The sequence below is a fragment of the Melioribacter sp. Ez-97 genome (assembly GCF_051488665.1).
Classification (GTDB): Bacteria; Bacteroidota; Ignavibacteria; order Ignavibacteriales; family Melioribacteraceae; genus Melioribacter.
Genome location: NZ_JBPSEG010000018.1, coordinates 1 through 42,878 on the forward strand (window position 1 = coordinate 1; position 42,878 = coordinate 42,878).

Here is a 42,878-nt window from a genome sequence, read left to right on the forward strand (position 1 = left end):
AATTCCTCCCCAGGTGCCTGAAGTGCTGGTAAAAGTGATTTTATTTGCGGAAGTCCCTTGTGCATTTAGTGTACCGTTGATTATAAGTGATTTGCCGTTTGCAATGTATATTGTCGATCCAGGTTCAATTGTTAGTGTTGCACCACTGTCAACCGTTAAATCTCCCATTACTTTTAGTATGCCATAAAAAGAAATATTGCCATTTATCATACCGCCTGAAATACCTAAGAAAGGTATATAATTATGTTTTGTTATTGTAATGTATAATGGTCGAATAGATGTATTAAATGTGTAACTACTTATATTATCTTGATACTGCCAAAAAGAAGAACCGTTATCCAAGCTCGACACACAGATCGTAGCGGTGGAACTTCCTATATTTACTGTAATAGAATTTCCATTATCAGTAATGCTTATCGAACTAAACGTTGAAGGATTTTTTGTCCATATATGGGTAGCAGCATCACCGAATATATGCCAAGTATTGAACACCCCAGGCCCTGTTCCGGGGTAATCTTCAATCATTTTACAAGATCCGTTAAAACAGAGGCCACCTATAGTTAACTTTGCATCGTTTACTAACAAATCAATCGCTTCTGCTTGTGCAACCGTTGGCTCTACCCAAGGTTGACCAATAGATGAACCATAAAACCCAATTGCTCCTATCGGACTATTTTCTGTTCCACTCCTTAGCCAAGCTTCTGAAAAACAGGTTGCTATCTCAGAAAAAGAACCAACTTCGCATGCTACAGAAAAAATAAATGGTAACATTCCTGTGCTCGAAAGATTTTGTACGTCCGTAACAGAGAATAGCGGCCACACATATGGATAATTAAATCCCCACTCTGTTTCTGTGCCATGTCCAATATAATTGACAATTCCTCTACCATTATAAATGGCATTTGTAATTGGTGATGACGTAGTAATGTCGTATAACTTATCAACAGAGGTATAGCCATAGGTTAATAAATCATTTCGTAATAAATTACATCGCGTGGTATCTGCAGGATTGCCTTCATGGGATGCTATACCGCAAGCTTTCTGAAACCATGTACCGATGACAGGACTAGCCTCATAATTAATAATTCTTGCTATTTGGTTCTTAACATCATCTATATTGCTTGCTGAAATTCTAGATATATAAGCGTCAGGATAGGGATCATCACCTTCAAGCAGTACGTAGGTTGGGTCTGTCGGTGCTGTTTGCGTCCCAGGATAAGGAATACTCTTGGAAGGAATATCTGCATTATTTCCCTCACCTACTAAAAGTATGTATGTTACACTTTCCTGTGTGTTATACATATTCTGTATATAATTTTTTATTGCATTAACGGTTGTACCAATATCGGAACATTTTACAAGAATTGTTTTATTTCCTTTTCTTGTTCTCCAATCTCGTAGTGGAATCAAATTATTGTAAAAATCATCTGCAACTATAATTAACATTCTTCCTGCTTCAGCAATATCATCATAAGTAGACTTATTAAGGATTTTATTTTGGTTGTCTTCGTAATTTAAAAAGAATCTTTTATATAGGTTCATGAAGTCCTTATCGATTCTTTTCCCTTTTTCATTATTTTTCACATTAACATTATCAATACCTTCAGCAAACACTTTTACCACAATGCGCTTATAAGTAATTAATTTACCCATAACAGCATTATAACGAAAAGGATTGAATCTTAATGTAATTCCTCTTAAATCTCTAATTATAAACGGCTTTGAAAGTTCTATAATATTTTCAGGCCAAAATATATTTGTTATATAGATATCACTGAATGTATAAGGTACCTTTTCAGGATCAACCGAGCGGGGGAGACTACCTTTTGAAGGAGCTATAGGTTCAATAGATATAGTGTCGCTTTCAACTTCCAATATTTCGAATTGCATTTTAGCTGCATTTGGAATTACAATATTACTATTAATACGTGGTAGCTCTGGGTATCCTTTATCAAGAAATGTTGGAGCGTTAGGTATTGACAATTTCGTAAATGTTTTACCATTAATATCGATTTTGTTTTGAAAATATCCTGGTAATATTACCTCTATTACTATACTATTAGAAACATTTTCTATCAGGTTAGTAATCACAGGCCTTGCCTCGGCAGATTTGCAGTTTATCCACTGACCGGCAGAAGTACCCACTATCCAGAATAGGGTAGCGAATAAATAACATAAATTTTTCATTATAATTTCTCCTCTTAAATTTCTTATATGACTAGTCATATTGTAATTTTATTATTGAAAATTGAGCAACAGAAGTACTAATATTGGCTTCAGCATTGTCATGATATATACTTAAGGAATCAACATCTTTTCCATTATTTAAATATAACTACCCTTAGATTTTCAAAATTTTCTGGAGGGAAACGTTCATTGAAAATAGTCTGTCGTCCCCCCTCACATGCTATAAAAACATAACGACAAGCATGGGCCCACCTATAATCAGGTTGATCATCTATAAAAAAGAACCATGCGTTATATGGTACAGAATATTTAGTTGAATCCGGACCCCTTTGTTTTACTTTCGTGTTTGATTTTAATTTTGTTAATAGCTCATAAATAACCTTTCCCGAATCATTATTATTGAGAATGTCATAAAATACTATTTGTTCAGCTTCTTTCAGCGATATTTCATTTGGTTCAATGGTTTTTTCGGAACAAGACCCAAAAAATATCGGCACAAATAATGAAATCACATAAAAATGAAAAATATTTTGTTTCATTTGATCCTCCCAAGTCAACTATGAATATTAATATCATATTCATTTAGTTATTCTTCACTATTCTCTGTTGATAATTTTTATTTTATCTACATATTCTATCAAATAAACTTCTTTTTCATTCTGCACCTCCTGTCTTTTTTGAAATATAAAATCACTCCTCGCTACAATTAGTATAAAGTGGTAGAGAAAATAATTTTACCGCATAAACTAAAATTTACTTCATCCGTTAATTTCACCCTCAGTAAAATGAAATGAACTTACTCTAATCGGAAATTATCTGCCCTGCAATTATTCTCAGATAATTTTACTAAATTTCAAAAAAAAGTCAAGACTTTTTAACATAGGATTAGGGATTGGTGGTTAGGGGAGCTGGGGTTCTTGGTTTTGGGGTTCGTCGTACTGGGATTCTTGGCTTTGGAGTTCAATATTTGTAGTTCTATTAGGAACTAGGGATCAGGGTGTAGGGATTAGTGGGTAGAAATTCTTTTTTCTTTGCTATATGTTGATATACAATAGCTGATAGTTTTGATGTATAATATACGCCTCTTTTTAACGAAGAACATTGTACCTCAGCGCTCCCGAACGCCCCCGTCTTTGCGAGGAGTGAGCTTTGTGCGAATGACGTAGCAAACTCAAATTAAACCTCAAAGCGCGCCACGGACGCAAAGGTCACGGTCACTCCGACTCCGCCGCAGGCGGAGGAAGAATCTCCAAGTCAGTTAAGTAGATCAAATTGCCATACAAGATCCTTCGTCGTTCCGTCTACGTCGGATCTCCTCAGAAAGACAAATTGCTGTATTTGTGATGCTCAAAGCAATGGTGAAAGTAATATTAATACTTTATGTCTTTCTGAACCCGCCATCGGCGGGTGAAGAATCTCTATCTTTCCCCCCTAACTTCCGCACGAAGAACCTGCCCACCGGTAGGCAGGCGCCCGGACCTAAACACGAATTTGGCAATGCTTGTAATTTTGTAATCTTGTTAACAGCAAAGCGTTTCCGGACAAAAACGGAATTTATTAATTTGAAAATATGTGAATAAATCAATTGAGAATATTCGATAAATCTTTTTCAAGCGTTTCTTCGGGCGTTTCTATAATTCTGCCCTTTTCCTCGTTGTTTTTGTAGATGATGAATGTGGGTACGAGCGCAATCTCTTTATCGCTTATGTCGATATCGTCCGCCTTTTTATTTCTGTCGACGGCGATCAGTCTTAAATTTTTATCGGAGAATCCGCATAGATCGAGAATTTTTAAGAATCGCGGAACTTCTCTTCGGCTGTCGCTGCACCATGTGCCGAATACAACTTCAATCGCGTATTCTTTTAAATTTTTCTTAAGACGCTCGATTACTAGCGTGTCCGGAGCGTAATTGTCATATTCTTCGCTGAACCACACGGAATAAGAGCTGTCGGTTAAATTTTCTCTCGTTATTTCGCCGATCAAAATATTCTTACCGGATTTTTCGTCGAATGTGAAATTGCATTTTTCCTGCGCCAAAAGAGCGCCGGCAAGAAGTAATGAAAATACAAGAATTTTCATTTCGATTCCATGTTTATGTTTCGGATGTCGAGTCCCCAGAAAAGTTTGTTTCTGAGTATTTCAAAATAATTCGATTTGTTCGAGTGAACGAGATTAAAACTGTTCCCGCCTTTTGTAATTTCGATTGCCACCGGCGTATTGCGTGAAATAGTACGTTGACCGTCGCAGTTGATATTTACCTTTCCATAGAGCGAACGCGCAACGATTCTAATTTTCTGCTCGCCCGATATTACAAGCGGTCGCATTGTAAGTATATGAGGCGCAATGGGGCTCAATGTAATTGCTTTTGCTTTCGGATTTACAATCGGTCCGCCCGCGGCAAGAGAATAACCCGTACTTCCCGTCGGCGTGGCAACTATAAGACCGTCGGCGGAGAATGTGGAAACGTAGTCGTCGTCAATTTTAATTGTAAGCTCAATTAACTTTGCCCACGAGCCTTTGTCGATAACAATGTCGTTAATAGCGTATAGTTCGTCGTCTACGCCTTCAATCTTGCCTCTCAACGTCATTCTCTTTTCGACTATATAGCTACCATTTTTCAAATCGCTCAAAAATTCTTTAAACGAATCGACGTCGAATTCCGCGAGGAAACCCATTTTACCGAGATTTACTCCGATAACGGGCGTTTCGGTATTTCGGATTGAATAGGCAGTAGACAATATTGTGCCGTCGCCACCGATCGAAACCACCATATCGGAATATTTGATCAATTCATCGAGCGGAAGAAAATCAGAATTTTTCACCGGGTCGGGAAACTCTTCCTGCATCCCGAGCATTATATTCGACAAAGCGTATTCGATACCAGCTTCTCTGATTTGCCTTACAAGCAGATCTACTGTATTGACAATATCCTCTTTGGAAATATTCGGTATTAAACCCAATTTCATTTTCTATCCATTTCCCATAATTTAACGTATTTGGTAAATACATAGAGCGACGAAAAAACAGACAGTATTAAACCGTGCAGCCCGTCCAGAAAGCCGAGACGTAATATATACATTTTTAGAAACAGAAAAGGCGGACGCAACAATAAATCCCTCATGCCCGCTCTTTTACCTTTGGAATGTAATTCTCCGGCAGCCAGAGTAGTATAGTTGTTGAACTTTTCAAAATAATGTTTAACGTCCGGATCGGTATAGTGATTCAAATCATTTTTAAGATAACCTTTTTTCCCTTCGACCTGTAAACCTTCGTGAACATTCTTCGAGTCGAAACGAGCTTTGTTTTTATTAAAAAGCCGCAAAACGTAACCGGGGTACCATCCGCAATGTTTAATCCACTTTCCCAGGAAGAAAGCTCTGCGCTTTACGTAATAGGCGTCGTGCCGCGGTTTACTCTTCTTGAAGTTTATTAATTCCTCTTTCAGTTCGGGAGTCAATTCTTCGTCGGCGTCGATCCACAAAACCCAATCGTGTTTTGTTTTTGTCAAAGCGTAATTTTTAGTCGGTCCGTATCCCCGCCATTCGACCGTTTCATAATTCACATTCGGAAAAGATTTAACTATGTCTTCCGTGCCGTCCGTAGTTTTCGAATCGATCAGAACCACAATGTCGTCGATTACATCGTTCAGACTTTGCAGACACCTGCCGATATTATTTTTTTCGTTGCACGCTATTAAAATAGCCGAAAGATTAATCATGATCAGGCAATATCCCTGAATTGAAGTTCGTATAATTTTTTGTAAATCCCTTCTTCGTCTTTAATCAAATCCTCATGCTTGCCGTCCTGAACGATTTTGCCCTGTTCGAGCACGAGAATCCTGTCTGCGTTTCGGATTGTGCTCAGGCGGTGCGCAATAACGAATACTGTGCGGTTATGTAATAATCTTTCGATGGCTTCCTGAACCAGGACTTCCGATTCGTTGTCGAGCGCGGAAGTGGCTTCGTCTAAAATCATAATCGGAGGATTTTTCAGAATTGCCCGGGCAATCGATATTCTTTGACGTTGTCCTCCGGACAGCTTTGTTCCTTTTTCTCCGATGATAGTGTCGTACTTATGGTGCAATTCCATTATAAACTTATGAGCGTTGGCGGCTTTTGCCGCTTCGATTATTTTTTGATCGTCGCATTCGGTAAGTCCGTAAGCTATATTATTCCTTACGGTATCATTGAACAATACCGTTTCCTGAGTCACTATTCCCATTAATTTTCTAAGGTCTTCAATTTTAAAAGACCGTATATCGAGTCCGTCGAGTAAAATGGCGCCTTCCACCGGGTCGTAAAATCTGGGTATTAAATCGACAAGAGTGGTTTTACCCGCTCCGCTGCTGCCCACTATCGCGATTATTTTACCTTTGTTTGCGGTAAAATTAATATTATCGAGCACAAGCGATTCCGAATCTTCATACTTGAACGATACGTTTCTGAATTCAAGTTTATCATTGAAATCATGGAGCGGCGCGGGATTCTCAGGGTCTTTAATAGAAGGTTCGGTGTCGAGTATTTCGAAAATTCTGTCGGCTGCCGCGCTCGATTCCTGAATTCTGTTGTTGACGCTGCTGAGTTCTTTTACGGGCGGCATTAATTGAAATATGGCAAAGAGAAATCCGATAAACTGACTTGCCGTTATCGATTTATCGACAAGCACAAGCTGAGCGCCGAAATAGATAATAACCACCCCGACGATAACGCTCAGGAATTCCGTCGTCGGACTCGATATGTTTCTTATACGAGTTATTTTTAGCGAAAGTCTGAAAAATCCTTCCGTTTCTTCTTCGAACTTACGATTCTCATATTCTTCCATGCCGAAAGCTTTGACGATTTTAATGCCGGTAATAGTTTCGTGAAGACGGTTTGTGAGGTCAGCTATTTTTTGCTGCAGCAGACCGCTTTGCTTTCTGATAATCAGTCCGATATAACTGATTACAATTAGAGAAAAGGGAAGCACAATCAGCGAAAACAGAGTCAGTTTCCAGCTTATTGCAATAGCTATTCCAAGAAAAACTATTATCTTAAGCGGTTCTCTGATAAGATTAAGAAAAACGGCGGAAATGCTCGAATTGACGGCATTGACGTCGTTCATTATTCTCGAAATCAAATTGCCCGTCTTTTCGTTTTTAAAATAGCTCATCGGCAATTTATGAAGATGCCGATAAGCCTGATTCCGCAAATCTTTTATTACGCCCTGTTCGACGAACGCAAGATAATAAGTCTGCAGATAGCCGAACAAATTTTTGCCCAGGAAAGCGATAATTATAAGCAGACAGATTTTAATCAATACTTCGGAAACGGAGCCCGCAAAAATAAACGTTTGTATTTCGTTCAAAAGCCGGTTCACTTCCCGAACAATCCAGAAATCGCCGCCTGAATTCAAACCGCTCTTTTGTAAAACCGCGGACGAGCCTTCGCTCACTCCCTTTTGTTGAAACAAAGTATCGAGAAGAGGAATAGACAAATAAATAGAAGCGCCGTCGAGCAACGCCGAAAATATCGTAAAGACTATCGAAGCTGTCAGATGTTTCCAGTACGGTTTAAGATAACCAACTATTCTGAAGTAAGTTTTCATAACATAAATTTAAGACCGCACCCGCCGGGAATCATAATGCGGTCGTATATTTTATCGTTTGCATAATCGTATATTCCGATGCCGGATATACCGTTATTTTCTTCGTCAAAAAATAATAAGTTTCCGTGAACTAATAAATTCATGTAGGGAGGCCCGTAGAAAGTCCGTCGTATTTTCATGGAATAATTGTCTACAACAATCAACTCCGATTTTCTATTGCTTCCTTCGGACTTAAATGTAAGAAAAAGATATTTTTCATCCGGGGTCCATTCGTTTCGAGACAATTCTCCTTCGTACTCCTTAATAAGAATTTCTTTGTTCTCTTCTAGATTCTTCAGGTAGATAAAGCTTTTGCCGTTCTCATAAATATATCTGAAGTGGAACTTACCCTTCGGCGAAACCGAAACAGGCTTCAAAACAGAAGGTTTTGGAAATCCGTCTTTTGTCAAATCGAATTTACGTTCGGATAACTTAGAGTAGTTGCCTTCTTTGTCGAACGAATAGATCGATTGAACAAGTATTTGCGGACTCAGAGTGTCCGGTTTGGTAAAATTTACCTTGAATGTGTCTTCGTTTTCCCAATAGGAATAAATCTGCAAACCTCTTCCGAAATAAAACAGTTCATTTAAATCGTCGTCCTGCGTTCGATAATGGTATAGCCGCGCGTCTCTTACGAACGGGAACTCTCCTCTTATTCCCCAGCTCAACGCCGTAATTATAAAGGCATAATTCCTGTCTTCGGAATAACTGAGAGAGAGAACTTTTCTTCCCCAGCGGCTCCAGTAAGGAATCGATTTCTTTTTTACCAGATCGTATTTGTAGAGCGACTGCCTGCCGTAATAATCGCCGATAAACAACAATGTCCTATAATTATCTTTTACGAATTTATCTTTGTAATAAATCCGGTAGTCTTCGATTCCTGATTTCATGAACAATTCAAATCCCGCCATTCCCGCTTCGAATACGGACGGGTAATTCCCGGATGTCAACAGATATTCGCCCCCGGAACTTTTTACAATTTGATAACCGGTTAACAGCGACTTGTCAAGATTTGAAGCATATTGAACGAGTTTTAACGAGTCTTTCGACTTTTTCAACACAAGGGTATAACCGTCGCTGACTTCAATTTCTTTTTCAGGAGTACAAAGTATAATCAAAGTAAAAATTGCGACAAGCAGAAACAATATTTTGATTTTTTTCCCTTTCAACGTTTATCCGCGCGGATGATGGTCTCTGTGCATTTGTTTGACAAATTCTCTGTCGATATGAGTATAAATCTGAGTCGTTGAAATATCGGCGTGCCCGAGCATTTCCTGAACGGCTCTCAAATCGGCGCCTCCCTCAATCAGATGCGTCGCAAACGAATGTCTGAAAGTATGCGGATGAATTTCTTTTTCGATACCCGCTTCTTTCGAATAACGTTCGAATATTTTCCAAATCCACATTCTCGACAATTTTCCGCCGCGCCTGTTCAGGAAAACTATATTTTCCGACTTAACTTTATTCTTCAAAAAAGGTCTTCCTCTTTTAAGATATTCATTAACCCAGTAAACCGCGCTAATTCCCACCGGCACATATCTTTCCTTCGAGCCTTTGCCCAATACTCTTACCACTTCGTCTTCAAAAAGCAAGTCGGGAATTCTTAAATTTATCAGTTCCGAAACGCGCAATCCTGAAGAATAAAAAAGTTCCAATATGGCCCGGTCACGCAATCCGATTGGAGAAGACGAATCGACGCAGTTCAAAATTAAATCGATTTCTTCGACCGAAAGAACCGAAGGGAGTTTTCTCGATTTCGGAACTCCGGATAGTTTTTCGGTTGGATTCGACGTGACATAATTCATATTTTCAAGAAAATTCCAGAAACCTTTAATTGCCGACATATATCTTGCCGAAGTGGAGGAGTCGATGCCCGTCCGTCTGATTTCCTCAAAATACTCTGATATAATTTCAGAAGTAACTTCGTTCAGGTCGGCAACGAGTTTTCTATCCAGAAAATCGAAAAACTTCTTCAAATCGGATTGGTAACTGTTTACCGTATTTTCGGAAAGATTTTTTTCGTACAAAAGAAGCGTCAAATATTCTTTAAGAAAAGCTTCCATCGGCTATGCGTCTTTTTTGTTGTTTTCCATTTCGTCCTGCTTCGGGTAACGTATTCTTTTATGATGCTGACCGATGAGAATATTCTTAAACGACTCTCTTATTTTTTTAATATCCCTGAAAGTTAATGTAGAATTATCCAGTTGACCGTCGGTTATTCGGTCGTCAATAATATTGTCGATTACATTTTCAATTTTCCGGGGAGTCGGTTCCGGCATTGCGCGCACAGTCGATTCGCATGCGTCGGCAATCATAACGAGCGCAGTTTCTTTCGTATTCGGTTTAGGACCTTTATAACGATACTCGTCGATTTTCACATTCGCTTCGCCGTATAATTCTTTGGCTTTTTCGTAAAAGTATTTTATTACCATCGTTCCGTGATGCATCGGTATGAAATCGATTATTTCCTGCGGCAGATTGTATTTCTTTGCCAGTTCCACTCCTTTAATAACGTGGTCGATAATTATTTTTACGCTTTCTTCCGGTTTCAATTTATCGTGAATATTTTCGGCGCCCGATTGATTTTCTACAAACCCGGTCGGCTCCGCCAATTTACCGATGTCGTGATAATACGCTCCGACGCGCGCAAGTATCGGATTGGCTGAAATTTCTTCGGCAGCCGATTCTACCATTGTTCCGATTACCATAGAATGGTTGAATGTGCCGGGAGCTTTTCTTGCAAGTTCCTTTAATAACGGATGATTAAAATCCGTCAGTTCCAACAGCGTCAGGTCGGTCGTAATGGCGAAGAACTTTTCGATGAAAATAATCAAACCATAAGTAAGCACAGGACTTATCAATGCGTTCGATGCGGCGTAGATCAAACTGAATCCCATTTGATTCAGAGTGTCGAACCTTTCGAGTCCGAATGCTACAATGCTTAAAAAATAACCCACAAGAATAAAAACCAGGGAGCGGAAAATTTGGTTTCTGTTTTTGATATCCCGAACAGTATATGCGGCGAGAGCCCCCGCGACAATATTCATAACCGCAAATATATAATCGTTGCCTCTCAAACCCGCTACAATCAATGCGGTAACAACCGTACCGTAAAAACCTACTCGCGAATCGAAAATAATCGTCAACAACATCGAAGATACAGCCACCGGAACAAGCAATTCGGCTTCGACCGGAAGGTCGAGCTGATAAATTAAATAAGCAAAGAAACTCACAAAAAGGAATATTATCGAGATGAGAAGTATTCTAACGTTGTCGTTATAAATTTTCTTTCGGAACAGATAGATATACAAAATAAACGGAAGCAATATAACAGCGACGTGGAGGAATTTGCCGACGTTCTGAGTAATCTTCCCCAGATAAGTAATCTCTTCGCCTTTGGCAACTCGATAGGAATCGATTTTTTGTTTTATTTCGGGAGTAATCCGGTCGTGTTTGGCTACTATCCTCTCGTTTTCATTAACGATTCCGACAACTCTGGGAACTTTATCCATCGCGTTTTGAATAGCCATTTGCGTGTCGTCGTAACTGAAAGTAATATTCGGCTTCAGAAAGTAGAGTATATATTCTGTTAAAGCCGAAACCAGTTCGTCGTTATTGCCCGCATTTGCTCTCAGATAACTTTCGATAAATTCACTTACCGAAGAAATATCGAAGAAAAATGTTTTTGGGTACAGTCTTTCGTATTTCCCCTGACGAACAGTAATGCTGTCTCTTTTAATATCCTGGTAGGACTGATCGATTAATCCGCGTTGATAAATTCTCTTTACCAGTTCCTCGGATAAATTAAGCGCACTTCTAAACGAACGAATTTGCAGATTGCCGAACGAGCCCGGATTTCTTTTGAGCCTAGAGAATATTTCCGCAGAGGAATTGCTTAACGGAATGTATTTGAAAAATTCTTCTCTGGACAATCTCTGTTGAAGAAGTTTATTGTATCTTCTAAGGGAATCGAGACCGGCTTCGGTAATATTATCGTCTCTGATAAAAACCGGCAGCACTCTTGCGGCGGCGGCTTGTCTTTCTTTCCTGTATGTTTCGGCGTCTTTGAGGATTTCAAATGTTTTCGATGCTATCAGATCGTCTTGAATCCAGATCGAACCGACGTTTACTTCCGATTCGATTGCTTCGCCCGTGGGAAACATAAAGACAATAAGCAGCACAGTAACAAAAGCCGTTAATAGCTTTATCTTGAAATCGGTTCTGTAATTCTTGTTTTTAAAAAAACTCATTTACGACCTGGCTTTTAAGAGCAAATGAAGAAACTCATTGATACCGCCGTTATTGTTGTCGCCTTTGGTAATCATATCAGCCAATCTTTTTAACTCGGGCACAGCATTCGCCATGGCAATCTTTACGGCATTTGTTTCAAAAAGCGATATATCGTTGTACCAATCTCCGATTACGGCTGTTTCCTTAATGCTGATTTTTAATTTACGACAAAGTTTAATCAATCCTTTGCCTTTACTCGACCCGATATTTCTGATTTCAAGATAGTAGATGCCGCCGTGGTCGTGCGATTTATAATAATTGCTTCTGACGCCGTAGACATACGGAAAACTCATTTTACGGGCAGCCTTCGAAATATTATCCCTGAAATCGCTCATCATGACAATTTCCAATACCTCCGACGTATATTCATTATAGTCGTCGACCTTTTTGAATATAGCGCCGTATTTCTCAAGCAGTTCCAAAGCCTGGGCGTTCCTTGTCGTATAATATACGGCATCGGCGCCGCAAAGAACGTGAATCAAAGAATACCTGGCAGCCAGCGAAAGAGCTCGTTTTACGTGCTTTTCCTTTATGTGCGATTCGTAAAGAACTTCATCGTTAACAGGATTAACAATATGAGTTCCGTCGAGCGCAATAACCGGAATTTTAATGCCGAGATTCAGTATATGCATCGCAACGGTTTTAGCCAAACGTCCCGTGGCAATTGTAAACATAACGCCTTTTTCTTCCAGTAATTTCACAAGCTTAATCGTATCTTCGTTCAGTCTGTCATTACTGTCGACCGCCGTGCCGTCGAGATCGAATACAACCAATTTGATTTTTCTTAAAATTTCCGGATTAATCATAATTATTGGAACATTTGATGTTTATATATAGGAATTTGGAAGACATATATCAACAAATTTATTGAAATCAATGAGATTGAGATTTGGGAAACGGATTAATCTTTCTGAAGCTCTTGCAAAGCTTCGTCCACCGTATCATGGATATAAAGCACTCTGTCGAGCTGAGAGATCTGTATTAATGTTTTTACGTTCTTTGTGGGAGCGGCTAATCTAAGAATTCCGTCATTAGCCTGAAGTATTCGATATGCCAGAAGTATTGCGCTCAACCCCGAACTGTCGCAGTAATCGACTTCCGAAAGGTCAATAATAAGTTTATTGATGTCGCCCGTATGAAGTAAAATAGTAAACTCGCCTTTTACAAAACCGGCTATCGACGTGTCGAATTTTTTTTCGTTGAGCTTGAATATCGCTATGTCTTCAATTTTCTTTAATTCGTAATTTATATTTTCATTCATTCTAATTCTTCTCTTTTCTCATTTACAAATCTAATAATTCATTTAATTATTAAAAAGCAATATCTTAAAACATGCTAAAAAAACTTATCAGACTTCTGTAGAATACAGCGGGTTCTTTTGCGCTCGAATGATAGTGAAAATTGTAGAATTCCAGCAGTTCGCCGTTGTCCGACGCAAAACGGATTTTGCTTTTTACTGAGTTCGACGCTGCGGCAAAGAAAAGTTTTCCCGGACGGTTTAAATCGATTGCCAGGTCGCACTCTATATTATTCAATTTTTTGTTCAACGACTTGGAAGGCAAATTCAATCGCGTTATATCCTCATCATCGTACTCAATCTTAGTTACATTTCCCGGTATAGCTTCCGACAACTGTTTTTTAATAAATACAATTACTTTTTTCCCGTGCAAAGTAAAATACCTCACAACATCGAGAGCATCATCGATCCCCGACCTATTCTCCGGCATTATAATAAAAACTCTCCGCGATTTAGTTACCAATCCGTTATAAGTCGTCTGATCATTTAATTTCTTCTTCAATCGCAATTTAAGGAGGTACCTGCCGATGTTATATTTAATTTTGTCCAGCATAATATTATTTAATCATATTCAGAAATTCTTCTTCGCTGATAATTTTAACTCCTAGTTTGCGGGCTTTTTCGAGTTTGGAGCCCGCTTTTTCGCCGGCGACGAGATAATCTGTATTTTTGCTGATTGAGGACAGAACCTTGCCTCCGTTGGCGACGATCAATTCTTTTGCTTTATCCCGCGACATCGACGCAAGCGCGCCGGTAAGCACAAACGACTTGCCGCCGAGTTTATCGGATAGTTTTTTTTGTCCGTCCATTTTAAATTTAAGACCGGCTTTGCGCAACCTTTCGAGGATGTCCAGATTTTTCGGGTCGGAGAAAAATCGTATGATACTTTTGCTTATGCTGGGTCCTATATCCTGAATCGATTCGATTTCTTCTTCATTGGCTTTCATCAATTGATCGACAGAACCGAAATGTTCGGCTAGTTTCAAAGCGGCGCCCGCTCCGACGTAACGAATACCGAGCGCAAAAAGAACTTTATCGAAGCTTCGATTTTTACTTTCTTCGATGGCGTTAAGCAAATTATCCACGCTCTTTTCGCCGAGCCGTTCGACTTTTATCAGTTCATCGCGTTTGTCTTTCAACGAATAGATATCCGCATAATCTTTCAGGTAACCGAGATCGACGAACAAATTTATGAGCGACTCGCCGAGCCCGTTAATATCCATTGCGCCTCGCGACGCAAAATGAGCAATTCTTCCTTTTATTTGAGCGGGACACGACGGATTTTCGCAATAGACAGCCACTTCGCCTTCGGGCTTGAAAAGTTTTGAACCGCATACCGGGCATTTATCGGGCAATTTAACTTCTACAGAATTTTCGGGACGTTGACTCAAATCCACGCTTACCACTTTGGGAATTACATCGCCGCCTTTCTCAATTACTACCGTATCGCCTTCTCTAATATCTTTCCTTCTGATTTCATCGATATTATGAAGAGTTGCCCGGCTGATAGTAGAACCCGCGAGAAAGACCGGCTCCAATTCTGCCACGGGCGTAAGCGTTCCGGTTCTGCCGACCTGCCAAACAATTTTTTTCAATTTTGTTTTTTCCTGTCGGGCTTTAAATTTGAAAGCCACCGCCCATCTGGGCGATTTGGCAATACTGCCGAGTATTTGCTGCTGACGTATCGAATTAACTTTTATAACCGCTCCGTCGATTTCATAAGGCAGAGTAAAACGTTTCTCTTCCCATTCCCTGCAAAACCTGATTACATCGTCAATCGAACCGCACAATCTGTAATTGGCATTTACGGGCAGTCCCATGGCTTCGAGCAATTTCAAGTTTTGATATTGCGACTCAAGGTTATCGTTCTGAGAATAGAGATAATAAACAAATATTTTGAGCGGTCTTTTTGCCACAGCCTTAGGGTCGAGCAATTTAATAGTGCCGGCAACGAGATTCCGCGGATTGGCAAATGCTTTTTCGCCGTTCAATTCTCGTTCTGCGTTAATCTTTTCAAAGTCGTTTAATTCCATATAAATTTCGCCGCGTACTTCCACGTCGTCCAGTTTGTATCCTTCTAATTCCGTTTTGACGGAAAGAGGGAGGGATTTTATGGTCTTTACGTTATTGGTAATTTCTTCTCCGGTGGAGCCGTCGCCCCGTGTAGCGGCTCGAACAAGAACCCCGTTTTCGTATATTATCGAAACGGATACTCCGTCAATTTTCAATTCGCATACGTATTCAACTTTTTCGTCTTCGGGAAGTCCTTCTTTAACTCTGCGATTGAAATCGTAGAGTTCTTCCTCGTTGTACGTATTCGAAAGAGAGAGCATCGGTATACGGTGAGCAACCGGTTTGAATTCGTTCGTAATATCCGAACCGACTCTTTGAGTCGGCGAATCCGGCGTTATATATTCGGGATAAGCTTTTTCAAGCTCTACGAGTTCTTTATATAGTTTGTCGTATTCGTAATCTGAAATGACAGGCTGAGCCAGCACGTAATACCGGTAATCGTGCTCTCTTATTAAACGGCGCAGTTCTTCAATTCTTTTCTGAGGATTTGTTTTCATTTTTCTCGTTGACGGGAATTAAATATGAACGTATAGTGTCGGGCGAAATAAAATAATTTCTTACTTCGGCATATTCGCCAACAGGCTCAACGGGTTTGCCGTTGAATTTCATTTTCACATAAGCGGCGTTACCCACAGCAACATAAAATTTTTCCGCTGCTTTGAAATTTAATTTTGTATTCGGCGAAACAATTTTCTGCAGCGTTTCGACCGTATCGCATACCACTTTAATCCAGACTGTGCCCGTTGTTTCCACATATAAATGAAGACTATCGTCTTCAGGAACTGCAACTTGTTCTTCTTTTTGCACAACGGAAGAATCGAGTTCGAATCGATCGCTTTTCGATTCCATTACCGAAGTTTCCGGCTCGACTACCGAAAGTTCGGTTTTATTTTCGGAAAGGAACAGGAAGTAAATTAAAAAGATCGCGGCTACAGCGCCTATTACTACATAAACATATTTCTTGTTAAACGGCTCAGGCGAAGAAGTTTTATATTCCGGAAAAAGTTCATCGGAACCGGGCAATTCTTTTTTTTCATCCGTAGCGGCTGTCGGCGGTTCCTCTTTAAGTTCTTCCAGTTTTCCTTTGCTTGCGGTGTGGTATTTTTTAACTACTTCTTCGGGATTTAATCCAATAAAATCGGCATACTCCCTGATAAACGCTTTGATGTAAATTTCAGGCAGTACGTCAAAATTGCCTTCTTCGAGTTGTTTAAGAAAGTTGATATCGATGCGGGTATGACTTGAGATTTGTTGCAGAGTAAAGCCTTTTTCTTCACGAAGGGATTTTAATTCTTCGGCAAATTTTTTCAAGGCTTCCTTAGCCATTGTAATCCCTATTTGATTTTTGTTAATTTCGCCGCAAACGAGCCGTCGACTCCGTGAATATGCGGCAGTGTTCTTACGTAACCGTTTTCATCCACATAATCTTTCCCGATTAAATCATCAGCCGGCTCCAATCGAAAATCCGGATTCTTTTCGAGAAATTTCTTTATAAGTTCGTAATTTTCTTCCGGTTCGATTGTGCATGTGCTGTAAACAAGACTGCCTCCCGGTTTCAGCAGCGACGCACCTTTTGTCAATAAATCGTATTGAATATTAACAATTTTTCTGATATCTCCCAAATCTTTCTTCCACTTGAGGTCGGGTTTTTTGGTAAGAGTTCCCAGACCCGAGCAAGGCGCATCAACAAGCACACGATCGAAAAGCCGGTCGTCTTCGTATTCGAGAGCGTCGATTGCTTGCGTGCGGACGTTGGTAACTTTGAGTCTTTCTAGATTCTTTTCCAAAATCTTGAGTCTGCTTTCGAAGCGGTCGAGCGCTACGATTTCGCCTTCGTTTTTCATCATGTCCGCAATAAAAGCGGATTTACCTCCCGGAGCTGCGCACAAATCGAGCACACGCATCCCTGGTTCGGGATTCAGCAATTTTACCGGCAGCCCGGTACTTTCATCCTGAACTGAAAAATATCCGAGTTTGAAATATTTCCAGTCGGCAATGTTAACAAGGTTATTCAGTCTTATAAATTCGGGCAGAAGCTTACTGTCGGTATATTTCAATTCGACTTCGTCGAGAAGTTTTTTTAATTCCTCTTTGGTAGTTACAAGATTATTGACGCGGAGAGCCAGTACAGGTTTACTGTTGTTAGCCGCCAGCAATTTTTCGGTATTTTCCCTGCCGAATCGGGCGAGCCATCTTTTGACCATCCAGGAAGGATGAGAGTAATAAGCGCTCAGATAAGCGACCAGATCTTCTTCCGGGTCGGGATATCTGATACCCTCTTTATTTCTGATAATATTTCTCAAGAGAGCGTTCGCCAAATCGGCGTATTTTTGTCCCTGCAATTTTTTTACGAATTCAACGGCTTCGTTGACGGCTGCGTAATCGGGCACTTTATCGAGAAAAAGGATTTGGTAGAGCGCCACTCTCAACGCATTCTTTACGTTTGGAACGCATTTGGAAAACTGTCCCTTATAAAATCCGGTTAAAATCCAATCGAGTCGACCCATCCATCTCATTACACCGTGAACAATTTCGAAAAGGAGCGCCTTGTCCAAACCGCTGAGATTGGAATTTTTCAATTCTATTTCGAGCAATTTATCGAGATATGCGTCCGTTCGATCGACACGGTTAAGAATTTTGACAGCGTGTCCTCTTACGCCTTCGTACAGATTGGAGCCCATTAGATTTATTGCAGTTGATTCATTCATAATTTAAAAGGTATATAATGACAGGAAGGTTTTTAAAAATAAAAAGGGCTGCCGTATTACAGCCCGTTAAAAACACAGAGAAAAAATTACGCTCCTTTAATGCCGTATTTCTTCTTAAATTTCTCTACGCGACCAGTAGAATCGACAATTTTCTGTTTTCCGGTAAAAAACGGATGGCATTCGGAACAAATTTCAAGTTTTATACTGCTTACAGTTGAGCGTGTAATAAACGTATTACCGCAAACGCAAGTCACTTCACATTTTCTGTAAGTTGGATGTATTCCTTTTTTCATCTCAAAACCAATTAATTTAATTTTAGATAGCAAATTTAACTATGAAAAACGAAAAAACCAAATTCCCTTACTTTATTTCCTTTTGTAACCGTGAAGAATCTGCGGCTCTTTTAAGAGAATCGATCATTTTCCTGTATTTTCTGATCATTTCCGGGTCCGGATTCTGCCGCACGAAAAATCCGTCGAATTCAGGTACGTTTTCGCCGGCTTTTACAACGCTGCCTTGCAATAAATTCGAGCGTTTATAATTTTTACCCGCTATATAATCGTCTAATTCAACAGACCTGCCGGGTAAAATAGGATAATTACGCACATTACCCTGCGGTTCTTCTATTTTATCGGCAAAAGAATTTTCTTCGGTTTGTATCTTCTTTTCGACCGGGGGTTCCGTTTCTTGCGGACTTGATACCGACTGATGATCCAGTTCGCTGATAATTACCTGAGGTTCGGACATCAAAGGATCTTCGTAATTTTGTTCGCCGGGCAGGAAAAGGACAAAAAGAACAATGACCGTAGCCACTACCGCCGTCGGGGCAAGGAAACGAATTAATCCGAATTGAATTCTCTCGCTTTCAGACGCATTTCCGAAATTACCGTTCCGAATACGCGTCATCAGTACGTATTCGAAATTATCATCGGTATTGACGCGAGGAAGCCGTTTCAGGTCTTCAATTAGTTTTGAATATTTTTGTTCGTCATCATTGTAACGGTTTGCTACCATAGGCTACTCGTTATATATATTTTTTAATAATTTTTGTAGTTGATTTCTGCCGCGATTAATTCTCGATTTTACCGTTCCCAGAGATACGTTTGTAATCTCGGCAATTTCTTCATAACTGAGACCCTGAATATCCCGGAGAATGACCATTTGTCTGTAGACCGGTTTAATTTTCATCAAAGCTTTTTGTATAATGTCGTTTTTAATCTGGCTGTCGGTTATCCGGTCGGGAGGCAGGAACGATTTGTCTTCCACTTGGATTTGTTTATCCTCGTCGGAATTGGTAAGCGAGAGGATCGAGCGCCGGCGTCTTCTTTTGAGTTCATTTTTTGCCAGATTGCCCGCTATCGTATAAATCCACGTTGAGAATTTGGCGAACTCCCTGTATGAATCCTTATTTAAATAAAATTTTATCATTGTATCCTGCACGATATCGCTGCAAACATCCCGGTCGCCAACAAACCGATATACAAAGTTCATTAAAGGGTCCTTATAACGCTTAACGAGAATTTGATACGCTTCCAGATCATTTGTTTCCTGAAACCGTTTAATTAATTCTTCGTCAGTAAGTTCATTTAATTTTCGATTGTCAGACAATTATACCCGTCCATTATTGAGTTTGTTTCAAAAATTTTATCCGTAAATCACTTAAAAATAGTGAAATAATATTACTTATAAGGTAAAAATTTTTCAACTGCTAATTTTTGCCAACAGTTGAGTTACTACGTCTTTCGGATCTGTTTGAGTCGTTTTAACCGCCAGGTCGGCTTCGTACAGGGCTCTTGCAGCCTTTCTCAGACGATTCTCGTTTAGAAGAAATTTCGCCTTTTTGCAATTTATGTAGTAATACCAGCTTACTCCCAATTTGGAAGAGGCTTCCCCGTCGTTTAAGTTCATCCTCATTAATTCCAGAGCCTGCGTAATGGTTAATATGTATTTTGATATCATATTAATCAGCATTACAATATCCACATTCGAATCGAGCAAGTTATACGCAATTTCCAGGGCTTTGGCTGTATTGCCGGCGCCTATTGCATCCTGTAAATCGAAGATCGAATAGGTTTTTGTGGGATTAATTAATTTTTTTATTTCCTCAAATTCGGCATCCGGATTAGAAGAGAGATAATCGGCAATTTTATCGAGTTGGGAATTCAATAAAGATTTATTTTCTCCCACGATTTCGATTAATATGCGCAATTGTTCGTCGTTAAAATTCAGTTTCATCTTCCTGGCGCGGTTCGAAAGCCAGTAAACCAGGTCTTCTCCGGTTTCTTCCCGCGCCTCGTATAAATACCCTTTTTCGTTCAATAATTTGAACGGCTCTCTGTTGAATTCCAATCTTTCGGCATTGTGAAGAATAACCAATATGGTAAAATCCGGTGGATTCCCGAGATATTCGACTATTTCTTTTCTCCCGTTAATATTTTCAAAATTTTTGACTACGATTAATTTTTTGCCGTCTCCGAAAGGAAACGCAAGCGCAAGGTCGATTATTTTGTTTATGTCGTCTCCCTTTTCGACAGAGATAATCTCCCTGTCGAATTCGGAATTAATTTGCGGAGCCAGCTGTTTTTGGAGATAATCGACGGCTGCGTCGAGCGAGTACTGGTCGTTGCCACAGATATAATAAACGGGCTGAATAATCCCTTTTTTGATTTCGGAAATAATTTGATTAACCGATTTAACCGATTTTTTTGCCATTGTAATTCTTAATTTTTTCCTTTTCGTACGCTTTCCGGAGAAAATATAAAAAGCCTCCCCACAAAATTAAAATAATTGACGCTCCGTAGATAATCGTCAACAATTTAATGTTCCCCTGTTTTTTTATAACCGTTATACAACCCGTTTAAAACAATAAACAAAATTATAACAATACCCCATTGAAACAAACAGGTGCCCAGGTTTTCGCGATGGAAAGGATTCCACCACTGCGGGTCCCAGGAAGTCGAAGAAAACAACCACCACGAGATCAAGACTATAACTTCAATTGGAATAACTACTTTCATTAAGACGTTAAACCATTTGCCGATTTTTAAGTCGCTGTCCGGACTATTGAGCAAATTGATTCTGAATTTATCTACGCCGTATTTATTTACAGCCAGAGCGATGAAAGCTCCGCTTATCAAAAGAGCGATTCCCCAGACCCAATCCTGGTTTATGAAAAAATCAATACTTAAAGCCGAAGGTATTCCGAAGAGGAATCCTGCCGAGCCTGCAATCAGAATCGATTTTTTGCGTTCTATTCCCAAATCATTCAAGCTTCTTGCAGCCAGCTCTACCATCGAGATTAAAGAAGTCAAAGCCGCAAACGAGAGAGCCATAAAAAAGAGAGTCGCAAAAACCCGGTTGAGCCAGATATAGTCGGACATTTTACCGAAGAGTGACGGCAGGTAAATAAATGTCAGTCCCGTATTAGCCGGACCGGGCTCGGAAATAATTGCAAGGGGAGAATCGCCGCCTAAGGCAAAGACCGTCGAAAAGATAATCATTCCCGCCAATAACGAAATCGAATTATTACCGAATCCGATAAGAGCGCCGTTTAGAGTAACGTCTTCCCTCTTTTTCATATAAATTGCATAAGTCATTATCAATCCCCAACCGGCTCCCGTATCCCACGCATTTTGAGTAAGGGCATTCAACCAGACTTTATAATCCAGCAGATATTTTATATCGGGTGTAAAAAAGAATTTCAGTCCTTCGACCGCGCCCGGCAGTGTGACCGCTCTAATGAAAAGAATAAAAAGGATTGACACTAGCGAAGCGACCAAGACTCTGCTTACTTTCTCGATGCCCGCCGTAATTCCCCTGTAAATTACAGCGGAACTCAATAATATGGCGGTGAAATGAAACAACAGAGGCAGATATCCGGAACTGAAATTATTCCAGAAATTCAGATGGTCAGCCGTCTCAAAAAGATTCCCGTTTAACGACGAATAAAAATAGTAGAAAGCCCAGCCGGAAACGACCGAGTAATAAAACATTATAGCGGTGGATACAAATGCGACGAAAGCGCCCATCCAACCGTAATTTTTTCCCGCAAAAAAACGGAATGCAAAAAAAGGCGATTTTCTGGCTGTCTTGCCGAAAGTAAATTCAGAGATGATCAACGGAAGCGACCACAAAAATAAAAAAGCGAGCCATGGAATTAAGAAAGAGCCGCCGCCGTTTGTGGCGACAATTCGAGGGAAGCGCCAGATATTACCAGTTCCCACGGCAATACCGAGCGTAGAAATTATTAAAGCCCACCTCGAAGAGAAAAACTCTTTTTGATTCATCTAATATTTTCTTTTTTCCACAGTAATGTTTTTGATCGATACCGGTATGATGGGTCTGTCGTTTTCATCTGTCGGCACGCGGCTTATTTCTTCCACGACCTCCTGACCTTTTCGAACCTTCCCGAAGACAGTATGCTTAAGGTCTAACCACGGCGCAGGCGCAACCGTTATAAAAAATTGGCTTTTGTTCGTATTCGGACCCGAGTTAGCCATCGAGACAGTACCCGGCGAGTCGTGCCTTAAATCCGCAGAGAATTCGTCTTCGAATGCGCTTCCGTATATGCTTTTTCCTCCCATACCGGTTCCGGTCGAGTCGCCCGTTTGAATCATGAATCCTTCAATAACACGGTGAAAAATGACTCCGTTATAATATCCTTCTTCGGAAAGTTTTATAAAATTGCGTACGGTCTTGGGAGCCGCATGGGGAAACAGTTCTATTTCGATAGCTCCGAAATCCGTATTGATTGTCGCATACAATTTTTCGTTGTTCTTTAGCGTCATAAGAGAGTCCGCTTTGTCGGGTTTGATAATATTAGTTTTTTCGTTTGAGCCGCACGCTGCCAATACAAGTATTCCGAGTAAAATCAAAATCATGGAGTATATGTTTTTCATGTCAACCGCCGATTAATTGCAGATGCAATAATAAAAATATGATTATTCCCGCGCATATACGATAAACGACGAAAAGAAGCGTTGTTTTCTTTTTAAGGTAACGAAGGAGAAATTCGATTGAGAGATAACCTACAATTGCCGAAGAAATCGTAGCGACGCTCATGTTAATTATTTGATTAGCATCGATATAATCGAGCGCGGAATATAATTCGAAAAGACCGCTTGCAAGAACCGCCGGAATGCTCATCAAAAAAGAAAACCGGGCGGCAGTTTCCCTTTTCAGTCCGAGAAAAAGTCCGGCTGTAATCGTAGTGCCGGAGCGCGAAGAGCCCGGTATTAAAGCTATTGTCTGAGCCAAACCGATGATAAGCGCATCGTACCACTTTATATCTTTCATGGTTCTTTTATACTTGCCGGTTTTATCGGCTATAAAAAGGATAATTGCAAGCAGTATAAGACTTGCTGCGATAACATAAAGATTCTTTGTAAAAACGCCTTCAATAAAATCCTTGAACAATAAACCGACGACGGCAACCGGAATCGTAGCCAGAATAAGATACCACCCCATCAATGAATTTTGGGACTGGGCGCTTATACTGATTTTCGACCTGTTTTTTAACGGATCAAGAATATTTTCTTTCGTAAAATCAACGGCAATCCGTTTAATATCATTGAAGAAATAGACCAACACAGCCAACAAAGTACCGAGTTGAATTACGGCAATGAAAGCAGTCCAGCGTTCGGGATTATCCATTGAAATTAAGTTCATCAATTTTCCCGCCACGGTTAAATGTCCCGTACTGCTAACCGGCAAATATTCCGTTAATCCCTGAATCACTCCAAGGAGAATCGCTTCAATAATGCTCATAATAACCTTTTAAAATGAATAAACGACACCCAATTTAATGCCCGCCGAAACCGAGTTCAGGTCTACGGCTTCGCCGGTTGCATAGTTGATAATTTTTTTATCGAGCTCTTTGTTGTACAATTCATCAAAAGAATCGTATCTCAAATCGATACCCACCGATACAAAAAGATTACCGTCGATCTTAGTAATTCCTTTGGTTTTAAGAACGATGCCGAACCCGCTCGAACTGTAGCCGGTTTCCGTAATAATTTTTTCAGTAAACTCGACCATTCTTATTCCCGCTCCGAAACCGAATTTGAATTTGTAACCATCTCCTTCGATCTTATAAAAACCGAGGAGCGAGGGACGGTGAATAACATACGACAATTCATTTACTCCGCCCTGCAGCGAAATGGTATAGGAATCGACAAGCAGGCTATACTCTATTCCCGGCTGAAAATCTTTAAAACCGGCATAATCCAGCTCGATCGAAAAATTTCCCGCCGACGAAAATGTCGATAATTTTTTTCCGTACGGACCGTAAACCGCATTAACGTAGTCTCTGTACTTCGGCGCCGACTTGAAATCGACTCCCATTGCAATGCTTATGTCCCATTGAGAATAAACATTCGATACAAAGACAATAAAAAGAATTATAAACAGATTAAATTTTTTCATCTTTTGTGCTTTTGAATACGGATATAAAATTTTCCTTCGGTTCCCCTTTTTGTTCTCTGATTTTATTAATTGACAAGAGGAGCAAAGCGGTGCCGCCGATAAACACAACGTACTGAATAAAATGGGTAAGGATTGCGTAAGCCGCGCTTAATTCATAATCAAAATTATATAACTGCGTCAGTACAAAGATGGAGATCATGTGATAAGACCCGGTTCCGCCGGGAGTAGGAACCAATGTACCGAATGCGCTTATTGCCATGAAAACCCACGCCGTCTTAAAATCAACCGCTCCATACGACTGCATTCCCAACATATAAAAACCGATTAAAGTATTGAGTGCATAAAGGTAAAACATCAAGACGGTCAAGCCGATAACTTTTGTAATGTTCTTTCTGCCTTTAATTGTTGCAAAACCGTCGACAAAAGTTTCAAATCCCTCCTTTACTTTGTTCGTAAAAGCGGGACTTATCCTTCCGAAAAATTTGAATATTTTGTCCGATAAATGGGATTGATATTTTACGAGTGTATAGAGTAGTATTACGGCGGCAATAATAAAAACCAATCCGATGCTTAGCGCGGGTTTTAACCAGGGTATTTTAGTGTATAAATCGCCGGAATAAAAATAGACGCTCAAAATTGCGGCGATCCCGAATGCCGCAATGTCAATTACCCGTTCCACTACAATCGAACCGATCATGGTGCTTCGCGATATTTTTTCCCACTTGCCGAGGAACAGTCCTCTGTAAAGTTCGCCCACTCGCGGCAAAACGCAATTAACTCCGTAGCCAACCATTACCGCTCCGAACACATTCAAAGAAGAGGCGTCCTTTTTAACCGGCTCGATCATAATTTTCCACCGCCATGCGCGTACGTAATGGGACAGGAGAAAAATCAAAATATAAATTGCAAGCCATGAATACGAAGTAGTAGCAATTAAACCGAAGGCTTTACGAAGGTCGATGCCCCGGAATGCCAGATAGAGAAAGACTACCGTTAAGACGGCGGAAATAATATAACCGCTGTATTTTCTATTTTTTTTATCGAAGATCAATAACCCGAATCCCTTTTGGAGGAACAAATGTAAAGATTTCTTCTCTTAATTTTACGTCTGTCTTTATATTGTTTAATTCGAGAATATGTTTCTCTCCGTTGAAGTCGGTTATTTCAATTTTTCTGAAGAAGTCGTCTGAAATTTCAATTATGATTTTTTTAAAATCCATTTCGTTATTCGGTATCAATTCCAGATAATTTTTCCCTTCGTCGTCCTTAAAATTTTTCACATCGCATTTTTTAGGCAATTCGAACAAATATCTTTCTATTGTAAAAGAAGAAGGTTCTTCTTTAAAGTCGCTGACAATCACTCTTTTGCCTGTAATATCGTAATTCCAAACGCTCCTTGAGTCGGATACAATTTTCCTTGCACCGGATTCGATAACAAATTTATTCTGTTTTTTGTAAATAAATTTTCCGCTAATATTCATTGCCGGAGATGTAAATTTAAAGTCGGCGGCAAAGTTATCGATCGAATTAAACCGATCCTGCAATTTTTTCAATAGCGGGTCGGTCTGAGCCGATTGAATTAATAGAAGCAGAATCATAGCGAAACGCAGCATCAGAGCGACCTCAGAATAGTTTCAAGTTGTTCTTCGTTTTCAACAATCACTTCCCTGGCTTTGCTGCCTTCGGAAGGGCCTACAATTCCGACCTGTTCCAACTGGTCGATAATTCTGGCTGCGCGCGAGTAACCGAGTTTCAAACGTCTTTGCAATAAAGAAACCGAGCCTTGTTGATGTCTCACTACAACGCGCGCGGCTTCTTCGAACATCGGGTCTAAGTCGGAAAGCATATCGTACATTTCGGATTTTTGTTTTTCCTGCAGCGACGGCAGGAAATATCTTTTGGAATAACCTTCCTGGATATAGATATGATTTACCACTTTTTCAACTTCCTCGGTCGATATAAACGCATTTTGAATTCTTATCGGCTTCGGCATTCCGGTCGGCAAAAAGAGCATATCCCCTCTCCCCAACAATTGTTCCGCGCCGTTCATGTCCAATATAGTGCGCGAATCGATTTTGGAAGCAACCTGATACGCAATACGCGAGCTGAAATTGGCTTTAATAACGCCCGTTATCACATTAACCGAAGGTCTTTGCGTTGCAAGTATAAGATGAATTCCAACAGCCCTTGCAAGTTGCGCCAGACGAGCTATCGGTTCTTCCACTTCTTTGCCCGAGGTAATCATAAGATCCGCCAATTCGTCTATAATAACAATTATGTATGGCAGTTTATGATGCTTCATTTCGTCGGTGTCTTTTGGCTTGGTTCTGGGATTCAAAACTTTTTTATTGTAATCCATTATGTTACGAACGCCGGCTTTTGCAAGTTTGTCGTATCTTTTTTCCATCTCGAATTCAACCGCTTTCAAAGCGAGCAACGCATTGGACGGATTCGTAATTATTTCCTCATTGAGGTCGGGCGATACGGCGAGGAAATGTTTTGACAGCTTTTTATAAAATGAAAGTTCTATTTTCTTCGGGTCGATAATAACAAATTTGATGTCCGATGGATGTTTCGAATAGAGAAGACTGTTGATTATCATATTAATGCCGACGCTCTTGCCGGAGCCGGTAGAACCTGCAATAAGGAGGTGAGGCATAGCAGCCAGATCCGATATATAGACGTCGCCCGAAATCGTTTTACCCAACGCCAGCGGCAATTCCGCTTTTGCGCCCTTCAGTTTGCTGAGGACGGAATAGGCTCGTACAATCGAGGCTTCGGCATTAGGTATTTCGACTCCGATGGCGCTCTTGCCAGGGATAGGCGCAATAATACGGATTCCCCTCGCAGCCAATGCCAACGCAATATCGTGTTCAAGACTGACGATTCTGCTAATTTTAACTCCGGGAGCCGGAACGATTTCATAAAGAGTGACTACGGGTCCCGGCGTAACGGTAATATCTTCTATTTGAATATCGAAAAGAGCCAGTTTATCTTTCAACAGCTGTGCGTTCCGTTTAAGCTCGCTTTCGTGAACTTTAATTTCTTCTTCTTCTGGAGCCTGCAGCAAATCAAGCGTGGGCGGTTTATAATTAATTTTTTCTTCCCATTGATCGGGCAAATCGGCTTCCTTAGTGAAATCGACGGGCTCCTCTCTCTCGTCTTCTTTTTTATCTTTTGATTTTTTCTTTTCGACCGCTTCAGGTATTTCTTCAACTGTTTTGGCAACAGGCGTTTCTTCTTTTTTCAGAATTTTAATACGCGTTTCGGGTACGCTTTCTTCTGCTTCTGTTTTCTCTTCTTCTTCCGTTTTATCTTTTTTGCGCAATAATGATTTTAAAGGACTTTCTTTTTCTTTCTTTTTACCGTCGGTTTCTTCCGCATTTATTTCTTTCTTTATTTTAACTTCCACATCGCTTTTCTTTTCAGCGGACGAATTTTCAAAATACTGAAGCAGTTTATTGTACAATACGCTCAGCTTGATATCGAATGAAATAATAAGCGTGGCTACAAGCATAGCAAATAAGAATATGATGCTCCCGAGTCCGCCCAACAGTCGGCTAAGAACAGTTCCGAAGAATTTTCCGATGTTGCCCGACAGTTCGTATACGTCGGGAAATAACCCGATCTCCGGCGCGGATTGCAATACCCCGAAAAATGAGGCAAGTATTAATCCCGTAGCGATTAGAAAGTTTGTAATGTAGACAGACAGTTTAATATCGGCGGCTTTCAGTATTGTATAGCCCCATAAAAAAATAATTACGGGAAAGATCAAAGAGAAATACCCGATTGTGGAATGGATAAAGAAGTAAGCCAGATAAGCTCCAATAATCCCCAACCAATTATGCGCATTGGCAATATTCTTACTCAGTTCGGGACCGGGATTAAACAACTCGAAAAGGTCTTTAATAGTATAAGAAAAAGCGGCTTCGTCCGCGCGCGAGTACGATAAAATGCTCAAGAACAAAAAAAGCGAAAATACGATTAGGAATAAACCCAGAAGTTTTTTCTTTTTTCTGGGAGTAATAATAAAATACTCTCTCTCGGAGTTACTGTTTTTCTTTGATTTCTTTTTACTCATCTTTCAATTTACTTATCAAAGTTTTTCAAAGTCTCTTCATCGTTCCCGATACATAATACGGAATGACATCCGTGGTTCCGATTTTTGCGCATTCCAGAATATCGTCTTCGAAACCGTTCTCTATCAACAGCTTGCCGTGTTCCGTTGCGCTGAGAAAGTTGAAAAGATTTTTTGTATTGTTAGTGCTAAGAATCACGCTTGCATTAGCGGAATCCGAGAGTTCAACATTATCTGTCAATTTACTTATTTCATTTATTAAAATACCGGCGCAGACGGCGTCTTCCAGATTGAACATACCGTTTGTGCCTGCGCAAACAATTTCGAAATCCTCGTTGAGCCGGGTCATATGATTTGCAATTGCAGGCAGATTATTGAAGGAGCAGGCAAACAGGTTTTTGCTGAATTTAGCCTTGACAATACTTTTACTTCCGTTCGTAGTGTAAAAAATGATCGACTTTCCAGCCACAACTTCGGGGCGATACTCAAGCGGGGAATTTCCGAGGTTAAAGCCTTCCACCATTTTAGTATTTCTTTCGCCGCAAAGGAGAGTTTGGCTTCGAAAAGCGTCGCCCGAAATTTTCATCGCAAAGTCGAGCGTGCTCACGGGAATAACTTCCCGCGCCCCGTTTGCCAACGCGGTAGTAATTACCGTCGTAGCCCGCAGCACATCGATTACCACTACAGTTTTTCCAGTAAAATAGAGTTCGTCCAAAAATATGTTCGAGAAAAGTACGTTGATTTTCATTTCAGTTCTTTATAAATGGCAGTTTAGTTACCGTAGCCGGTATTTCCTTACCTCTGATCAAAAAATTGACCTTCGTTCCTTCGGAGGCATAGTTTATGTCGATATATCCGAGCGCAATAGCTTTTTCAATAATCGGACTCACTGTGCCGCTTGTTATTTTACCGATGATATTTCCGTCGGCTGTAACTTCGTAACCGTGACGCGGGAAAGCTTTTTCATGCGATACCATCGGCGCCAATTTCCTTTTCAAACCGTTTTCTTTTATTCGAAGAAGCGCTTCTTTGCCGATGAAATAGTTCTTCTTTAATTTGACCACCCAGCCGAGGCTTGCTTCCAGCGGGTTTGTGGATTTGTCGATATCGTTGCCATAAAGACAATACCCCATTTCAAGACGGAGAGTGTCTCTCGCGCCGAGCCCGACCGGTTTAATATCGAATTCTTTTCCGGCTTCGAAAATCGAGTTCCATATTTTGATAGCCGTGTCTTCGTCGCCCTTGAAATAGATTTCATAGCCCAATTCGCCCGTATAGCCGGTTCTCGAAATCAGGGCGTCGATCCCGGCAATTTTGGCGTAGAAAAAGCGATAATATTCGAGGTTTAATTCGCGGTCGCAAATTTTTTGAAGAACCGCATTTGAATTTGGTCCCTGAACCGCCAGAAGAGAATATTCGTCGCTCTCGTCCTTAATTTCGACATCGTATTTATTGTTCTTCAAGAGCCAATCGTAATCTTTATCTTTATTTGCCGCATTTACTACAAACATATATTCGTTTTGATTAATGCGGTAAACAAGCAAGTCGTCCACAATACCGCCGTCTTCGTAACACAACAGCGAATATTGAACGCGTCCGTCGGTGAGAACAGAAGCGTCGTTTGTAGTAACATATTGAACGAAATCAAGAGCCTTTTCGCCCTTAATTATAATCTCCCCCATATGCGAAACGTCAAAAACACCAACGCTGCTCCTAACGGCTTTATGCTCCTCAATAATAGAAGTATATTGAATTGGCATTTTAAAGCCGGCAAAGTCGACGATTTTAGCGTTCAGCTTTTGATGAACGGAATAGAATTTTGTGGTTTTCATAAGTTATTTATTCTCGAGTTTTTTCCAGTCGCTTAAAAATTTTTCCAGACCGATATCGGTGAGAGGATGTTTGAATAATTTTTCGATTACGTCGAAAGGAATAGTAGCCACGTCGGCGCCCATCATAGCGGCTTCCACTACGTGGAGTGGATGGCGTATGCTCGCCACGAGCACCTGAGTTTCGAAATCGTAATTTCTGTAGATCTGCACTATCTGTTCAATCAAATCCATGCCTACGTGACTAATGTCGTCGAGTCTTCCGACAAAAGGGCTAATATACGTAGCGCCGGCTTTTGCCGCCAGGAGAGCCTGAGTAGGCGAAAAGCAGAGCGTGACGTTTGTTTTGATGCCTTCGGAAGAAAGAGTTTTGACGGCTTTGATTCCTTCTTTGATAAGCGGAATTTTAACCACTATATTTTTATGAATTTTTGCGAGTTCGCGGGCTTCTTTAAGTATTCCTTCATAATCGGTAGAAACCACCTCGGCGCTGACGGGTCCGTCTACAATTTGAACGATTTCATTGAGCAATTCGATGAAGTCTCTTCCTTCTTTTGCTACCAACGACGGATTAGTAGTAACGCCGTCTAGCAAGCCGTAGGAAGCGGCTTCTTTTATTTGGTCGATATTGGCAGAATCGATAAAGAACTTCATTGCCACCTCTTCTATTTAATGAATAATTTTATTGACGTAAAATTAAGCAAATTCTTCGGTTAAATCCTCACCGGTTTTTTTGGAATAAATTTTGAACATCTGAGGATTCATCTTTTCGTCTTCTTTAATCTTAAGTCTGATAAAATATTTCAACTGAATTTTGGTCAAAGGTGAAATGAAGCCTTCCCGCATTTTCTCGGCCGTAATCGGATGTACCTGCAGAATCAAGGATTTGTTTTTCCCGTCGAGACGATATCGCTGCAGCCATTTTTCGATTTCGTGAATAACGCTCGAAGTTTTTGTCAATAAACCGGTGCCGTTGCAATACGGACACGGTTCGGTCATTGACTGGACAATGTTTTCGCGCACGCGCTGGCGAGTAATCTGCATCAATCCGAACTCGGTCATCGGCAGGAGAGCCGTTTTGGCGCGGTCTTTACGAAACTCTTTTTTCAGCTCGTCATAAATTTTCTTTCTGTTCTTTTCGTCTTCAAGGTCGATGAAATCGACGACAATCAATCCGCCGATATCGCGCAATCTCAGTTGACGCACTATCTCCCTTGCGGCTTCGAGATCGGTTTTAAGCGAATTTAGTTCCTGTTCTTTTTTGGCTGCGTATCTGCCGCTGTTAACGTCGATTACCGTCATCGCTTCGGTGTGTTCGATAACGATATGTCCTCCGCTTGGCAAGGGAATTCTCCTGCCCATCAGCATTTTAATTTGTTCGTCGATTTTAAATGTGGAAAATATCGGCTCTTCGCCTTTATAGAGCTCGATTCTGTCGAGAAGCGAAGGCTGCACAAACTGGACATAGTTTCTAATTTCTTTCCAGAGCTTTTTGGAGTCGACAAATACTTTCGAAACGTCCGCGGTAAAAAGGTCGCGTATAACGCTGATTGTAGTGCTTAAATCTTTATAAAGAAGCGCGGGCGGACTTTGCTTTTTGGCTTCTTCTTCGATATCCCTCCATATTTTGACCAGATATTTCAGGTCGGCTGAAAGAGCTTCCTCTTCCTGGTCTTTTGCAGCCGTTCTGATAATAAGTCCGCAGTTGTCCGGGAGAATACCCCTGGCAATTCGCCTGAGCCGTTTTCTTTCTCTTATATCCGTGATTTTTTTTGAAACGCCGATTTTATCGTCCATCGGCAGAAGAACGCAAAATCTGCCGGGAATTGAAATAGACGACGTTACTCTGACTCCTTTGTCTTTTACGGGTTCTTTCAAAATCTGGACTAAAATTTCCTGTCCTTTATGAAGGCGTACGAATGATTTTTCTTTCTTTTCTGGTTTTGGTTTTTCCTCGCCGTTATCGTTTTCGTCGGCTTCCAATTCGTCGTCGTCTTCAAAAATTCCCTGCAGCGCTTCGGTTCTTTCTCCGATATCCGAGAAATGGAGAAAAGCGTCGTGCTTTAAACCGATATCGATAAATGCCGCGCGAATTCCGGGTAAAACTCTGGCTACCTTACCGAGATAAATATTGCCGACCATTCTTTGTTTTTCCGGATGATCGACAAAAAAATCGACAAGGTTTCCGTCTTCCGTAATCGCCACTCTGTTTTGAGTGGTCGAGGTGCTGATAATAATTTCTTTTTTCATCTATAAAAACTCTGTTTGTTATTACATTAAAGCTTCGAATTCATCTGTTTCGAGCCAATATAAAACTTTTTTTCTGAATCGATAATCGATTTCAGCGTTTGTAAAATTTTCTGTTTTCATTTTTTTTACTAAAAATACGTGCTCGTCTACAATATCGTATAAGTCCGTATAATTTAGCAAACTAAATACTTTTTTGAGTATTGAATCCAATTCCGGGTAAAATCTGAAATACCAAAGTAACTGTTTCTTCCCTTTGTCCAGAGCTTTATCGGGACCGTATTCATTTTCGAGCAATTTCAAATGTTTCTTCAATACTTTGGCAGCCGTATCAATTTCGGGATGTCCCGGATCGAATCCTTCGGCGGAGAGTTTGTTATATCTCTCGAAGATAAACGGATTGCCGAGGGCTCCCCGGGCAATCATTGCCGAATAACAGCCTGTTGTATCGATCATTTTCTTAGTATCTTGCGGAGTAAACAAAGAGCCGTTTCCTATTACTTTCAAATTTGTGGATTCCTTAATTTTCCGGATCCAATCCCAATTGACTTCCGAATCGTACCTCTGTTTTTTCGTTCTGGCATGAACGGTAATAAACGAAGCGCCGTTGTTTTCGACTGCCCTTACAATATCGAGGATATCGATATTCTTGTCGTCATAACCGAGCCGGATTTTAACCGAGACCGGTATGCCGTTCGAATTTTTAGCCATCGAATCGACAATTTTACCGATTCTTTTCGGGTCGTTCAGAAGCGCCGCGCCCATATTGCAGGAAGTGACTTTATCCACAGGGCAGCCGCAGTTGAGGTCGATTAAATCGGGTTTGTAACGAGTTATTTCTTTTACGGCTTCGCCGATAATCGAAGGGTCGTTGCCCAATATTTGAACGCCAATCGGTTTTTCAGCCCTGTCGAAAACAAGATATCTCAAAGTATTAAAGTCGCCTTCTACAACGCCCAGAGCGCTGACCATTTGAGTAAACACCAAACCGGCGCCGCGCTCTCTGGCAATTCTTCTGAACGGCGAGTCGGTAATCTCTGCCATTGGAGCCAAAAACAGTCGATTTTCCAGTTCGAGATTACCGATTCCCATTTAATCACTCTTCCTTTATTTAAAAAAACAACGCCGGTTTTTCACCGGCGCAATATTATTCTTCGGAGGCTTCCGGTGTTTCTGAAGCTTCTTCTTCTTTTTCTTTTAACAATACTTTTCTGGAAAGCGAATATTTGTTTCCTTCGATACTCAGGAGTTTTACCCGAACAATATCGCCTTCCTTTAATACGTCGCTTACTTTGTTGATTCTCTTATTATCGATTTGAGAAATGTGCAATAATCCCTGAACGCCGGGCAATATTTCAACAAACGCTCCAAAGTCGGCAAGGCGAACAACTTTACCGTCGTAATTCTTGCCTACTTCAGGGTCGGCTGTAAGCCATTTAATATATTCACGCGCTTCTTTTGCCAGCTTCGAATCGTTACCGGATATATTTACCGTTCCGTCTTCGTCGATGGCAATTTCCACGTTGTAGTCTTTCTGTATTTTCTGAATTACCTTTCCTCCTGGTCCTATAACCGAGCCGATTTTATCTGTCGGAATTTTGGTAGTAAGCAGAGTCGGCGCATACTGCGATATATTCGGACGCGGTTCGGAAATAACTTCGTTCATTTTTTCGAGAATATGCATTCTTCCGTCTTTAGCCTGGGCAAGAGCTTTTTCCATAATTTCATACGAGATGCCCTGGATTTTGATATCCATCTGGAAAGCCGTAATGCCGTCTTTGGTTCCGGCAACTTTGAAATCCATATCTCCGAGGTGGTCTTCGTTGCCCAGAATATCGGAAAGAATTGCGTAACTGTCGCCTTCTTTGATGAGTCCCATAGCAATTCCAGCCACAGCTTTTTTTATCGGAACGCCGCCGTCCATCAACGCAAGCGAACCTGCGCACACGGTAGCCATCGAAGAAGACCCGTTCGATTCCAATATATCGGAATTAAGTCTGATCATATACGGAAATTGCTCTTCGGGCGGAACCATGTTTTTCAGAGCTCTTTCCGCCAGGTTTCCGTGGCCTACTTCGCGTCTGCCAACGCCTGAATATCTGCCAACTTCGCCGACGCTGAACGGCGGAAAGTTGTAGTGAAGGATAAAGCGTTTCCTGAATTCAGTCATCAATCCGTCGATGATTTGCTCGTCCTGTTTGGTTCCGAGCGTCAATGTCGTTAAACTCTGTGTTTCGCCGCGTGTAAAAAGAGCCGACCCGTGAGGGCGTGGCAGAAGTCCGACCTCGATTGATATCGGGCGTATCTCTGTTGTTTTTCTGCCGTCGAGTCGTAAGCCTTCGCTCAGAATTCTCTGGCGCATCAATTCTTTTTCCATATCGTGCAGGATAGTTTTAATTGTTTTCTCCTGCTCGGGGTATTTTTCGCTAAGCTGTTCAATGACTTCTTCTTCGAGTTCCTTATTCTTTTGCGAACGTTCCTCTTTGGCAAGAACCGAGGCGACAATAGTTTTCATTTTGTCGTACGCCAGACGATTTACCTCGTCAACCAGATTCTGATCCAGTTCAACCGGAGGCACTTCCATTTTCGGTTTTCCGCAAAGCTCGCGGAGTTCATTTTGAACCGCGACAATTTTCTTTATTTCCTGATGGGCGAATTTCAATGCGTTGAGCATATCTTCTTCGCTTACTTCCTTAGCTTCGCCTTCAACCATCATAATCGACGATTCCGTGCCGGCAACAACAAGCTCGATATCGCTCTCTTCAATTTCCTGCAGAGAGGGATTAATTACGAACTGGCCGTTAACTCTTCCGACTCTCACTTCTCCGATCGGTTCGAGGAACGGAATATCCGAAATTACCAGAGCGGCAGACGCTCCGCAGGCAGCAATTACGTCGGGGTCGTTTTCATTGTCGAACGAATAAACGAATGCGGCTACTTGCGTGTCGTTGTAATAATTATCCGGGAAAAGAGGTCTAATTGGTCGATCGATTAATCGAGCGCTGAGCACTTCTTTGTCGCTGGGACGACCTTCGCGTTTAATAAAGCCTCCCGGTATTTTGCCCGCAGCGAACGATTTTTCTCGATATTCAACGCTCAATGGGAAAAAATCGACGTCGTCGCGTAAATCGCCCGCTACCGCAGTTACGAGCACCATCGTATCGCCATAACTAACCATAACCGCGCCGTTCGACTGCTTGGCTAATTTCCCGGTTTCGAATTTTAATTTATGCCTGCCTATTTGTACTTCTTTTGTAAAAACCATTTTTGTTTTCCTACTTTCTAATGTTTAACTCTTTAATTATAGCGCGATATCTTTCAATATCTTTCTTCATTAAATAATCGAGCAATCTTCTTCTTTTACCGACTATCTGCATCAGACCTCTTCGCGAGGCATGATCCTTTTTATGCTGGTCGAAGTGCGCCGTAAGATTGTTGATTCTTTCTGTCAAGATAGCAATTTGAACTTCCGTTCTGCCGCTGTCTTTTTCGTTTGCGCCGTATTTTTTGATTAACTCCTGTTTTCTTTCGTTTGAAATTGACATCTTGTTACTCCTTTATTTGTTTTACAATGTAATTCCAGTCGCAACCGGAATTAATTAGTTGTTTTCTATAAAATAAATAAATTATAAGGTTTAATTTATCGATTTATCCTCAAATTTGCTCAAAATTTCGAGAGCGGATTTTTTGTCGGACTCTATTTGTTCGATCAATTTATCGACGCTGTCGAATTTAATTTCTTTTCTGATTCTTTTAATCACTTCGACTTTCAGGCGTTCGCCGTAGATATTTTTTTCGTATTTGCCGAAGTCTCTGTTCATCAAATGCACTTCAATAGTAATTTCCGGTTTATTTTCAAAAGTTGGTCTTAAACCAATATTCATTACACCGGTCAAAGAATCGCCGTTAATTAAGCACTTAACGGCATAGACGCCGTTTGCCGGAAGGGCTTTAATAATGTTGTCGAGCTTAATATTTGCCGTGGGGAATCCGAGAGTTCTTCCCCTTTGCGCGCCTTTAACAACAATTCCTTCGAAAGAATAATTCCGTCCCAAAAATAAATTCGCTTTATCTACGTCGCCTTCCGCAAGGGCATTTCTGATTTTTGTGCTGCTTACGATTTCGCCGTTGCATCTTTCGGCTTCGACTGCGGTTACTTCAAAACCGTACTGATTTCCGAGTTGCTTCAGCTTTTCTGCGTCGCCCATACGATCCCTGCCGAATTTATGGTCGTGTCCCACCACGATATGCGACAGGTTCAGACGTTCGACCAATATTTCTCTTATAAATTCTTCCGAAGTCATCTCGGAAAATTCCCTGCTGAATTTCTGAATTACCAGATTATCGAGTTTAGTTTTGCTGAGGATTTCAATCTTCTCGTTTAGCGTCGTCAGCAGCTTAATCTCATAATCTTTTGAAATAACGAGTCGCGGATGCGGTTCGAAAGTAAAAAGGACAGACTCGCAGCCGCACTCTTCCGATATCTCGAATAATCGGGACAAAATTTTAAGATGCCCCAGATGAAGACCGTCGAAGCTGCCTACGGTAACAACGGTTTTTCTATTTTTCTCAAATGAGAATGAATCTTTATATATGTTCATTATCAGCTAAATTCGTTACAAAATTTTCGAACTCTTCGATGGCGAAAGCGTCATCGACCGAATAAGGACCGATAGCCGTTCTTCTCAAAGATTTAAGATAAGCGCCGCATCCTAACTTTTGTCCGAAATCGTGAGCTATAACCCGGATATACGTTCCGGGAGTAACTTCAATTTCAAAATGAATATCCGGCAAATCGATTTTTTTGATATCGAATCTGAAAACTTCTATCTCCCTTTCCTTGCGTTCGACTTCCACGCCTTTGCGAGCGTACTTGTACAACGCTCGTCCGTTTTTTTTAACCGCCGAATACATCGGCGGCAGCTGGAAAGATGTTCCTATAAAACCCTCGGCGGTTTTATAAACCGCTTTCTCGTCAATTCCCGCAATCTCATTTACCGAGTCGAAATCCGTTTCGAGGTCGTATGAAGGAGTAGTTTTGCCGAGAGATATAATTCCGGTATAAACTTTATTCAAATTAGAGAACTCGGAAATTTTTTTCGTAAAGCGTCCCGTACAAATTATCAACAGTCCGGTAGCCAGAGGATCGAGAGTGCCTGCATGACCGACTTTTTTGACATTGACTGCTTTGCGAACCCGATGAACCATGTCGAAAGAAGTTCTGCGCACCGGTTTGTCTATCAAAACCGCTTCGCCGTTCGGAAAATCCGGCGTAATATCATTAATCATTTTCCTTGTTATCACTCTCATGAATCTTCTTAAATATCGTCTCTATTTTTTCTACGTAATCGAGCGTATCGTCGATAAAGAATTCAAGCTCCGGCACAAAACGAATTCTGATTCTGCCTGCTAACTGCGTGCGAATCCAGCCTTTCAATTCGTTCACCTTGACAAGCACTTCTTCCCGTTTTTCTTTTTCGTAAACCGACAAATAGACCTTGGATAATTTCAGGTCGGGACTCAATTTCACGTTTGTGATTGTAATCAGGCTGAGACTCGGGTCCTGAATCTTGTGCAAAAAGATAAGACTCAGTTCCTCTTTGATCATGCTTGCGACTTTATCGATCCTGACAGAGTTCATATCAACTCAGAGTTTTCTTGGTTTCAACTATTTTATAAACCTCAATAACGTCGCCAACTTTAATATCGTTGAAGTTGGCGATATTGAGTCCGCATTCGAATCCTTTTTCAACTTCCCTTACGTCGTCTTTGAAACGCTTGAGCGATTCGAGCTGACCTTCGTAGATAACAATGCCGTCTCTGAAAAGTCTTACTTTGCCGTTCCTCGTAATTTTACCGTCGGTTACGTAACAACCGGCAACGGTTCCGACTTTCGGAACTTTGAAGACCTGGCGTACTTCAGCCGCGCCGACAAGTTCTTCCGAGACAACCGGCGAGAGAAGTCCTTCGAGAGCCGATTTGACTGCGTTGATTGCGTCGTAAATGATATTATAAAGTCGTATATCGACTTTTTCGGTTTCAGCCAATTTACGGGCATTGCTGTGAGGACGCACGTGGAAACCGATGATTATGGCGCCCGAAGCCGCCGCCAGCAGTACGTCTCCTTCGGAGATTGCTCCGACTCCCTTGTGGATAACCCTGACAGAGACTTCGTCGTTAGAGAGTTTCATAAGAGCGTCGGAAAGAGCTTCGACCGAACCGTCCACGTCGCCCTTAACTATAATTGGCAATTCTTTTATTCCGCCCGACGATATCTGATTTGCAATTTCTTCGAGGGTCATGTGGCGCACCTGACGGTGTTCCTGTTCGCGTTTAATCTGCATTCTCTTAATGCTGATTTCACGCGCTTCTCTTTCGGATTCGACGACTGCAAAAGTATCGCCCGCCTGAGGAGTCGATTCGAAACCGAGAACAAGAACCGGCGTTGACGGAGGAGCTTCTTTAACTTTGTTTCCTCTTTCGTCGAACATAGCGCGTACTCTTCCGTAAGCCGTGCCCGCCACAAACGGATCGCTTATTCTTAACGTGCCTTTTTGAACAAGAATTGTTGCGGTAATTCCTCGTCCTTTATCGAGCTGCGATTCGATAACCGCGCCGCGTGCCGGTCTGTCGGGATTTGCTTTCAAATCGAGCATTTCAGCTTCGAGCAATATTTTTTCGAGCAGAATGTCGACGTTTTTGCCGGTCTTAGCAGAGAGTTCCACACACTGATATTTACCGCCCCAATCTTCGACAAGGACGTTTCTTTCAGCCAGTTGCTGTTTTATTTTTTCCGTATTTGCATTCGGTTTGTCAATCTTATTGATTGCAACAATAATCGAAACGTTGGCTGCAAGGGCGTGATTGATAGCTTCGACCGTCTGAGGCATAACCGCGTCGTCGGCTGCCACAACCAGAACAACGATATCCGTAATTTGAGCGCCTCTTGCGCGCATTGCAGTAAAGGCTTCGTGACCGGGAGTATCGAGAAATGTAATTTCTTTACCGTCTTCCAGAGCCACTTTGTAGGCGCCGATATGCTGGGTGATACCGCCCGCTTCGCCTGCCACTACATTTGTTCTTCTGATAAAATCGAGCAACGATGTTTTACCGTGATCCACATGTCCCATAATAGTAACGACAGGAGGACGCGGTTTTAATGATTCCGCCGGATCATCCGCTTCTTCGATTAAATCGCTCAGATATTCCTCTTCAAGTTCCACTTCGAATCCGAAATCCGAGGCAATCAATTCTATCGTCTCGAAATCGAGTCGTTGATTAATCGAGACCATAAGACCGAGTCCGATGCATTTTTGAATCACTTCGTTAACCGAAACGCCCATTAAATTTGCCAGTTCGCCGACGGCAATATATTCGGCGACTTTAAGCTTTTTCTGTTCGAGCTGTTTCTGTTCAATAATTTTTTCGAGTTGTTCCTGCTTTTCTTTCTTTTTCTTTTTTCTGAGCGAAGCGCGTTCCGACACGGACGAATCATCCATACTCATCATAGTTCGTTTAATCGCTTCTTCCACTTCCTTTTTGTCAACCTGAAGCTTTTTGAGTTTACGTTTTTTCTTCGAAACAACTTCTTCCGCTTTGTCTTCTTTTCCTTTACCCTTGGCTTTTAATTTTTTCTTCTTTTTCTTTTTAACGGGCTCGGCGGTTGTTTCTTCAACCGGTTTAGGTTTTTTGTCCTCAAGAACGACATGGGGTTCCGTCTGTTTATCGGCTTCGGCTTTTTCTTCTTTTTTCTTTTTCTTATCCTTTTCGAGTTCTATCTTACCGACAATCTTTAAGCCTTTTTTCCTGTTTTCGAGTTCCCGTTCAGCCGGAGTTTTAAATTTATCGCTTTCGGTTTGAATCTCTTCTTCCGCTGGAGTCTCGACTTTTTCCGCCTGAGCTTCAGTTTTTTCCGCTTCGGCTACTTCTTCGCTTTGAGGTTCCGGAACTTCAACCGTATCGGCTTCGATTTTTTCTTCTTTTTCTTCTTTTGCCTGCGTTTCGATAACCTGCGGCTCTTCTTTTACTCCGGATTCCGTTTTTTCTTCCGGTTTGGGTTCTTCTATGCCTCTTTTTTTCTGAAATTCGGATATCTTTTTATAATGCTGCTCGGCTTTTTCGATATCTTTTTTGAAATGTTCGCGTACGTCGCTCTCCATTTCGTCGCTCAGAATCGACATATGGTTTTTTACTTCGTAGCCTTTCTTCTGAAGAAATTCGATTATCTGGTCAGTTGGCAGATTATATTCAGAAGCGAACTTGTAAATTCTTAATTTTTTCTTTTTTACTTCCGGCATTTGAGTACCTAAATTTTTTATTCTTCTTCTTCAAATTGGTTTTCGAGAATTTGAATTATCTCTTTGGCTTTTTCTTCGCCGATTCCTTCGATCTCTTTCAATTTATCGACGCCGGCTTTCAGCACTTCAACGGCGGTTTCGAAACGATTACTGATCAGGATATCGACAATGTCGCTGCCGAGCTCTTCTCTGAGTTCGGGCAGTTCGATATCTTCTTCGTATTCGTCGAGTTGTTTTTCCTGTCGCAGAACTTCGATATCGTAGCCGGTTAATTTCATTGCCAGACGAATATTAACGCCGTTCCTGCCGACAATCAAAGAAATCTGGTCGGTGTCTGCAGTCACTGTGCATTTTTTATTTTCTTCGTCGATTTCGATTTGACGCAATTTAGCGGGAGCTAAGCATCTTTGAATGAATACTACCGGGTCGTCCGAATAATTTATTACGTCGATGTTTTCGTTATTCAATTCGCGCACAATTGCGTGAATGCGAACGCCTTTCATGCCGACACAGGCTCCTACGGCGTCGATACGCGAATCCTGGGATTCGACGGCTACTTTGGCGCGTTCGCCGGGCTCTCTTGCAATTCCTTTGATTTCGATTACGCCGTCGTAAATTTCGGGAATTTCAATTTCGAACAGGCGGCGCAGAAACATATTGTCGGCTCGCGATATAATGATGACCGGACCGTTCTGATTTTTTTTGACTTCTTTAACTACGGCGCGAATAGTTTCGCCTTTTTTATATTTTTCACGAGGAATCTGTTCGCTCCTCGGCAGTATCAATTCGTTCTTATTATGATTAACAAGCACGTCGTTTCTTCTGACCTGATAAATATCGCCTACTACAATCTCTCCGATCATCTCCTTGTATTCGTTATAAACAATATCTTTTTCGATTTCTCTGATTTTCTGATTCAGATTCTGACGAGCTAGATTTATCAATCTTCTGCCGAACTGCGACAGTTCGATTTTTTCGACGTAATCGTCTCCAACTTCGAGTTCTTCTTCGTTTCCGCGAGCATTGACTTCGTCTATACTTATCTCGGTGGACGGGTCTTCGACTTTTTCAACGATTGTACGCTCAAGAAAAATTTCGATATCGCCTTTGTCCATATTTACCACAACGTCGTATCTGGCATCGTTACCGAATTTCTTTTTAACGAGAAGACCGAATATTTCTTCAATAATGCCTGCGAGAACGTCTTTGTCGAGACTTTTTTCCCGCACCATTTGGGCAAACGATTCGACTATTTCTGGGTTCATTTATTATTCCTCCAAATCAAAAGCTAATTAAAACTTTGGCTTTATTAATGTCCTTGAAACTTATTTCATATTCGTCGGGAACTTTGGCTGATTTCGGTTTTACCTCGAAAATAAGTTTGTCGCCGTCAATCCGAATCAACTTACCTTCAATCTTAACTTTTTCGTCCCCTGCCTGATAATGAACTTCAAAATTTCTGTTGATATGCTTGTAATACTGTTCGAGAAATTTAAGCGGACGTTCAATTCCGGGAGAAGAAACATCCAATCGATAATTCGAATCGATCAACTGCTCCGATTCGATTCTGTCTTTGATTAACCTGCTTAACTCCGCGCAGACCGAACTTGTAACAGCTTCCTTTCCGTCGATAAAAACTTCGATAATCCTTTGTTTCTTATCTCCTCTCAGTATAAATTCTATAAGGAAAAAACCTTTTTGAGAGACAATACTTTCGATGTTTTGTTTTAATATTTCTTTTTCCATATCACACAAATAAAAATCGCCCACTAAGGGGCGAATAAGACTACGCAAATCTATAAATATTTGGCGCAATAAGCAAATTTC

At 41.1% G+C, this 42,878-nt stretch carries 39 protein-coding genes; all 39 read right to left on the reverse strand.

The annotated features are described in order from the left end of the window. A partial coding sequence (locus tag ACSSWA_RS14090) for a C25 family cysteine peptidase (protein WP_437357191.1) occupies window positions 1-2,187 on the reverse strand: 2,187 nt, incomplete at its 3' end. Between the two features lie 134 nt (window positions 2,188-2,321). Beyond that, window positions 2,322-2,726, reverse strand: a complete 405-nt coding sequence (locus tag ACSSWA_RS14095) for a hypothetical protein (RefSeq protein WP_437357192.1) — start codon at window positions 2,724-2,726, stop codon at window positions 2,322-2,324. 1,042 nt (window positions 2,727-3,768) lie between these two features. Next, a complete protein-coding gene (locus ACSSWA_RS14100) occupies window positions 3,769-4,266 on the reverse strand; it encodes a thioredoxin (protein WP_437357193.1) in 498 nt (165 codons plus the stop codon). Next, entirely contained in the window at window positions 4,263-5,153 is an 891-nt protein-coding gene (locus ACSSWA_RS14105) for an NAD(+)/NADH kinase (RefSeq protein ID WP_437357194.1), read from the reverse strand. The genes ACSSWA_RS14100 and ACSSWA_RS14105 overlap by 4 nt, the downstream gene beginning before the upstream one ends. Next, window positions 5,150-5,905 carry a glycosyltransferase family 2 protein gene (locus ACSSWA_RS14110; RefSeq protein WP_437357195.1) on the reverse strand — a complete coding sequence of 252 codons (756 nt, stop codon included), beginning with the start codon at window positions 5,903-5,905 and terminating at the stop codon, window positions 5,150-5,152. Before ACSSWA_RS14110 ends, ACSSWA_RS14105 begins: the two co-directional genes overlap by 4 nt. Window positions 5,906-5,907: 2 nt before the next feature. Next, on the reverse strand, window positions 5,908-7,770 hold the full coding sequence (locus ACSSWA_RS14115) for an ABC transporter ATP-binding protein (protein WP_437357196.1): 1,863 nt from the start codon (window positions 7,768-7,770) through the stop codon (window positions 5,908-5,910). Beyond that, entirely contained in the window at window positions 7,767-8,978 is a 1,212-nt protein-coding gene (locus ACSSWA_RS14120; RefSeq protein ID WP_437357197.1) for a hypothetical protein, read from the reverse strand. Before ACSSWA_RS14120 ends, ACSSWA_RS14115 begins: the two co-directional genes overlap by 4 nt. A 3-nt stretch (window positions 8,979-8,981) precedes the next feature. Further along, window positions 8,982-9,872, reverse strand: coding sequence for a site-specific tyrosine recombinase XerD (gene xerD / locus ACSSWA_RS14125; RefSeq protein ID WP_437357198.1), 891 nt, complete (start codon window positions 9,870-9,872; stop codon window positions 8,982-8,984). A 3-nt stretch (window positions 9,873-9,875) separates the two neighbouring features. Further along, window positions 9,876-12,059 carry an HD family phosphohydrolase gene (locus ACSSWA_RS14130; RefSeq protein ID WP_437357199.1) on the reverse strand — a complete coding sequence of 728 codons (2,184 nt, stop codon included), beginning with the start codon at window positions 12,057-12,059 and terminating at the stop codon, window positions 9,876-9,878. After that, on the reverse strand, window positions 12,060-12,905 hold the full coding sequence (locus tag ACSSWA_RS14135; RefSeq protein ID WP_437357200.1) for an HAD family hydrolase: 846 nt from the start codon (window positions 12,903-12,905) through the stop codon (window positions 12,060-12,062). It lies immediately after the preceding gene. A 95-nt stretch (window positions 12,906-13,000) separates the two neighbouring features. Further along, on the reverse strand, window positions 13,001-13,360 hold the full coding sequence (locus tag ACSSWA_RS14140) for an STAS domain-containing protein (RefSeq protein WP_437357201.1): 360 nt from the start codon (window positions 13,358-13,360) through the stop codon (window positions 13,001-13,003). 64 nt (window positions 13,361-13,424) lie between these two features. Then, window positions 13,425-13,949 (reverse strand): hypothetical protein, encoded by a 525-nt coding sequence (locus ACSSWA_RS14145; protein ID WP_437357202.1) that lies wholly within the window; start codon window positions 13,947-13,949, stop codon window positions 13,425-13,427. A 4-nt stretch (window positions 13,950-13,953) separates the two neighbouring features. Next, window positions 13,954-15,966, reverse strand: coding sequence for an NAD-dependent DNA ligase LigA (gene ligA / locus ACSSWA_RS14150; RefSeq protein WP_437357203.1), 2,013 nt, complete (start codon window positions 15,964-15,966; stop codon window positions 13,954-13,956). Next, window positions 15,938-16,795: a helix-turn-helix domain-containing protein gene (locus ACSSWA_RS14155; protein ID WP_437357204.1), complete on the reverse strand. Its 858-nt coding sequence runs from the start codon at window positions 16,793-16,795 to the stop codon at window positions 15,938-15,940. Before ACSSWA_RS14155 ends, ligA begins: the two co-directional genes overlap by 29 nt. A gap of 8 nt (window positions 16,796-16,803) precedes the next feature. Then, entirely contained in the window at window positions 16,804-18,177 is a 1,374-nt protein-coding gene (gene rsmB / locus ACSSWA_RS14160) for a 16S rRNA (cytosine(967)-C(5))-methyltransferase RsmB (RefSeq protein ID WP_437357205.1), read from the reverse strand. Between the two features lie 86 nt (window positions 18,178-18,263). After that, on the reverse strand, window positions 18,264-18,470 hold the full coding sequence (rpmE, locus tag ACSSWA_RS14165; RefSeq protein ID WP_437357206.1) for a 50S ribosomal protein L31: 207 nt from the start codon (window positions 18,468-18,470) through the stop codon (window positions 18,264-18,266). Between the two features lie 67 nt (window positions 18,471-18,537). Next, the gene (locus tag ACSSWA_RS14170; protein WP_437357207.1) at window positions 18,538-19,191 is read right to left on the reverse strand and encodes a hypothetical protein; all 654 of its coding nucleotides are present in this window, start codon (window positions 19,189-19,191) and stop codon (window positions 18,538-18,540) included. 3 nt (window positions 19,192-19,194) lie between these two features. Next, entirely contained in the window at window positions 19,195-19,785 is a 591-nt protein-coding gene (locus tag ACSSWA_RS14175; protein WP_014856406.1) for a sigma-70 family RNA polymerase sigma factor, read from the reverse strand. A gap of 93 nt (window positions 19,786-19,878) precedes the next feature. Next, window positions 19,879-20,889: a DNA polymerase III subunit delta gene (gene holA, locus ACSSWA_RS14180; protein ID WP_437357208.1), complete on the reverse strand. Its 1,011-nt coding sequence runs from the start codon at window positions 20,887-20,889 to the stop codon at window positions 19,879-19,881. A 104-nt stretch (window positions 20,890-20,993) separates the two neighbouring features. Beyond that, window positions 20,994-22,463, reverse strand: coding sequence for a sodium-dependent transporter (locus tag ACSSWA_RS14185; protein ID WP_437357209.1), 1,470 nt, complete (start codon window positions 22,461-22,463; stop codon window positions 20,994-20,996). Then, the gene (locus ACSSWA_RS14190; protein ID WP_437357210.1) at window positions 22,464-23,075 is read right to left on the reverse strand and encodes a peptidylprolyl isomerase; all 612 of its coding nucleotides are present in this window, start codon (window positions 23,073-23,075) and stop codon (window positions 22,464-22,466) included. A 1-nt stretch (window position 23,076) separates the two neighbouring features. Then, a complete protein-coding gene (uppP, locus tag ACSSWA_RS14195; protein WP_437357211.1) occupies window positions 23,077-23,943 on the reverse strand; it encodes an undecaprenyl-diphosphatase UppP in 867 nt (288 codons plus the stop codon). A gap of 9 nt (window positions 23,944-23,952) precedes the next feature. Next, window positions 23,953-24,600, reverse strand: coding sequence for a hypothetical protein (locus tag ACSSWA_RS14200; protein WP_437357212.1), 648 nt, complete (start codon window positions 24,598-24,600; stop codon window positions 23,953-23,955). Beyond that, window positions 24,587-25,651 (reverse strand): lysylphosphatidylglycerol synthase transmembrane domain-containing protein, encoded by a 1,065-nt coding sequence (locus tag ACSSWA_RS14205; protein ID WP_437357213.1) that lies wholly within the window; start codon window positions 25,649-25,651, stop codon window positions 24,587-24,589. The genes ACSSWA_RS14200 and ACSSWA_RS14205 overlap by 14 nt, the downstream gene beginning before the upstream one ends. Further along, complete coding sequence (locus ACSSWA_RS14210) at window positions 25,638-26,213, reverse strand: LolA family protein (RefSeq protein WP_437357214.1); 576 nt, start codon at window positions 26,211-26,213, stop codon at window positions 25,638-25,640. The genes ACSSWA_RS14205 and ACSSWA_RS14210 overlap by 14 nt, the downstream gene beginning before the upstream one ends. Next, on the reverse strand, window positions 26,213-28,681 hold the full coding sequence (locus tag ACSSWA_RS14215) for a DNA translocase FtsK (RefSeq protein WP_437357215.1): 2,469 nt from the start codon (window positions 28,679-28,681) through the stop codon (window positions 26,213-26,215). The genes ACSSWA_RS14210 and ACSSWA_RS14215 overlap by 1 nt, the downstream gene beginning before the upstream one ends. A 25-nt stretch (window positions 28,682-28,706) precedes the next feature. Beyond that, a complete protein-coding gene (locus ACSSWA_RS14220; RefSeq protein ID WP_437357216.1) occupies window positions 28,707-29,426 on the reverse strand; it encodes a 2-phosphosulfolactate phosphatase in 720 nt (239 codons plus the stop codon). Between the two features lies 1 nt (window position 29,427). Then, window positions 29,428-30,510, reverse strand: a complete 1,083-nt coding sequence (gene gcvT / locus ACSSWA_RS14225) for a glycine cleavage system aminomethyltransferase GcvT (RefSeq protein WP_437357217.1) — start codon at window positions 30,508-30,510, stop codon at window positions 29,428-29,430. A gap of 3 nt (window positions 30,511-30,513) precedes the next feature. Next, window positions 30,514-31,161 carry a fructose-6-phosphate aldolase gene (gene fsa / locus ACSSWA_RS14230; protein ID WP_437357218.1) on the reverse strand — a complete coding sequence of 216 codons (648 nt, stop codon included), beginning with the start codon at window positions 31,159-31,161 and terminating at the stop codon, window positions 30,514-30,516. Window positions 31,162-31,203: 42 nt separating this feature from the next. Beyond that, window positions 31,204-32,757 carry an Rne/Rng family ribonuclease gene (locus ACSSWA_RS14235; RefSeq protein WP_437357219.1) on the reverse strand — a complete coding sequence of 518 codons (1,554 nt, stop codon included), beginning with the start codon at window positions 32,755-32,757 and terminating at the stop codon, window positions 31,204-31,206. A gap of 21 nt (window positions 32,758-32,778) precedes the next feature. Continuing rightward, on the reverse strand, window positions 32,779-33,846 hold the full coding sequence (gene dusB, locus ACSSWA_RS14240; protein WP_437357220.1) for a tRNA dihydrouridine synthase DusB: 1,068 nt from the start codon (window positions 33,844-33,846) through the stop codon (window positions 32,779-32,781). Window positions 33,847-33,901: 55 nt separating this feature from the next. Continuing rightward, window positions 33,902-36,019 (reverse strand): polyribonucleotide nucleotidyltransferase, encoded by a 2,118-nt coding sequence (gene pnp / locus ACSSWA_RS14245; RefSeq protein ID WP_437357221.1) that lies wholly within the window; start codon window positions 36,017-36,019, stop codon window positions 33,902-33,904. 10 nt (window positions 36,020-36,029) lie between these two features. Further along, window positions 36,030-36,299, reverse strand: a complete 270-nt coding sequence (rpsO, locus tag ACSSWA_RS14250; RefSeq protein WP_437357222.1) for a 30S ribosomal protein S15 — start codon at window positions 36,297-36,299, stop codon at window positions 36,030-36,032. A gap of 90 nt (window positions 36,300-36,389) precedes the next feature. Then, complete coding sequence (locus ACSSWA_RS14255; protein ID WP_437357223.1) at window positions 36,390-37,355, reverse strand: bifunctional riboflavin kinase/FAD synthetase; 966 nt, start codon at window positions 37,353-37,355, stop codon at window positions 36,390-36,392. Then, window positions 37,342-38,043 carry a tRNA pseudouridine(55) synthase TruB gene (gene truB, locus ACSSWA_RS14260; RefSeq protein WP_437357224.1) on the reverse strand — a complete coding sequence of 234 codons (702 nt, stop codon included), beginning with the start codon at window positions 38,041-38,043 and terminating at the stop codon, window positions 37,342-37,344. Before truB ends, ACSSWA_RS14255 begins: the two co-directional genes overlap by 14 nt. After that, complete coding sequence (gene rbfA, locus ACSSWA_RS14265) at window positions 38,036-38,395, reverse strand: 30S ribosome-binding factor RbfA (RefSeq protein ID WP_437357225.1); 360 nt, start codon at window positions 38,393-38,395, stop codon at window positions 38,036-38,038. Before rbfA ends, truB begins: the two co-directional genes overlap by 8 nt. A gap of 1 nt (window position 38,396) precedes the next feature. After that, window positions 38,397-41,051: a translation initiation factor IF-2 gene (infB, locus tag ACSSWA_RS14270; protein WP_437357226.1), complete on the reverse strand. Its 2,655-nt coding sequence runs from the start codon at window positions 41,049-41,051 to the stop codon at window positions 38,397-38,399. 17 nt (window positions 41,052-41,068) lie between these two features. After that, entirely contained in the window at window positions 41,069-42,316 is a 1,248-nt protein-coding gene (gene nusA, locus ACSSWA_RS14275) for a transcription termination factor NusA (protein ID WP_437357227.1), read from the reverse strand. Between the two features lie 16 nt (window positions 42,317-42,332). Beyond that, the coding region (rimP, locus tag ACSSWA_RS14280) for a ribosome maturation factor RimP (protein ID WP_437357228.1) at window positions 42,333-42,878 on the reverse strand (546 nt) is incomplete at its 5' end.

Bases quoted from the DNA above. Each gene is read 5' to 3' on its own strand.
- ACSSWA_RS14095 (WP_437357192.1), bottom strand. From the start codon at position 2,726: ATGAAACAAAATATTTTTCATTTTTATGTGATTTCATTATTTGTGCCG.
- ACSSWA_RS14100 (WP_437357193.1), bottom strand. From the start codon at position 4,266: ATGAAAATTCTTGTATTTTCATTACTTCTTGCCGGCGCTCTTTTGGCG.
- ACSSWA_RS14105 (WP_437357194.1), bottom strand. From the start codon at position 5,153: ATGAAATTGGGTTTAATACCGAATATTTCCAAAGAGGATATTGTCAAT.
- ACSSWA_RS14110 (WP_437357195.1), bottom strand. From the start codon at position 5,905: ATGATTAATCTTTCGGCTATTTTAATAGCGTGCAACGAAAAAAATAAT.
- ACSSWA_RS14115 (WP_437357196.1), bottom strand. From the start codon at position 7,770: ATGAAAACTTACTTCAGAATAGTTGGTTATCTTAAACCGTACTGGAAA.
- xerD (WP_437357198.1), bottom strand. From the start codon at position 9,872: ATGGAAGCTTTTCTTAAAGAATATTTGACGCTTCTTTTGTACGAAAAA.
- ACSSWA_RS14130 (WP_437357199.1), bottom strand. From the start codon at position 12,059: ATGAGTTTTTTTAAAAACAAGAATTACAGAACCGATTTCAAGATAAAG.
- ACSSWA_RS14135 (WP_437357200.1), bottom strand. From the start codon at position 12,905: ATGATTAATCCGGAAATTTTAAGAAAAATCAAATTGGTTGTATTCGAT.
- ACSSWA_RS14140 (WP_437357201.1), bottom strand. From the start codon at position 13,360: ATGAATGAAAATATAAATTACGAATTAAAGAAAATTGAAGACATAGCG.
- ACSSWA_RS14145 (WP_437357202.1), bottom strand. From the start codon at position 13,949: ATGCTGGACAAAATTAAATATAACATCGGCAGGTACCTCCTTAAATTG.
- ligA (WP_437357203.1), bottom strand. From the start codon at position 15,966: ATGAAAACAAATCCTCAGAAAAGAATTGAAGAACTGCGCCGTTTAATA.
- ACSSWA_RS14155 (WP_437357204.1), bottom strand. From the start codon at position 16,795: ATGGCTAAGGAAGCCTTGAAAAAATTTGCCGAAGAATTAAAATCCCTT.
- rsmB (WP_437357205.1), bottom strand. From the start codon at position 18,177: ATGAATGAATCAACTGCAATAAATCTAATGGGCTCCAATCTGTACGAA.
- rpmE (WP_437357206.1), bottom strand. From the start codon at position 18,470: ATGAAAAAAGGAATACATCCAACTTACAGAAAATGTGAAGTGACTTGC.
- ACSSWA_RS14170 (WP_437357207.1), bottom strand. From the start codon at position 19,191: ATGGTAGCAAACCGTTACAATGATGACGAACAAAAATATTCAAAACTA.
- holA (WP_437357208.1), bottom strand. From the start codon at position 20,889: ATGGCAAAAAAATCGGTTAAATCGGTTAATCAAATTATTTCCGAAATC.
- ACSSWA_RS14185 (WP_437357209.1), bottom strand. From the start codon at position 22,463: ATGAATCAAAAAGAGTTTTTCTCTTCGAGGTGGGCTTTAATAATTTCT.
- ACSSWA_RS14190 (WP_437357210.1), bottom strand. From the start codon at position 23,075: ATGAAAAACATATACTCCATGATTTTGATTTTACTCGGAATACTTGTA.
- uppP (WP_437357211.1), bottom strand. From the start codon at position 23,943: ATGAGCATTATTGAAGCGATTCTCCTTGGAGTGATTCAGGGATTAACG.
- ACSSWA_RS14200 (WP_437357212.1), bottom strand. From the start codon at position 24,600: ATGAAAAAATTTAATCTGTTTATAATTCTTTTTATTGTCTTTGTATCG.
- ACSSWA_RS14210 (WP_437357214.1), bottom strand. From the start codon at position 26,213: ATGCTGCGTTTCGCTATGATTCTGCTTCTATTAATTCAATCGGCTCAG.
- ACSSWA_RS14215 (WP_437357215.1), bottom strand. From the start codon at position 28,681: ATGAGTAAAAAGAAATCAAAGAAAAACAGTAACTCCGAGAGAGAGTAT.
- ACSSWA_RS14220 (WP_437357216.1), bottom strand. From the start codon at position 29,426: ATGAAAATCAACGTACTTTTCTCGAACATATTTTTGGACGAACTCTAT.
- gcvT (WP_437357217.1), bottom strand. From the start codon at position 30,510: ATGAAAACCACAAAATTCTATTCCGTTCATCAAAAGCTGAACGCTAAA.
- fsa (WP_437357218.1), bottom strand. From the start codon at position 31,161: ATGAAGTTCTTTATCGATTCTGCCAATATCGACCAAATAAAAGAAGCC.
- ACSSWA_RS14235 (WP_437357219.1), bottom strand. From the start codon at position 32,757: ATGAAAAAAGAAATTATTATCAGCACCTCGACCACTCAAAACAGAGTG.
- dusB (WP_437357220.1), bottom strand. From the start codon at position 33,846: ATGGGAATCGGTAATCTCGAACTGGAAAATCGACTGTTTTTGGCTCCA.
- pnp (WP_437357221.1), bottom strand. From the start codon at position 36,019: ATGGTTTTTACAAAAGAAGTACAAATAGGCAGGCATAAATTAAAATTC.
- rpsO (WP_437357222.1), bottom strand. From the start codon at position 36,299: ATGTCAATTTCAAACGAAAGAAAACAGGAGTTAATCAAAAAATACGGC.
- ACSSWA_RS14255 (WP_437357223.1), bottom strand. From the start codon at position 37,355: ATGAACATATATAAAGATTCATTCTCATTTGAGAAAAATAGAAAAACC.
- truB (WP_437357224.1), bottom strand. From the start codon at position 38,043: ATGATTAATGATATTACGCCGGATTTTCCGAACGGCGAAGCGGTTTTG.
- rbfA (WP_437357225.1), bottom strand. From the start codon at position 38,395: ATGAACTCTGTCAGGATCGATAAAGTCGCAAGCATGATCAAAGAGGAA.
- infB (WP_437357226.1), bottom strand. From the start codon at position 41,051: ATGCCGGAAGTAAAAAAGAAAAAATTAAGAATTTACAAGTTCGCTTCT.
- nusA (WP_437357227.1), bottom strand. From the start codon at position 42,316: ATGAACCCAGAAATAGTCGAATCGTTTGCCCAAATGGTGCGGGAAAAA.